This is a genomic window from Mycolicibacterium pyrenivorans (genome assembly GCF_025821625.1).
In the GTDB taxonomy this organism is placed as follows: domain Bacteria; phylum Actinomycetota; class Actinomycetes; order Mycobacteriales; family Mycobacteriaceae; genus Mycobacterium; species Mycobacterium pyrenivorans.
On sequence record NZ_JACKSH010000187.1, the window covers coordinates 1 to 57142 of the forward strand.

Annotated in this window: 57 protein-coding genes and 4 pseudogenes (1 of these 61 cut by a window edge); 25 read left to right on the forward strand and 36 right to left on the reverse strand. The window is 66.9% G+C overall.

Features of this window, described 5'->3' with window-relative positions; genetic code table 11:
• From H7I57_RS21460 to H7I57_RS21485, 6 genes are all read right to left on the reverse strand, one after another.
• Positions 1-667 (reverse strand): tyrosine-type recombinase/integrase (locus H7I57_RS21460; protein WP_264025896.1); only part of this gene is annotated, 667 nt, incomplete at its 3' end.
• A 33-nt stretch (positions 668-700) separates the two neighbouring features.
• Positions 701-1861, reverse strand: coding sequence for a lactate 2-monooxygenase (locus H7I57_RS21465; RefSeq protein WP_264025897.1), 1161 nt, complete (start codon positions 1859-1861; stop codon positions 701-703).
• Positions 1862-1897: 36 nt separating this feature from the next.
• Positions 1898-2731, reverse strand: a complete 834-nt coding sequence (locus H7I57_RS21470) for a siderophore-interacting protein (protein WP_264025901.1) — start codon at positions 2729-2731, stop codon at positions 1898-1900.
• Between the two features lie 78 nt (positions 2732-2809).
• Positions 2810-3934, reverse strand: coding sequence for a DNA-processing protein DprA (gene dprA / locus H7I57_RS21475; protein WP_264025903.1), 1125 nt, complete (start codon positions 3932-3934; stop codon positions 2810-2812).
• Positions 3934-5442 (reverse strand): YifB family Mg chelatase-like AAA ATPase, encoded by a 1509-nt coding sequence (locus H7I57_RS21480; protein ID WP_264025904.1) that lies wholly within the window; start codon positions 5440-5442, stop codon positions 3934-3936. Before H7I57_RS21480 ends, dprA begins: the two co-directional genes overlap by 1 nt.
• Entirely contained in the window at positions 5442-5813 is a 372-nt protein-coding gene (locus H7I57_RS21485; protein ID WP_264025905.1) for a YraN family protein, read from the reverse strand. Before H7I57_RS21485 ends, H7I57_RS21480 begins: the two co-directional genes overlap by 1 nt.
• A 229-nt stretch (positions 5814-6042) precedes the next feature.
• Between H7I57_RS21485 and H7I57_RS21490 the strand changes: the two genes are divergently transcribed.
• Together H7I57_RS21490 and H7I57_RS21495 are read left to right on the forward strand one after the other, a co-directional pair.
• Positions 6043-6420: a YidH family protein gene (locus H7I57_RS21490; protein ID WP_264025907.1), complete on the forward strand. Its 378-nt coding sequence runs from the start codon at positions 6043-6045 to the stop codon at positions 6418-6420.
• A gap of 37 nt (positions 6421-6457) precedes the next feature.
• A pseudogene (locus tag H7I57_RS21495) lies at positions 6458-7151 on the forward strand (hypothetical protein).
• 44 nt (positions 7152-7195) lie between these two features.
• Here the strand turns inward: H7I57_RS21495 and H7I57_RS21500 are convergent.
• Complete coding sequence (locus tag H7I57_RS21500; RefSeq protein WP_264025908.1) at positions 7196-8059, reverse strand: lysophospholipid acyltransferase family protein; 864 nt, start codon at positions 8057-8059, stop codon at positions 7196-7198.
• A 48-nt stretch (positions 8060-8107) separates the two neighbouring features.
• On the opposite strand from H7I57_RS21500, the gene H7I57_RS21505 reads away from it, so the two are divergent.
• The 3 genes from H7I57_RS21505 (at position 8108) to H7I57_RS21515 (ending at position 12204) form a co-directional block, all read left to right on the forward strand.
• Entirely contained in the window at positions 8108-8680 is a 573-nt protein-coding gene (locus H7I57_RS21505) for a TetR/AcrR family transcriptional regulator (protein ID WP_264025910.1), read from the forward strand.
• A 58-nt stretch (positions 8681-8738) separates the two neighbouring features.
• Positions 8739-9563 carry a DUF1206 domain-containing protein gene (locus tag H7I57_RS21510; RefSeq protein ID WP_264025912.1) on the forward strand — a complete coding sequence of 275 codons (825 nt, stop codon included), beginning with the start codon at positions 8739-8741 and terminating at the stop codon, positions 9561-9563.
• A gap of 148 nt (positions 9564-9711) precedes the next feature.
• On the forward strand, positions 9712-12204 hold the full coding sequence (locus tag H7I57_RS21515) for an AMP-binding protein (RefSeq protein WP_264025915.1): 2493 nt from the start codon (positions 9712-9714) through the stop codon (positions 12202-12204).
• Here H7I57_RS21515 and H7I57_RS21520 read toward each other — a convergent pair.
• Genes H7I57_RS21520 through H7I57_RS21540 form a run of 5 tightly spaced genes read right to left on the reverse strand, consistent with a single transcriptional unit; the run spans position 12170 to position 17015 of the window.
• Positions 12170-12985, reverse strand: coding sequence for an acyl-CoA thioesterase (locus tag H7I57_RS21520; protein ID WP_264025917.1), 816 nt, complete (start codon positions 12983-12985; stop codon positions 12170-12172). The two genes, H7I57_RS21515 and H7I57_RS21520, sit on opposite strands and share 35 nt — an antisense overlap.
• Complete coding sequence (locus H7I57_RS21525) at positions 12982-14187, reverse strand: CoA transferase (RefSeq protein WP_264025918.1); 1206 nt, start codon at positions 14185-14187, stop codon at positions 12982-12984. Before H7I57_RS21525 ends, H7I57_RS21520 begins: the two co-directional genes overlap by 4 nt.
• A 24-nt stretch (positions 14188-14211) precedes the next feature.
• Complete coding sequence (locus tag H7I57_RS21530) at positions 14212-14985, reverse strand: HAD-IIA family hydrolase (RefSeq protein ID WP_264025920.1); 774 nt, start codon at positions 14983-14985, stop codon at positions 14212-14214.
• A 38-nt stretch (positions 14986-15023) separates the two neighbouring features.
• Positions 15024-16196: a cytochrome P450 gene (locus H7I57_RS21535; protein WP_372510319.1), complete on the reverse strand. Its 1173-nt coding sequence runs from the start codon at positions 16194-16196 to the stop codon at positions 15024-15026.
• Between the two features lie 30 nt (positions 16197-16226).
• On the reverse strand, positions 16227-17015 hold the full coding sequence (locus H7I57_RS21540) for a spirocyclase AveC family protein (protein WP_264025921.1): 789 nt from the start codon (positions 17013-17015) through the stop codon (positions 16227-16229).
• A gap of 209 nt (positions 17016-17224) precedes the next feature.
• On the opposite strand from H7I57_RS21540, the gene H7I57_RS21545 reads away from it, so the two are divergent.
• Positions 17225-17884 (forward strand): TetR/AcrR family transcriptional regulator, encoded by a 660-nt coding sequence (locus H7I57_RS21545; protein WP_264025922.1) that lies wholly within the window; start codon positions 17225-17227, stop codon positions 17882-17884.
• A 3-nt stretch (positions 17885-17887) separates the two neighbouring features.
• Here the strand turns inward: H7I57_RS21545 and H7I57_RS21550 are convergent, their stop codons facing one another.
• From H7I57_RS21550 to H7I57_RS21590, 9 genes are all read right to left on the reverse strand, one after another.
• The gene (locus H7I57_RS21550) at positions 17888-18766 is read right to left on the reverse strand and encodes a mycofactocin-coupled SDR family oxidoreductase (RefSeq protein WP_264025923.1); all 879 of its coding nucleotides are present in this window, start codon (positions 18764-18766) and stop codon (positions 17888-17890) included.
• Positions 18763-20043, reverse strand: coding sequence for a cytochrome P450 (locus H7I57_RS21555; RefSeq protein ID WP_264025924.1), 1281 nt, complete (start codon positions 20041-20043; stop codon positions 18763-18765). Before H7I57_RS21555 ends, H7I57_RS21550 begins: the two co-directional genes overlap by 4 nt.
• 3 nt (positions 20044-20046) lie before the next feature.
• Entirely contained in the window at positions 20047-21267 is a 1221-nt protein-coding gene (locus H7I57_RS21560) for a cytochrome P450 (protein WP_264025926.1), read from the reverse strand.
• 26 nt (positions 21268-21293) lie between these two features.
• Positions 21294-22778 (reverse strand): aldehyde dehydrogenase family protein, encoded by a 1485-nt coding sequence (locus tag H7I57_RS21565; protein WP_264025928.1) that lies wholly within the window; start codon positions 22776-22778, stop codon positions 21294-21296.
• Entirely contained in the window at positions 22771-23835 is a 1065-nt protein-coding gene (locus tag H7I57_RS21570) for an SDR family NAD(P)-dependent oxidoreductase (RefSeq protein ID WP_372510316.1), read from the reverse strand. The genes H7I57_RS21565 and H7I57_RS21570 overlap by 8 nt, the downstream gene beginning before the upstream one ends.
• On the reverse strand, positions 23828-24961 hold the full coding sequence (locus H7I57_RS21575; RefSeq protein ID WP_264025930.1) for a spirocyclase AveC family protein: 1134 nt from the start codon (positions 24959-24961) through the stop codon (positions 23828-23830). The genes H7I57_RS21570 and H7I57_RS21575 overlap by 8 nt, the downstream gene beginning before the upstream one ends.
• Before the next feature lie 27 nt (positions 24962-24988).
• Positions 24989-26104 carry an ABC transporter substrate-binding protein gene (locus tag H7I57_RS21580; RefSeq protein WP_264025931.1) on the reverse strand — a complete coding sequence of 372 codons (1116 nt, stop codon included), beginning with the start codon at positions 26102-26104 and terminating at the stop codon, positions 24989-24991.
• 89 nt (positions 26105-26193) lie between these two features.
• Positions 26194-27054 carry a CbbQ/NirQ/NorQ/GpvN family protein gene (locus H7I57_RS21585; protein ID WP_264025932.1) on the reverse strand — a complete coding sequence of 287 codons (861 nt, stop codon included), beginning with the start codon at positions 27052-27054 and terminating at the stop codon, positions 26194-26196.
• Complete coding sequence (locus H7I57_RS21590; RefSeq protein ID WP_264025933.1) at positions 27051-28817, reverse strand: nitric oxide reductase activation protein NorD; 1767 nt, start codon at positions 28815-28817, stop codon at positions 27051-27053. The genes H7I57_RS21585 and H7I57_RS21590 overlap by 4 nt, the downstream gene beginning before the upstream one ends.
• A gap of 101 nt (positions 28818-28918) precedes the next feature.
• Between H7I57_RS21590 and H7I57_RS21595 the strand changes: the two genes are divergently transcribed.
• The 7 genes from H7I57_RS21595 to H7I57_RS21620 are packed head-to-tail and all read left to right on the forward strand — an operon-like array spanning position 28919 to position 34669.
• Positions 28919-30067 (forward strand): acyl-CoA dehydrogenase family protein, encoded by a 1149-nt coding sequence (locus H7I57_RS21595; protein ID WP_264025934.1) that lies wholly within the window; start codon positions 28919-28921, stop codon positions 30065-30067.
• Entirely contained in the window at positions 30064-31167 is a 1104-nt protein-coding gene (locus tag H7I57_RS21600; protein ID WP_264025935.1) for an acyl-CoA dehydrogenase family protein, read from the forward strand. Before H7I57_RS21595 ends, H7I57_RS21600 begins: the two co-directional genes overlap by 4 nt.
• Complete coding sequence (locus H7I57_RS21605) at positions 31164-32150, forward strand: SDR family NAD(P)-dependent oxidoreductase (RefSeq protein WP_264025936.1); 987 nt, start codon at positions 31164-31166, stop codon at positions 32148-32150. The genes H7I57_RS21600 and H7I57_RS21605 overlap by 4 nt, the downstream gene beginning before the upstream one ends.
• Complete coding sequence (locus H7I57_RS21610) at positions 32137-32784, forward strand: nitroreductase family protein (RefSeq protein ID WP_264025937.1); 648 nt, start codon at positions 32137-32139, stop codon at positions 32782-32784. Before H7I57_RS21605 ends, H7I57_RS21610 begins: the two co-directional genes overlap by 14 nt.
• Positions 32781-33104: a nuclear transport factor 2 family protein gene (locus tag H7I57_RS33835; RefSeq protein ID WP_372510317.1), complete on the forward strand. Its 324-nt coding sequence runs from the start codon at positions 32781-32783 to the stop codon at positions 33102-33104. The genes H7I57_RS21610 and H7I57_RS33835 overlap by 4 nt, the downstream gene beginning before the upstream one ends.
• Positions 33029-33319: a nuclear transport factor 2 family protein gene (locus H7I57_RS33840; RefSeq protein WP_372510322.1), complete on the forward strand. Its 291-nt coding sequence runs from the start codon at positions 33029-33031 to the stop codon at positions 33317-33319. Before H7I57_RS33835 ends, H7I57_RS33840 begins: the two co-directional genes overlap by 76 nt.
• A gap of 9 nt (positions 33320-33328) precedes the next feature.
• Entirely contained in the window at positions 33329-34669 is a 1341-nt protein-coding gene (locus H7I57_RS21620) for a TetR/AcrR family transcriptional regulator (RefSeq protein WP_264025938.1), read from the forward strand.
• On the opposite strand, the gene H7I57_RS21625 is transcribed toward H7I57_RS21620, so the two are convergent.
• Together H7I57_RS21625 and H7I57_RS21630 are read right to left on the reverse strand one after the other, a co-directional pair.
• Complete coding sequence (locus H7I57_RS21625; protein WP_264025939.1) at positions 34640-35500, reverse strand: SDR family NAD(P)-dependent oxidoreductase; 861 nt, start codon at positions 35498-35500, stop codon at positions 34640-34642. The genes H7I57_RS21620 and H7I57_RS21625 overlap by 30 nt on opposite strands.
• Positions 35454-36267: pseudogene (locus H7I57_RS21630) on the reverse strand (type 1 periplasmic-binding domain-containing protein); the annotation flags it as partial. The gene H7I57_RS21625 and the pseudogene H7I57_RS21630, both read right to left, overlap by 47 nt.
• 151 nt (positions 36268-36418) lie before the next feature.
• Between H7I57_RS21630 and H7I57_RS21635 the strand changes: the two are divergent.
• Together H7I57_RS21635 and H7I57_RS21640 are read left to right on the forward strand one after the other, a co-directional pair.
• A complete protein-coding gene (locus H7I57_RS21635) occupies positions 36419-37699 on the forward strand; it encodes an amidohydrolase family protein (RefSeq protein ID WP_264025940.1) in 1281 nt (426 codons plus the stop codon).
• Between the two features lie 154 nt (positions 37700-37853).
• Complete coding sequence (locus H7I57_RS21640; RefSeq protein ID WP_264025941.1) at positions 37854-39128, forward strand: TetR/AcrR family transcriptional regulator; 1275 nt, start codon at positions 37854-37856, stop codon at positions 39126-39128.
• Here the strand turns inward: H7I57_RS21640 and H7I57_RS21645 are convergent.
• From H7I57_RS21645 to H7I57_RS33570, 4 genes and pseudogenes are all read right to left on the reverse strand, one after another.
• Positions 39125-39251: pseudogene (locus H7I57_RS21645) on the reverse strand (cytochrome P450); the annotation flags it as partial. The gene H7I57_RS21640 and the pseudogene H7I57_RS21645 overlap by 4 nt on opposite strands.
• A 96-nt stretch (positions 39252-39347) precedes the next feature.
• Positions 39348-40433: an NAD(P)H-dependent amine dehydrogenase family protein gene (locus H7I57_RS21650; RefSeq protein WP_264025942.1), complete on the reverse strand. Its 1086-nt coding sequence runs from the start codon at positions 40431-40433 to the stop codon at positions 39348-39350.
• Positions 40434-40447: 14 nt separating this feature from the next.
• Positions 40448-40648 (reverse strand): luciferase, encoded by a 201-nt coding sequence (locus H7I57_RS33565; protein ID WP_264025988.1) that lies wholly within the window; start codon positions 40646-40648, stop codon positions 40448-40450.
• A gap of 113 nt (positions 40649-40761) precedes the next feature.
• Positions 40762-41199, reverse strand: a pseudogene (locus tag H7I57_RS33570) (LLM class flavin-dependent oxidoreductase); the annotation flags it as partial.
• Positions 41200-41578: 379 nt separating this feature from the next.
• Here H7I57_RS33570 and H7I57_RS21665 point away from each other — a divergent pair.
• The 8 genes from H7I57_RS21665 to H7I57_RS21700 are packed head-to-tail and all read left to right on the forward strand — an operon-like array spanning position 41579 to position 50521.
• Complete coding sequence (locus H7I57_RS21665) at positions 41579-42682, forward strand: NAD(P)H-dependent amine dehydrogenase family protein (RefSeq protein ID WP_264025943.1); 1104 nt, start codon at positions 41579-41581, stop codon at positions 42680-42682.
• A gap of 36 nt (positions 42683-42718) precedes the next feature.
• A complete protein-coding gene (locus H7I57_RS21670) occupies positions 42719-43906 on the forward strand; it encodes an MCE family protein (RefSeq protein ID WP_264025944.1) in 1188 nt (395 codons plus the stop codon).
• An 11-nt stretch (positions 43907-43917) separates the two neighbouring features.
• Positions 43918-44943: an MCE family protein gene (locus H7I57_RS21675; RefSeq protein ID WP_372510323.1), complete on the forward strand. Its 1026-nt coding sequence runs from the start codon at positions 43918-43920 to the stop codon at positions 44941-44943.
• Positions 44943-46028 (forward strand): MCE family protein, encoded by a 1086-nt coding sequence (locus H7I57_RS21680; protein ID WP_264025947.1) that lies wholly within the window; start codon positions 44943-44945, stop codon positions 46026-46028. Before H7I57_RS21675 ends, H7I57_RS21680 begins: the two co-directional genes overlap by 1 nt.
• The gene (locus H7I57_RS21685) at positions 46025-47353 is read left to right on the forward strand and encodes an MCE family protein (protein WP_264025948.1); all 1329 of its coding nucleotides are present in this window, start codon (positions 46025-46027) and stop codon (positions 47351-47353) included. Before H7I57_RS21680 ends, H7I57_RS21685 begins: the two co-directional genes overlap by 4 nt.
• Positions 47350-48507 (forward strand): MCE family protein, encoded by a 1158-nt coding sequence (locus tag H7I57_RS21690; RefSeq protein ID WP_264025950.1) that lies wholly within the window; start codon positions 47350-47352, stop codon positions 48505-48507. Before H7I57_RS21685 ends, H7I57_RS21690 begins: the two co-directional genes overlap by 4 nt.
• Entirely contained in the window at positions 48507-50021 is a 1515-nt protein-coding gene (locus tag H7I57_RS21695; RefSeq protein WP_264025952.1) for an MCE family protein, read from the forward strand. Before H7I57_RS21690 ends, H7I57_RS21695 begins: the two co-directional genes overlap by 1 nt.
• Positions 50003-50521, forward strand: coding sequence for an Rv2253/PknI dimerization domain-containing protein (locus H7I57_RS21700; protein ID WP_264025953.1), 519 nt, complete (start codon positions 50003-50005; stop codon positions 50519-50521). The genes H7I57_RS21695 and H7I57_RS21700 overlap by 19 nt, the downstream gene beginning before the upstream one ends.
• Position 50522: 1 nt before the next feature.
• Here the strand turns inward: H7I57_RS21700 and H7I57_RS21705 are convergent, their stop codons facing one another.
• From H7I57_RS21705 to rplS, 4 genes are read right to left on the reverse strand one after another with little or no spacing between them, the layout of a single operon-like run.
• A complete protein-coding gene (locus tag H7I57_RS21705) occupies positions 50523-50828 on the reverse strand; it encodes a DUF2469 domain-containing protein (protein WP_066983311.1) in 306 nt (101 codons plus the stop codon).
• Positions 50825-51571 (reverse strand): ribonuclease HII, encoded by a 747-nt coding sequence (locus H7I57_RS21710; RefSeq protein ID WP_264025956.1) that lies wholly within the window; start codon positions 51569-51571, stop codon positions 50825-50827. The genes H7I57_RS21705 and H7I57_RS21710 overlap by 4 nt, the downstream gene beginning before the upstream one ends.
• A gap of 23 nt (positions 51572-51594) precedes the next feature.
• Positions 51595-52428, reverse strand: coding sequence for a signal peptidase I (gene lepB, locus H7I57_RS21715; protein WP_264025957.1), 834 nt, complete (start codon positions 52426-52428; stop codon positions 51595-51597).
• A gap of 48 nt (positions 52429-52476) precedes the next feature.
• A complete protein-coding gene (gene rplS, locus H7I57_RS21720) occupies positions 52477-52818 on the reverse strand; it encodes a 50S ribosomal protein L19 (RefSeq protein WP_264025958.1) in 342 nt (113 codons plus the stop codon).
• A 288-nt stretch (positions 52819-53106) separates the two neighbouring features.
• Here rplS and H7I57_RS21725 point away from each other — a divergent pair, with 288 nt between their 5' ends.
• Positions 53107-54048: a serine hydrolase gene (locus H7I57_RS21725; protein WP_264025959.1), complete on the forward strand. Its 942-nt coding sequence runs from the start codon at positions 53107-53109 to the stop codon at positions 54046-54048.
• Here the strand turns inward: H7I57_RS21725 and trmD are convergent.
• Genes trmD through rpsP form a run of 4 tightly spaced genes read right to left on the reverse strand, consistent with a single transcriptional unit; the run spans position 54045 to position 56053 of the window.
• Positions 54045-54731 carry a tRNA (guanosine(37)-N1)-methyltransferase TrmD gene (gene trmD / locus H7I57_RS21730; protein ID WP_264025960.1) on the reverse strand — a complete coding sequence of 229 codons (687 nt, stop codon included), beginning with the start codon at positions 54729-54731 and terminating at the stop codon, positions 54045-54047. The genes H7I57_RS21725 and trmD overlap by 4 nt on opposite strands.
• 8 nt (positions 54732-54739) lie before the next feature.
• Entirely contained in the window at positions 54740-55270 is a 531-nt protein-coding gene (gene rimM, locus H7I57_RS21735; RefSeq protein ID WP_264025962.1) for a ribosome maturation factor RimM, read from the reverse strand.
• A gap of 10 nt (positions 55271-55280) precedes the next feature.
• Positions 55281-55523, reverse strand: a complete 243-nt coding sequence (locus H7I57_RS21740; protein ID WP_005148848.1) for an RNA-binding protein — start codon at positions 55521-55523, stop codon at positions 55281-55283.
• A gap of 8 nt (positions 55524-55531) precedes the next feature.
• Positions 55532-56053 carry a 30S ribosomal protein S16 gene (rpsP, locus tag H7I57_RS21745; protein WP_264025964.1) on the reverse strand — a complete coding sequence of 174 codons (522 nt, stop codon included), beginning with the start codon at positions 56051-56053 and terminating at the stop codon, positions 55532-55534.
• Between the two features lie 217 nt (positions 56054-56270).
• Here rpsP and H7I57_RS21750 point away from each other — a divergent pair, with 217 nt between their 5' ends.
• Complete coding sequence (locus H7I57_RS21750) at positions 56271-56762, forward strand: nuclear transport factor 2 family protein (protein WP_264025966.1); 492 nt, start codon at positions 56271-56273, stop codon at positions 56760-56762.
• A 6-nt stretch (positions 56763-56768) separates the two neighbouring features.
• Here the strand turns inward: H7I57_RS21750 and H7I57_RS21755 are convergent, their stop codons facing one another.
• Positions 56769-57142, reverse strand: partial view of a nuclear transport factor 2 family protein gene (locus H7I57_RS21755; RefSeq protein ID WP_264025986.1) — the 3' portion only. The gene runs 46 nt beyond the window's last position; 374 of the gene's 420 nt are visible here — the last part of the coding sequence; its start codon lies off the right edge, out of view; the stop codon is at positions 56769-56771.

Genomic DNA, 57142 nt, shown 5'->3' on the forward strand with positions numbered 1-57142 from the left:
GGTCCAGCCGCCCGCCGCGGGCGCCGAGCAGCAGGGCAGCACCCGAGGCCGCGGTGACCAGCGCCGGCCGCCCCTCGGTCAGCCACGCCGACAGCGCGACGCGGGCGGGTTCGCCGTACGGCACCGTCCGCTGCTTGTTTCCCTTGCCCAGCACGCGTAGCACTCGGCGTGAGGTGTCGATGTCGTCGACGTCCAGACCGCACAGCTCGCTGACCCGGATGCCGGTGGCGTAGAGCATCTCGACGATGAGCCGGTCGCGCAGTGCCAGTGGATCACCTTGCTGGGCACCGGATTTCGCGGCTTCCATGGCGTCGGCAGCCTGGTCCTGTCGCAGCACGGCGGGCAGGGTGCGCCGCGCCTTGGGCACCTGAAGGCGCGTCGCCGGGTCGTCGGCCATCAGGCCGCGCCGCAGCGCCCACGCGGTGAATGTCTTGACCGCCGAGGTGCGTCGGGCCAGCGTCGAGCGGGCCGCACCGGCCGAGGACTGCGCGGCCAGCCAGGAGCGCAGCACCGGCAGGCTCAGACCGCGCAGCCCGGCGTCGGGGTGACGGTCGGCGAGGAAGTCGAACAGTGAGCGCAGGTCGCCGAGATAGGCGCGACGGGTGTGCTCGGAGCGGCCACGCTCCAGGGCGAGGTAAACGTCGAACTCCTCGAGGACGGCCTCCATGTCCCCCACCGTGGCAGACGGCGGCGGCGTGATTCAGGTGACGCGCCGCAGCGTGTCCGGGGTGAGATCAGCCAGCGTGGGATAGCCGTCGACCGCCATGATCAGGTCGGTCTCGGCCAGCAGCGATCGCAGGACGTGGACGACGCCGTCCTCGCCGCCGATGGCCAGACCGTACGTGTAGGGCCTGCCGACGCCGACGGCCGTCGCACCGAGGGCGAGCGCCTTGACGATGTCGGCGCCGCTGCGGATTCCGGAGTCGAACAGCACCGGCATCCCGTCGGCGGCCTCCACGACCCCGGGAAGGCAGTCGATCGCGGGCAGCCCGCCGTTGGCCTGGCGGCCACCGTGGGTGGAGCAGTAGATGCCGTCGACGCCGCCGTCTCGCGCGCGTCGGACGTCGTCGGGATGACAGATGCCCTTGAGGATCAGCGGCAGATCGGTCAACGACCGCAGCCACGGCAGGTCTTCCCACGTCAACGGGTTGCCGAAGAGCTGAACCCACTGCATGACGACGGCCTGCGGGTTCTCTTCGGGCGCTTGCGCGAGCAGCGCCCGGAAGACCGGGTCGCTGGTGTAGTTCGACAGGCAGCGGCCCCGCAGCTGCGGGAAGTTCGACATCGCCAGATCACGCGGACGCCATCCCGGGATCCACGTGTCGAGGGTGACGATGATCGCCTTGTAGCCGGCGGCCTCGGCGCGGCTGACGAGGCTGGCGGCCAGGTCGCGGTCGGTCGGTGTGTAGAGCTGGAAGAAACCGGGAGTGTCACCGAATTCGGCGGCGACGTCCTCGAGCGGGTCTTCGGTCAATGTGGACACGGCCATCGGGACACCGGTGCGCGCGGCGGCGCGGGCGGTCGCCAGGTCGCCGTGGCCGTTCTGGGAGCAGATCCCGATGACGCCGACGGGCGCCATGAACAGCGGAGAGGGCAGTGTCATGCCGAACAGTTCGACGGTGAGGTCCCGCTCGGTGGCGCCGACGAGCATCCTCGGCATCAGTCCCCAGCGGTCGAAGGCGGTGCGGTTGACGCGCTGGGTGCGTTCGTCACCGGCACCGCCTGCGACGTAGGACCAGATCGACGCAGGCATGGCGACCTCGGCCTTGGCCTCCCACCCGGCGTAATCCATCGGGAGCGAGGGCAGCACGCCTGAGAGGCCCTGCAGGTAGATCTCGAGTTGGTAGTTACCGAAGGTCATGGCGTAAGGGTGCCACCGGTACCCGGTTCGGCACCGCTATTTCGCCTCGGCCTCGGCCAGCTCGCGCTTCCACTGCCGGAACGTCTCCTCGGTGCGGCCCCGCCGCCAGTATCCGGAGATCGATCCGGCCCACTTGGCGTCGACACCGCGTTCCTTGCGGATGTAGGGCCGCAGGTTGTGCATGACGGCCTGGGCCTCGCCATGGATGAACACCTGCACCTGGCCGGGAAGCCAGGGGGTCTCCTTCACCGCGGCGATCAGCGGGGCGTGATCGCCTGCGCTGTCGTCGGCGACGAGGTCCGCCCGGCCGCCGCGGTAGATCCACGACACGTCGACGCCGGACGGTGCGGTCAGCTCGATCTGGTCGTCGGGTCCGGCGACCTCGATGAACACCTTGCCGATCGCGTTGTCGGGCAACGCTTCCAATGCGGCGCTGATGGCGGGCAGGGCCGCTTCGTCGCCCGCGAGCAGGTGCCAGTCGGCGGCGGGATCCGGCGCGTACGCCCCGTTGGGGCCCATCACGAAGAGCCGCTGACCGGGTGTGGCGGCGGCGGCCCACGGACCGGCGACGCCATGGTCGCCGTGCACGACGAAGTCGATGGTGATCTCCCGCCGCTGCGCGTCCGCCCGGCGGACGGTGTAGGTGCGCACCGTGGGTTCGAATGCCTTGAAGCTGTCCAGCGTCAGGGGCTGGTCGAGGGTGCCCGCATCGACGCTGTCGTCGACGAACACCAGTTTCACGTAGGCGTCGGTGCTGTCGTTGGGCGTGAAGGTGTCGAAACCCTTGCCGCCCAGGATGACCCGCACCATGTGCGGCGTCAGTTGCTCGGTGCGGACCACCTCGAACGTGTGCACGGGACGTCCTGCCACTTCCACCATCCTTCGCTGCTGCTCTCGTCGACTATACGAGCGCGGCCGTCGCCGCAGTGTTCTCCCTGTCCGGCGGCACTAGCGTTTGACCAGCTTCCAGCAGCCGTCCACCTGCGTCACCAGCCCCCGCACGTCGAGCATCGTCAGCGGACCGAGAACGTCGGCGACCGGCAGGCCCGCGGTGACCGCGATCTCATCCACCGTGCGACTCCCCCGCCCCGGCAGCGACTCGTAGACCGCCAGTTCCTCATCCGTCAGCTCGTCCAGACGTGCCACGGGTCGGGCGATGTCCGGCGCGAGCTCGCCGATGCGACCCACCAGTTCGACCACGTCGGCAGCCCTGGTGATGACCTTCGCGCGAGCGTCGAGCAACGCGTGACAGCCGACCGATGACGAGGACGTGATCGGTCCGGGGACCGCACCCACCGGACGGCCCAGAGCTTTGGCCCACGAAGCGGTGTTGGCGGCACCGCTGCGCACACCGGCTTCCACCACCACCGTCGCCCCGCCAAAAGCGGCGACCAGCCGGTTGCGGGCCAGGAACTGGCGCCGCGTCGGCCGTACTCCCGGTGGGTACTCGCTGACCACCAGGCCGTTTCGCCCGATCCTGTGCAGCAGCGCGGAATGGCCTGCGGGATAGGGAACATCGATTCCCGCGGCGAGCACCGCGACGGTCTCGCCGTCGGAGGCCAGCGCCGCGCGGTGAGCGGCGCCGTCGATACCGTACGCACCGCCCGACACCACCGCGACATCACGTTCGACCAGACCTGCGGCAAGGTCCGCGGCCACGTATTCGCCGTAGGCGGTGGCGGCCCGAGTCCCGACGATCGCGGCGCTGCGCTCGGTCACGTCGCACAGCCGGGACGGCCCGAGCACCCAGAGCGCCAGCGGCGGCAGAGCCTGCGGTCGCTTCTCGCGATTCGCACCGTCGAAACACGTGAACGCCAGATACGGCCATTCGTCGTCATCGGCGGTGAGCAAGCGTCCTCCCATCCGGTCAAGAGTGCCGAGATCCTGTTCGGCGCTGTCGATTCCGTACCGGGCTTCGGTGGCCCGCTTCAATGTGTCATCGACGTCGCGGCGCCGGATCCGATCCGCGGCCGCAGTAACCCCCACGGAAGCCACCAGATCGGCGAGGAGTGGATTGGGCGGTTCGGCGACCCTGGAGATATACGCCCACGCGCGGCGGGTTACCTCGTCCATCATTGGCCAGCCACCTGACGGAAACTCATCGCGGTCATGACGTCCTCCTTGCTGGGAGAGGTGCGCCCGGCGAGATCGCAGAGGGTCCACGCGACCCGCACCGTGCGGTCCATACCCCGGATGCTCACCGCCCCGCGGTCGACCGCCGTCCGCAGCGGTTTCATCGCCTCCGGACTCGGCCTGAACCTGCGCCGCAACAGCGCACCGCTCACCTCGGCATTGGTCGTAATGCCGTAAGGACGCCACCGCTCTTGCGCTGCCCGCCGCGCCTCCCAGACACGTTCGCGGACAACAGAGGTCGACTCACCGTCCTCAACGGTGAACGATCCCGCCCGCGACCCATGCATCTCGACTCGCAGATCCACCCGGTCGACCAGCGGCCCCGACAGCTTGCTGCGGTAGCGCCTCCGCTCCGCCGCTCCGCACCCGCAGTCGCGCGGGTCGGGCGGAGCACACGGGCACAGGTTGGCCGCCAGCACCAGTTGGAACCGGCACTGGTATCTCGCGACACCATCGCGGCGGGCGAGCCGGATCTCGCCATCCTCCAGTGGGGTGCGAAGTGCCTCGAGCGCGGCGGTGTTGATCTCGGCAAACTCGTCGAGGAACAACACTCCGCGGTGAGCGCGACTCACCGCCCCGGGACGCGCCATTCCCGGTCCGCCGCCCACGAGGGCAGCGACACTGGAGGTGTGGTGCGGCGCCACGAACGGCGCGCGGGTGATCAACGGCGCGTCGCCGGTCAGCAGACCTGCCACCGAATGGATCGCGGTGACCTCCAACGACTCTGCATGCGACAACGGCGGAAGCAGCCCCGGAAGCCGCTGCGCCAGCATGGTTTTCCCCACGCCCGGCGGTCCGGTCATCATGAGGTTGTGTGCGCCGGCGGCCGCCACCTCGACGGCGTAGCGCGCCTGTGTCTGCCCGACGACGTCGCTGAGATCCGCCGCCGCCCCGGCCGTGTGCGGCCGGCTCTCGACACGTGGCTCCAGATCACCCTTGCCCGCCAGCCAGGCCGCCACCTGCCCCAGGCTGCGAGCACCCCACACCTCCACTCCCTCGATGAGGCTGGCCTCGGCAAGGTTCTCGACAGGCACGACCACGGTCGGCCAGCCCTGGTTCAGCGCGGTGAGCACCGCAGGCAGGACGCCCTTCACCGGCCGGACCCGGCCATCGAGGGCGAGTTCACCCAGCAGCACCGTCTTCTCCAGCCGAGGCCAGGATCTCTTGTTCTGGGCCGACAGCACGGCCGCCGCGAGGGCGATGTCGTAGACCGATCCCATCTTCGGCAGCGTTGCAGGCGACAACGCCAGGGTCAGCCGCGACATCGGCCAGGTGAAGCCGCAGTTGGTGATCGCTGCTCGGACCCGGTCACGCGATTCGCGCAGCGCCGCGTCGCCCAGCCCCACCAGATGGACCCCGGGAAGACCGGCGGTGATGTCGGCCTCGATTTCGACGATCTCGCCTTCCACACCGCGCACCGCCACCGAGAAAGCCCTGCCGAGCGCCATCACCCGACCCCGCGGATGTGGGTGATCTCGGGGCTGCGGCGGCGGCCGATCCTGATCGCGATGACGTCGATGCGCACCGACGACCAACTGCCGTGCTGCTGGGCCAACCACACTCCGGCCAGCCGGCGCAGACGGCGGACCTTGGCAGGGGTCACCGCCTGCTCGACACCACCGAACTGCTCCCCCGTGCGCGTCTTCACCTCGACGAACACGACCGCCTGCGCGGTGTCGTCGGTGGCGATGACGTCCAGCTCTCCATAACGACACCGCCAGTTGCGGGCGAGCATCCGCCACCCGAGCTGCCCCAGATAGTCGACGGCGAGTTGCTCCCCCATCGCGCCGATCTCGGCGCGGCTCTCAGTTCCGGTCATGCCGCCCACCTTGCGGCGCACCGGCGACAAACTTTGCGTCTCTGCCCCCACCATCCCCAACCGCGGACTCATCCCCAGTGGGCACAGATGGTGTTGCGAAAGCCCGGGATCACGGGTACCGGAATCCGCGCAGGCCGGACCACCGTCACCGGTTCGCCCTGGCCATCCATCGATGGGTAGTAGCCTCAACTCCTGCGGATTTCGGCGAACCGGTGACCGGGAGGTGGCGATGCCAGAACTTCCCCTGGATGCGAACACCCGGCTGGCCGCGGAGCGCAACCGGCTGGCGCTCGAGCGAACGTTGATGGCGTGGACCCGCACCAGCACGGCGCTGATCGCCTTCGGCTTCACGATCTACCAGATTTTCCGGTACCTCTCGGAGAACGAGCGGCTTCGCGAGCCATATGTGAGCCCCCAGGTGTTCGGGGTGGCAATGATTCTCGTCGGCCTGGCCGCCCTGATACTCGGCTGGATCCAGCATCGCCAGGAGTTGGCGGCGCTCAGAGCCGACTTCGGAGCGATGCGCTACTCGATTGCCGCGATCGTCGCGGGGCTCGTCGCCGGACTCGGGGCCATCGCGCTGCTCGGCGTGACCCTGCGGCTGTAGCGGCAGGCAACGCGCAGTTTCTCGACGAAAGCCGATCATGGACGACACCCGCCGCACCCGAACGGTCCGTCGGCTCTCGACACCCCGAGCCGCGGGCTTCGCCGGCATCTTGTTCGCCGTGTTGTTCGCGTCCAGCCTGATCTTGCTGCGCAGCGCGGTCCCCGACGATCCGTTCGCGCAGATGTCCTGGGTGACCCGCGGCGACGAGGATCGGTACCGCGTTGGTGCTGGCGCCGCTCGCCGGGATCGCGTTCCTGTGGTTCATCGGGGTGGTGAGGGACCAACTGGGTGACCTCGAGGACCGGTTCTTCGGGTCCGTCTTCCTGGGCAGCGGACTGCTGTTCTTGGCGATGGTGGCCGTCTCGATGGCCATCGCCGGAGCGATCCTGATGATCGCCGAGATCCCGGCGATGGCGTCGAACGGCCTCGTCTACTTCGCCCGGTCCCTCATGCTTCAGGTCAGCAACATCTGGGGCGTGCGATTCGCCGCTGTGTTCATGATCTCGCTGGCCACCATCTGGATACGCACCAGGTTGATGCCACGATGGCTCGCATTGGTCACCTACCTACTCGCCCTGATCCTGCTGCTGGTGATCAGTCGCAGCCTCTGGATCACACTCGTGTTTCCTGCATGGGTATTCGGCATCAGCATGTTCATCCTGATCAGCACCAAATTCCTGGCAGATCCGGACAACTCGCCGGAAAACGTTGGCCCGAGTCTTGGGCCGTGACCAGAGCTACGCCGGCAGTCGTTCAGCTCGGCCCCGGGTTTGCGCTACGCCCCTTGGGGGCCGGTGGCATTGCGCCAGGCCAGTGGGTTCAGCTCGCGATAGGGATCCCCGCTGCGCACGTCCAGCAGGTCGGCCATCGCCTTCTCCAGTGACTCCTGGGTCTTCTCTTTGACGGTGGTCACCCACCGGTCGTGGGACGTCCCCGCGGGCCTCGTGGTGTCGATGGGAGGGGCGAACCGCAGATACATCCGCTGCGGACGGGGAATCAGCGTCGGCCCGATTCCGCGCATCAGCGGTGGGGCCATATCGCTTGTGCCCGAGAGCTTTTCTGACACCGCCAAGCTCAGTTGACCCAGCCGGCTGGTACGGGCGATCAGGCTGCGATAGACCTCATCTCCGCCGATGAGGGCCACCGGCACGATCGGATAGCCGTTCTCCACCGACACCCGGGCAAACCCGGCGCGGCCCTGCCAGCGCAGCGTGTTCTCCTCGCCCTTGAACTTGGCGATCTCCCGGCCGCCACCGGGGAAGACCAGGATGGTCTCGTTGTGGCGCATCAGTTCTCGGGCCGTCTCCGGCGAACCGATGACCGCCCCGTAAGCGGCGATGAGGTCACCCATGGGGGCAGGCAGGTCACCCATCCTGCGCTCGGCCAGCGGACGCACCCGGGCACCGATGGCCCGCCGGACGAAGTAGGGAATCAACAGCACCTCGCCGCCCCCCTGAGTGTGGTTGCCCACCAAAAGGAATCGGCCATCGGGCGGTAGGTTCTCCAACCCGTCCACATAGGGGCGATACAGATCCATCAGCGGACCCATCCGGTCCAGGACGGTGTCGACCACACGGCGCGTCGCCAGGACTCGGCGGGATGGATCCATGATCGCGTCGAGCGACGGTGTCTGGGGCATGACACCCACCCTACCGAACGAACCAGTTCGTTTGGCTATGCTCTGGCTATGAGAAGCCGGGATCAACTGCGGAGTCAGATTCTGAGCGCCGCGCGCGCCGAGTTCGCCGCGTTCGGGCTCGCCGGCGCCCGGATCGACCGCATCGCGCGGGCCGCCGAGGCCAGCAAGGAGCGCCTCTACGCTCACTTCGGTGACAAGGAAGCGCTTTTCCGTGAAGTCGCGGCTGCCGACGGTGCCGAGTTCTTTCGGGCGCTCACGGTACGTCCGGAGGCGGTGCCCGAGTTCGTGGGCGACGTCCACGATCTGGCCCACAGGCATCCCGAACATCTCCGGATGATGATGTGGGCACGACTGGAGGGGGTTCGGTTCGAGCAGCCCCCCGGCGGAGATCCCACCATGCCCGCGCAAGCGATCGCGGCCATTCGGACCGCGCAGGGCACCGGCGACGTCGACCCTGCATGGGATGCCGAGGAGCTCCTGGTCCTGCTCCTCGGCGTCGGCCTGGCGTGGTCGCACTGGCCTGATCCCCGGTCGATGACGGACGATCCCATTGTCCTGCAGCGCCGGCGGGACACAGCAGTGGAGGCCGCCGCACGCATGGTCGCCGCCCGCCCCCGTTGACTGTTTCGGCGACGTCAAAATCGGGGTACACCGGCGCATCCGCCGACCAGGAGGCACCATGGCCACCAGACCTTCGTCCGTGCACGGCATCGCCGACCAGGCCACCGACAGCAGTGCGTTCGAATACACCGCGCGGGCCGGTTTCGCCGCCAGCGGCGCCCTGCACCTGCTGCTCGGCTACATCGTCCTGCAGCTTGCGTTCACCGGGGGCGGCGGAAACGCCGATCAGTCCGGAGCGCTGGCCACGCTGGCCGGCCAAACCGGCGGCAAGATCGCACTGTGGGTCGCCGCGATCGGCCTCGTCGCGCTCGGCCTGTGGCGCATCGCCGAAGCCGTGATCGGATCCAAGCCCGGTGAGCGCACCGGGGCCAAGGACGACAACCCGGCCTGGAAACGTGCGCAGTCGCTCGGCGTGGCCGTCGCGAATTTCGCGATCGCCCTGTCCGCGGCACGGTTCGCCATGGGCAGCGGGCAGTCCAGCAGCCAGCAGAACGCCGGCATTTCCGCCCAGCTCATGCAGTCAGGATGGGGCAAGGCGCTGTTGATCGCGGTGGGCCTCGGCGTCCTGGCGGTCGGCGGCTACCACGTCTACAAGGGCGTGTCCCAGAAGTTCCTCGACGACCTGCGCGTCTCCGGCGGGACCGCCATCGTCGCCACCGGGGTCACCGGTTACGCCGCCAAGGGCCTCGTCCTGGCGGGCGCCGGACTGCTCGTCATCATCGCGACCCTTCAGGCCGACCCGTCGAAGTCGACCGGGCTCGACGCCGCGGTCAAGGCGTTGGGGCAGGCGCCGTTCGGCAAGTTCCTGCTGGTCGCCGCAGCGCTGGGGATCGCCGCCTTCGGGGTGTACAGCTTCATGAGGAGCCGCTTCGGCCGGATGTGACCTCGGCGAGGGCCCACCTGCGGTGAGGTGCCAAGTGAGCTAACGGTACCCTCACTTTGGTAAGCCTCAGCTCAGGTGCCCGGGCACCTGTCGCGGAAAGGACTTCCTGGATGCGACCAGGGCCCACTGCGACCCTCGAGGGCCTGCCATGAGCCCGCTGGTCGACCACCTGCGCCGGCACGGCGGCAACGTCGCGGTGCTGACCGAGTCGCGCCGGCTCAGCTACCTCGAGCTCGCCGACCGGGTCGACGCCGCCGCGCACGACCTGGGTGAGCGGCGCCGCCTGATCCTGCTGGAAGCCCGCAACGACATCCACACCCTTGTCCATTACCTCGGCGCCCTGGCCGGCGACCACGTGGTCCTTCCGGTGCCTGCCGGCCGTGACCACGGCGCCATGATCGCCACCTACCAGCCCGACGTCGTCATCGACGCCGCAGGCGTGCACGTCCGCCGCGGCGGCGGTCACCTGCTGCACGACGATCTCGCGCTGCTGATGTCCACCTCGGGCAGCACCGGCTCTCCGAAACTGGTCAGGCTCTCCCGGTCCAACCTGGTCGCGAACGCGGCCGCCATCGTCGAGTACCTGGGCATCCAGGAAACCGACAGGGCGGCAACCACCTTGCCGATGTCCTACTGCTACGGGCTGTCGGTGGTCCACAGCCATTTGCTGGCCGGGGCCGCTCTCATCCTGACCGAGCATTCGGTCGCCGACTCGGAGTTCTGGGAGCTGTTCGGCCGCCACCGCGGCACGACGTTCGCCGGGGTGCCGTACACCTTCGAGCTGCTCGAGCAGGTCGGCTTCGCATCGATGAAGCTGCCCCACCTGCGTTACCTGACGCAGGCGGGCGGGCGCATGCCCGCCGAAAGGGTGCGCCGGTTCGCGACAATGGCCCACCGGCGGGGCTGGGAGCTGTACGTGATGTACGGGGCGACCGAGGCGACCGCCCGAATGGCCTATCTGCCAACGAATCTCGCTCGCACCCGGCCCACCGCGATTGGGCGCCCCATCCCGGGCGGATCGTTTTCCATCGAGCCCGTCGACGACTGGCCCGACGACGGGACCGGTGAGCTGGTCTACCGGGGGCCCAACGTCATGATGGGCTACGCCCACACCCCGCAGGATCTGGCGCTCGGCGCCACGGTGGAGGCACTGCGCACCGGCGACATCGGTCGCCGCGGCAGCGACGGGCTGTACGAAGTCGTCGGCCGCAGAAGCCGTTTCGTGAAGATGTACGGCCTGCGGATCGACCTGCACCAGGTCGAGTCGGCGCTGCGCGCGCAGGGAGTACACGCGCTGTGCACCAACAGCGGCGAGCACCTCGCGGTGGTCGCGGCAGGCGACCACCACCGCCGCGATGTGCAGCACCTCGCGGCGGCAGCGGCCGGCATCCCCGCCGGCGCCGTCGACGCCGTCTGTGTCAGGAATCTCCCGCTGCTGCCGTCGGGCAAACCCGACTACCCGACGGCACGCACCCTCGCCGCAGGCGCCGTCGCCGGCGAACACCGCGACACCGACCTGCGCGCGTTGTTCGCCGACGTCCTTCAACTCGATCGCGCCACCATCGACGCAGACGCCAGCTTCGTCGACCTCGGCGGCAATTCGCTGTCCTACGTGACGATGTCGGTGCGACTCGAACGCGCACTCGGCAGGCTCCCGGCGCACTGGCAGCGGTTGTCGCTGCGCGAGCTGCAGGCACAGCCCGCGCCGCCGCGGCGGTGGTGGCGGTCGTGGGGGGCCACGCTGGAAACCAGCGTCGCGCTGCGCGCCGCGGCGATCGTCCTGATCGTCGGTTCCCACGCAGGCGTGTTCGAGCTGTGGGGCGGCGCGCACATCCTCCTCGGCGTCGCCGGCTACAACTTCGGCAGGTTCTGCCTGACCCCGGTGCCCAGGCAGGTCCGGATCCGCCATCTGCGCAACACGATCGCGTGGATCGCGGTCCCCTCGGTGGCGTGGATCGCGATCGCGCTGATGCTGACGGACGACTATCACCCGACGAACCTGTTGCTGGCCAACAAGTTCCTGGGTCCCCACGACAGCATGACCGCGGGCAGGCTGTGGTTCGTCGAGGTGCTGGTGTGGATTCTCGTCGCGCTGGCCGTCCTGTTCTGGCTGCCCGTGATGGACCGCCTCGAACGACGGCATCCGTTCGCGCTGGCCGGAGCCCTCCTCGCGGTCGGGCTCGCGCTGCGCTTCGACGTGCTGGGGCTGACCCTGGGGCGCGACGCCTGGTTCACGGTGCTGACATTCTGGTTCTTCGCGGCGGGGTGGGCCGCGGCGAAGGCGACGACGATCCAGCAGCGCGTCCTGGTGACCGCCGTCCTGGTCGTCGGACTCCACGGCTACTTCGGCAGCACGCTGCGCGAGACGATGGTCCTCGCCGGGCTGGTCCTGCTGCTGTGGCTACCGGCGCTGCGGTGCCCGTCGCTGCTGGCTGCCGCCGCGGGAATCGTCGCCGAGGCGTCTCTGTACATCTACCTGACCCACTACCAGGTGTATCCGCTGTTCGGCGGTCATCACCTCGTCGGTGTGCTCGCCTCGATCGCCGTGGGCATTGCGATCACCGCGGCGGTGACGCTGCTGCGCAATCAGTTCCGCGAACGCAGGCTCAGCCCGGCGACACCGGCTCCCGCGCTGCGATGAGGCCCTCCTGAACCAGCGTCGCCACGACCGCGCCGTCGCGGCCGACCAGGCTCGCGGTGACGACCCCGCGGCCGCGCGCGGCCGCAGGTGAACGGCACTCCAGCAGGTTCCACTGGTCGGCGTGCACCGCGCGGTGAAACCAGACCGAGGAATCCGTGGTGCCGCTGCGGTGGCTTCGCGACCGCATCGAGTGCCCGTGCACCTGCAACGCCGGGTCGATCAGGTAGACGTCGGTGACGTACACGGCGATCAACGTGTGCACCAGCGGATCGTCGGGCAGTTCCACCGTCGTCCGCCACCACAGTCGGCGCACGAACTGCCCGCCCTCGGTGTCGTCGACGACCCTGATGTCGAGTTCATCCAGCGGCATCGACGGCGCGGGACCGGCGGGACCGGTGCGGGGCAACGCCGCCGGATCGTCCGGCATAGATGCCCGGTGCCCGTGGTCGGGTCCCGGCAGCGCGGCGGCGAAAGAAACAGTGGCCGTGGCGAGTAGACGTTCGTTCTGGACGGCCTCGACCCGCCGGGATGCGGCGGTGCGCCCGTCGAACACCCGCTGCACCCGGTAGTCGATGGGTTGGCCCGCATCTCCCCCGCGCAGGAACTGCAGATGCAGGGTGGTCGGCAGTTTCGCGGACTCCACCGTGCGCGCGGCCGCGGCAAGAGCCTGGGCCACCAGCTGGCCGCCGTAGGCACGCTTGCCCTCCGGGCCGCTGCCGCGCCCCCGCCACGTGTCCGACGGCCCACCGGTCACGTCCAGCAGGTCCAGCAGCGCGCTCACGCCACGGTGCCCGACCGGAAGAGCCCCTCGACGTCACCGGCCGACAGTGACAGCCAGTCGCCGAGCACCGCGGCGGTGTCGTCACCGAGCGCGGGGGCGGGTTGCGCCGCGGGGTAGGTGCCGTCGATCGACACGGGCAGTCCCGGCGCGAGGTAGCGACCCACCCGGGGTTGTTCGAGTTCGGTGAACATCGGGTTGGCGGTGACCCTGTCGTCGGTGGCCGTCTCGGCGAACGTGCGGTAGCGCTCCCACAACACCGACGTCGCCGACAGGCCCGCGGTGACCTCCTCGCCGGTGTGTGCGGTGAACCATTCGGCGAACAGGGCGCCCAGCGCGCCGCGATGCCGGTACCGCTCCCCCTCGTCGGAGAAGTCTGCGCCGAGCGACTGCGCCAGTGCGGCAACGGATTCCATGGTCTTGGTCAACTCGGTCAGATCCCGGAAATGCCTGCCGGTCAGGGCGACCACCATGAACGCGACACCGTCGCTGCTGGTGAAGTCCTGCCCATACGTGCCGTACACGGCGTTGCCGATGCGCTGCCGCGACGTGCCGTTGACCATCGCCTCGGTCAGCAGACCGAGATTTCCCGCGGTCGCCAGCGCCACGTTCTCCAGCGGGATGCTGATGCGCTGGCCCTGTCCGGTGGCGTCGCGGTGCCGCAGCGCGGTGGCCACCGACAACGCCACGTAGATCCCGCAGGTGACGTCCCACGCGGGCAACACGTGGTTGACCGGCGCGGTGAGCTCGGCCGGTCCGGTCACGAGCGGGAATCCCATCGCGGCGTTGACGGTGTAGTCGACGCCGGTGCCCCCATCGGCGCGTCCGGATACCTCGACGTGGATCAGGTCGGGCCGCACGCGCGTCAGTTCCTCGTAGGAATGCCATTGCCGGCCAGCGACATTCGTGATGAACACGCCGCTTCCGGCAATCAGCTGTCTCACCAGGTCCTGGCCGTGTTCGGAGCGCATGTCGACAGCCAGCGAACGCTTGCCCTTGTTCAGGCCTGCCCAGTAGATGCTCTCGCCGCCCTCGGTGAGCGGCCAGCGGCGGTAGTCGGCGGCACCACCGATCGGGTCGACACGGATCACCTCGGCGCCGAGCTGGGTCAGCGTCATCCCTGCCAGGGGCACCGCGACGAAGCTGGAGATCTCGACGATCCGCACCCCGGCGAGCGGACGGGTCGGGTCGGGTGCATGGGTCATACGCTCAAGTTAGCAAGCGGCGCGCTAGACCAACTCGATCGCCTCGGCGATCGACGGCAACACGCGGCTCGGCCGGAAGGGGTACCGCTCCACCTCTTCGACCGAGGTCGACCCCGTCAGCACGAGAATGGTTTCCAGTCCCGCTTCGATGCCCGCCACGATGTCGGTGTCCATCCGGTCACCGACCATCACGGTGCTCTCGGAATGCGCCTCGATCCGGTTCATCGCACTGCGGAACATCATCGGGTTGGGTTTGCCGACGAAGTACGGCTCCCGGCCGGTCGCCTTGGTGATCATCGCCGCGACGGATCCGGTGGCCGGCAACGGCCCCTCGGCGGAAGGTCCGGTGACATCGGGATTCGTTGCGATGAAGCGGGCGCCGCCGAGGATCAGGCGGACGGCCTTGGTGATCGCCTCGAACGAATACGTGCGGGTCTCGCCGAGCACGACGAAGTCCGGTGCGACGTCGGTGAGCGTGTACCCGGCCTCATGCAGCGCTGTGGTCAGGCCCGCCTCGCCGATAACGTACGCCGACCCGCCGGGTAGCTGGTCGGCGAGGAAGGCCGCGGTCGCCAGCGCGGACGTCCAGATCGACGCCTCCGGCACTATGAGCCCCGAACGTGCGAGCCGGGCCGCCAGATCGCGTGGCGTGAAGATGGAGTTGTTGGTCAGCACAAGAAATGGTCGAGCACGGTCGCTCAATGTTTGCAGGAATTCGGCGGCGCCGGGCAGCGCGTGTTCCTCACGGACGATAACCCCGTCCATGTCGGTGAGCCAGCACTGCGGTGTGGAGCGCACGACTCCAGTCTGTCAGCCGTGGCAAGTACCGACCGCGATCACCCCGTCCTGACCGGCAACCGTGCCCAGCCCCGCACGCTGGACGTCCGCGCCCTGCTTGCATTGCCGTAGTCGACGTCCCAGTCGGTCCACCGTTTGAGCACTTCCTCGAAGGCCACCCGGGCCTCCAGCCGGGCCAGCGCGGAGCCGAGGCAGAAGTGCAGGCCCTGCCCGAAGCTCAGGTGCCCCCCGGTGCGGTGGATGTCGAAGCGGTCCGGGTCACTGAACCTTGCGTCGTCGCGGTTCGCCGAACCGTTGAGCAGCAACATGTATGAGCCCTCCGTGACGGTGTGGCCGTACAGTTCGACATCGCGTGCCACATAGCGCGCCTGTACCGGTGATGGCGGCTCGAACCGCAGAGATTCCTCGATCGCCGACGGGATCAGTGCCGGATCGGCGACGAGTTCGCGGCGCTGATCGGGGTGTTCGCCGAGCAACTGCCCCATGAACCCGATCAGACGGGCCGTGGTCTCGCCTCCGGCGCCGGCGATCATCGCCGTATAGGCGAGCACCTCAGTCCGTTCCAGCTTCCGCCGTGTCCCGTCGGGTTCGTCCACCTCGGCATTGAGCAGTTCGGTCATCAGGTCGTCGGACGGGTGTGTCGCCCGCCATTCGATGTACTCGGCGAACAGCGCCAGCGACTCCGCGAAGACCGTCGCGCTGACATCAACTTTCGCGCCTGCGACCGCGATGCTCTTGTCCGTGCGGTCGCGGATCTGCTTCTGCCCGTCCTCGGGGATGCCGAGCAGGTAGCCGATCGTCTGCATCGGCATGATCGCACCGAGGTCGACGACGAAGTCGAACCCGTCCCGATCGACCAGCGGATCCAGTGCGCGCGCGCAGAATCCGCGCACCAGGTCCTCGACAGCGAGCATTCGGCGCGGGGTGAAGACCCGCGACAGCAGGCGCCGGTGCAGGTCGTGCAGGGGCGGATCCTCGAACAACAGGATTCCCGGCGGCACCTCGATACCGCTGAACAGGATGTCGGCGGTGGTGCCCCTGCCGGACCGGTAGGTCTGCCAGTCCGGCAGCGCCTCGACGACATCGTCGTAGCGGCTGAGCGCGTAGAACCCGTACTTGTCGTTGTAGTACAGCGGCGCCTCCTCCCGCATCCGGCGCCACACCGGATACGGGTCGTCGTCGATGGCATGGTCGAACGGGTCGTAGTACAAGTCGCCGATGCTTTTCACTGACACAGTCGCCTACCTCGGTTGGTTCTCGATGCCGGGGAACAACTGCTCCGTCGGCCCCTCGGTGACATAGCCGCCGAGCTTCGTCGCCAGGTGCGGCGCGAACACTGCCAGGTACATGAGATGGCCGACCACCACCACCACCGCGATGGACAGCAGTGACGATCCGACCTTGCTCGACGACCGTTTGTCAGACCAGATCTCGATGACGTTGCGGCCCTGCTCATCTGTGCGCCCGAGCAGGTAGGTGAACACCATCATCTGCAGACCCATCGCGACCGCGTCATAGATCGGGTACTGGAACCTGCTTCCCTCGAAGATCGCCAGCCCGTCAATCACGTAGCCGTAGTAGAAGACCCCCAACCGGGGTCCGAAGAATCCGTTGAACAGTAGTGCCCAACAGAAGCCGACCAGGAATCCGACGCCCAGCAGTGTCTGCGGCCTTCGCCAGCCGAGTCGCATGACTGCCCGCCGGCCCAGCGCCGCGCCGATCACCGCGGGCAGCACGAAGTAGGAGATGTAACCAACGGGTACCGACGACGGCAGCCCGCCACCCCAGGTGAAGTTCATCGGCCACCACGACGGCATCCGCGGAAGGGCCGGCGGGAACTGGGCGAACACCGCCCAGTCATACGGCGCCTCGATCCACGAGAACGAGATCGCCGAGATGGACACCAACAGCAGCGGATGCAGGCGACCGCGCCGGATGCTCAGGTACACCCCGAACGCGAGGAACAGGATTCCGCCGACGTAGGCGAACGTCAGACCGGCGATCAACGCTGGTGTCAGCTCGGTGCTCACCGGCGCCGTCTCCTCTTCGCGCGAGCGCTCATCGATCCCGCGCTTCCGGATCGAAATAGATCACCAGACCGACGATGAGCACGGCCAGCCCGACCAGCGTGCCGACCATGATGAGCGCCCCCACACCTGCCCCTTTCCTTCACCGACAACTTTTAATAGTGCACACTATTACAACGGGCGCGGTCAAGACCCGGCTATGGTGAATGTCGGTGCCCCAGCGAAATTCGTCCAAGAAGCAGACCGCCGTCGAGGTCGCGGCGGTCCGCCGACCGCGTGGCGAGGCGCGGCGGCTGCTGCTCGACGCCGCCCGCGAACTCTTCGCCCGCAGGGACTACCGCGCCACTACGACCCGGGAGATCGCCGAGGCCGCCGGCGTCAGCGAGTACCTGCTGTTCCGCCATTTCGGCTCCAAGGCAGGCCTTTTCCGTGAGGCCCTCGTCGTGCCGTTCACAAGTTTCCTCGACGAGTTCCGCACCACCTGGCAGTCGGTCGTCCCCGAGGAGACCGACGAGCAGGAGCTCTCCCGACAGTTCGTCGGCCAGCTCTACGACGTGCTCGTCGAACACCAAGGCCTGCTGCTCACCCTGGTCGCCGCGGACGGGCTCAGCGACGACGACATCGAGGCCTCGGGCATCGCGGACATCCGGAGAGCGCTCAGCGTGCTCGGCCAGATCAGCGCCGAGGGGATGCGGCTGCGCGGAATGCGCTCGAATCAGCCTGACCTGCCCGCACACTCGACCGTCGCGATGATCGTCGGCATGGTCGCGCTGCGCTCGACGTTCTTCGGCAGCACTCCGCCGCCGCGCGAGGCCATCGTCGACGAACTCGTCCAGGCGATCCTGCACGGCTTCCTCCACCGCCCCGACTGAGCCCTAGCCCCCGGGTCCGTTGGGCCACTTGAGCAACGAGCCGGCATCGACGCGGATGTGCTGACCGGTGATGTAACGGCTGTCGTCACTGGCCAGGAACACCCCGAGGTTGGCCATGTCCTCCGGTTCGATGTACGGGATCGGCATGGCCTGGAACAGATTGAACAGCGGCTCGGCGTCTTCGCGGGTCGGCGTCTTGCCCTCGGCCTTCAGGTCGGGGCGAAACACGCCGTACATGCCCTCGTTCTGCAGCAGATGGGTGTTGCAGTTCGTCGGATGGATCGCGTTGACGCGGATCATCCGTGACGCCAGGTGAAGACACATCTCGTCGACGTACTCCATCACGATGCGCTTGCTCCACCCGTACCCGGCGCCGCCGGGGCCCATGTCCGGGCTGGTGGTGGTGCCGCGGATCATGCCCGCCGTCGACCCGGTGACGATGATCGACGCGCCGTCGGGCAGATGCGGAATTGCCACTGCCACAGTGTTCATCACGCCCACCAGGTCGACGTCGCTGGCGTCGACAAACCCCATCGGGTCCGGGTTGCCCATCGCCATCGGCAGGATGCCCGCGTTCGCGACGACGACGTCGATCTTGCCCAGGTCAGCCACCCCCGCCTCGACCGCGTCGCGCAGTTCATGGCGCTCACGAACGTCGGCGACCCTGGCCACGACCCGGCGTCCGATCTCCTTGACCGAACGCTCGGTCTCGGCCAGGTCCTCGGGAGTCGCCAACGGATAGGGGTTGGAAGGGATGTCACGGCAGATGTCGACCGCGATGATGTCAGCGCCCTCCCTGGCCATCGCGATTGCGTGGGCCCGTCCCTGCCCTCGCGCCGCTCCGGTGATGAAGGCGACCTTGCCTTCGAGTTTTCCGGTCATCGGCTCACCTTTCCGAACGTGATGTGCAGTTCGCTGAGTCCGCGCATGATGAACGTCGGCTCGTAATCGAACCGCCGGGCCCCGGCGGGCCCGTGGTGCTCCTCGGAGATCCTGATGTCCTTCATGCGATCGAGGATTCGCTCCAGCGAGATACGGCCCTCGGCGCGGGCCAGCGGTGCTCCCGGGCATGAGTGCGCTCCCCGGATGAAGGCGATCTGTTCCCGCACGTTCTGCCGGTCGGCCCGGAACTCGTTCGGACCGGCAAACTTTCGTTCGTCACGGTTGCAGGCACCGGGGAGCAGCATCACGGTAGTGCCTGCAGGTACGTCGACATCTCCGATAGTCGTCGATGTCCGCGCCATCCGGAAGTGCGACTTGACCGGGCTCTCCAGGCGCAGGGTCTCCTCGAGGAAGGCCGGGATCTTGCTGCGGTCCTCTCGGAGCATGGATTCGAACCCGGGGTTGTCTGCGATGAACCGGACCGCGGAGCTGACGAGCTTCGTCGTTGTCTCGGTTCCCGCGGCGAAGAGGAACGTCGACAGGTTCATGACGTCGTCGATGTCAGGGGTCGACCCGTCTTCATGCTTGGCCTGCGCAAGTTCGGTCAGCACGTCCTCGCGGGGCTCACGCCTGCGGTCCGCGATGTAGCCGTGGAACTTCTCGTTGAGCCATTCCAACGGATTATGCGATGTCGGCGCCTCCTTGCCCAACTCTCCGACCGTCTCCCCCGCGAACACCGCCTTGAACTCCTCATGGTCCTCTGCCGGCACGCCGAGTAGGTCGGCGATCACCAAGAGCGAGAACGGCTTTGCGTAGTCTCCGAGGAATTCGGTTCGTCCGCGGTCGATGAAGGTGTCGAGTTGTCTATCGGCCAGGCGCCACATGAACTCCTCGTTCTCCTTGAGGCGCTTCGGTGTGATCAGCCTGCTCAACAATCCCCGGGTACGGGTGTGGAGCGGCGGATCCTGTGAGGTGATGTGCTCGGCCATCGGGACCGCATCACGATGTTGTTCGATCAGTTCGGTCACGTCGTCGCTTTCCCCCGGCCCGAACGGCAGGCCGGAGAACGGTCCAGCCACCGATACGCACGACGAGAAGGCGGGGTTCTTGTAGACCGACAGCGCCTCTGCATACCCGGTGACAGCCAGCACACCGAACGGAGTCGCTTGTGTCACCGGACATTTCGATCGGAGATGGTCGAAATACGGGTAGGGGTCCGGAACCAGGGACGCGTCGGTGAAGTAGTCGACGGTCTCGTAGTTGATCTGGTCGGTCACTCACTACTCCTTGATGGCATCGAACAAAACCGGCAACGACGTCGGAGATCGGAACACCTGCCCGCGGATGTGTGGATCGTCTCCGTCGGGATCCATCCGCAGGTTCGGCAGCCGATCCAGCAGAAGCTCGACCGCCGTGCGCATTTCGAGACGCGCGAGGTGCATGCCCAGACAGACGTGCACACCGTGGCCCCAGCCGAGGCTTCCCTTGGGTGTGCGGAAGATGTTGAACTCGTCCGGGTTCTCCCAGCGATCCTCCTGCCGGTTCGTCGAGCCCAGCATCGGCAACACCGAGCACCCCGCGGGAATCTGCACTCCGCCGAGTTCGGTATCGCAGGTAGTGGTGCGGGTGATGGTCAACAGCGGCGGATTCCAGCGCACCGCCTCCTCGATGGCCTGTGGTAGCAGACTGCGGTCGGCGCGGACCGCGTTCAACTGCGTCGTATCCGTGAGCAGCGCGAAGAGCAGGTTCCCCAGCGCCCGGTAGGTCGTCTCCACGCCCGCGGGCAGCAGCAGCCGCAGGAACGAGAAGATCTCCTCGTCCGTCAGCTTCTCGCCGTCGATCTCCGCCTCTGCCAGCAGGCTGATCAGGTCCTCCTTGGGCTCGGCGCGGCGCGCCTCGAGAATCGGTGCGAAGTAGTCACACAGCGCCGCCGCAGCGGCCAAGCCCCGCTCCGGGTTCATGATCCAGCTCAGCAGCGAGATGGACCAGCGCTGGAACTGCGGGTAATCGCCCTCGGGAAGTCCCAGCAGGCCCGCGATGATTTGGCTCGGGTAGTCGAACGTGAATTCCTTGACCAGGTCGGCCTTGCCGTTCGCCGCGAACTTGTCGATCAGCTCGTTGCCGACGCGGGCGACCAGTTCGTCCTGCCAGCGCGCCAAAGACTTCTGTGAGAACGCCTTGGACACGAGGCCACGCAGCCTGCCGTGCACCGGTTCATCCATGCCGAGCATCACTCGCTCGCCGAGCACCGGCCCGAACGCGGCGATGACGCCCGACGATGAGAACGTCTCGTTGTCACGCAGCATCTGCTGGGCGTCCTCGTAGCGGTACACAATGAAAACCGGCTTGCCCTCCTCGCCCGGCATGGCGGACATGTCGATCCGTTGAATCGGTTCCTCGCGACGCAACCGGGCCAACTCGGGGTAGGGATCCCGCACATCGCCGGAGACGGCGTCATCGAAGGACCCGAAGTCCTCGAGATCGTCGAACAGTTGCTCCATGGTTGAACTCCTTCAGCCCGCCGGCACTAGACGGCGGGATAGGCGACGGACTTGACTTCGGTGTACTGATGGAATCCCTCGAGACCGTTCTGACGCCCGACACCGCTGTCCTTGTAGCCACCGAACGGCGTGTCTGCCCCGTAACCCGCGGTGCCGTTGAGTCCGATGAACCCGGCGCGCAGTCGGCGCGCGACGGCCAGCGAACGCTCCAGCGAACTCGACATCACGTTGCCGGCCAGCCCGTACACGCTGTCGTTGGCGATCCTGATCGCGTCCTCTTCGTCGTCGTAGGGAATCACCGCGAGCACGGGACCGAAGATCTCCTCCTGGGCGATGGTCATCGAGTTCTCGACATCGGTGAAAAGCGTTGGGTTGACCCAGAACCCCTTGTCGAACTGCTTCGGCGCCTCCGTGGTGCCCACCAGCAGGGTGGCGCCCTCGTCGACGCCCTTGTTGATGTAGCCGAGAATGCGCGACTGCTGCTTCGCCGAGATGACCGGACCGCAGATGGTGCCGGGGTCCTGAGGGTCACCGGCGGGGATGTTCTCGTAGAGACCCTGCAGGATCGCCACGCCCTCGTCGTATCGGGAGCGGGGCAACAACATCCTCGTCGGGGCGGCACAGCCCTGCCCTGCGTGCATCAACGGGCCGATGCCGAGGAGGCATGCGGTGTTGAAATCCGCGTCCTCCAGCACGATGGTCGCCGACTTTCCGCCCAACTCGAGGAACAGCCGCTTCATGGTCGCGGCGCCCTTCTCCATGATCCGTTTACCGACCGCGGTCGATCCTGTGAACGAGATCATGTCGACCTTGGGCGAGATCGTCAGCTCTTCGCCGACGAAGTGGTCGGATGCCGTCACCACATTCACCACCCCCGCAGGGATATCCGTCTTCTCGGCGATGAGCCTGCCGAGCCGGGTGGCGTTGAACGGTGTGTCCGGCGCGGGCTTGAGTACCACGGTGTTTCCGGTCGCCAGGGCCTGCCCCAGCTTGTTGATGGCGACCTCGAACGGGAAGTTCCACGGTGTGATGGCGCCGACCACGCCGACGGGCTCATGCCACACCTTCCGCGTGGTGTTCACCCCGGTGACGGACACGACCGTGTCGCCGAGATCCGTCTCCCAGGCGAAGGTGTCGATCAGTCTGGCCGGGTATCGCAGCCCGTCTTCGAGCGGTGCATCCAACTGCGGGCCGTGGGTGACCGCGCGGGGGGCACCCACCTCCCGGATCAGCTCCTCACGCAACTCCTCCACTTCGCCGACGATCGCCTCATGAAGCTGTTCGAGACAGCGCTTGCGGAGTTGACGATTGGTCGGCCAGTCGGTGTCGTCGAACGACCGGCGAGCGGCGTCGATCGCCCGGTTCATGTCGGCCTTGGACGCGTCGGCCACCTCGCCGAGCACGTCCTCGTTCGCAGGGTTGATGTTGGTGAACGTCCCCGCTTCACCGTCGACGAGCTTGCCGTCGATCAACATCCTCGACTCGAATGTGGGGTCTGCCGTTTCAGGCATTGCGCTCACTTCCCTGATTCCCGGCCTGTTTCGCGGCCGCCCGGCGCATCGCGACCTCGGCGAGACGTTGCATGACCGGCTGCGGAAGGACCTTCGCCGCGAGCACCATTGCTCTCTGTGCAGCGGTCAGGGGGTACGCACCACCGCGCATCGAGCCATGGCGGGGTATGCCCATCACGATCCGCGACATGTGATGCATAGCGGATGACGGAAGAACTCTGTTGGACGCCAACAGCATCGACGCATCGGGGCCGACGCCGCGGCGGCGGAACGCTCCGCTGTCGTCCAGTGCCTTCAGCAGACCGGGGGTGAACTTCTCCGGCGGCCTGGCGAAACTCACCGCGAACCGCCCCCGGGTGTTCATGCTCTGGTGGAGTCTGGCGTATGGACCCTCGAAGTTCCGGTCGTCGGTGGTGCCTGCGTCGGTGATGATGTCGGTGTCATAGGTTCCGGTGACCAGAATGGTGACGCCGAGCCCGAACGGCGCGATCTCACCGGCCATCGACTCGCCCCACCGCTCCAGCGCGCCTTTGGCCGCGGAATACGGTGCGATGCCGGGCTGTCCGCGAACACCGCCCGCACTGGAGACGAGCACGATGCGCCCCCGCCCCGCGGCGCGCATGAACGGCAACAACGCCTTGGTGAGTGCGACCGGCCCCATGACATGGGTGGCGAACATGTTCTGCCACATCTCCATGTCGGCTTCCTCCACCATTCCGGCGGCGGAGATTCCGGCGTTGTGGACGATGGCATACGGTGCGCCGACGGCCTCCTCGATCGATTTGGCCGCGGCCGCGATCGACGCGGCGTCCATCAGGTCCAGTTGGGCCCCGATCAGCCTGTCGTCGCCCTCGCCGGCGCCGGTCGCCTCCCGCAGCCGAGGCATCCCCACGTCCGGGGTGCGCATCGCAGCGACCACGCGCCACCCCTCGCGATAAAGGCGCACGGACGACGCGAACCCGAGCCCGCGGGATGCACCGGTGATCACGACAACACGCTCATCGCCAGTCCGATGCTCTTCGCGCGAGCGCTCATCGCCGGTCCGATGCTCAGTCACTCTGGCCCTCAGTCGCACACCGCATGCTCTTAGAACCCAGTTCGACGTCAGGCCGGCCATCGGGAAGGTTGTACTGCCACGTGGACCACTTCCCCACCGAGTAGGGGCCTTCGGCGCCGTTCTCCTCGTAATAACCCTGCGGGTCGAAGACCTTCGCCTCGGGGAACGGCCACGGACAGGCGACCGAGGTGGCCAGCCCGCTGGCCTTGATCGCCCAGAACCAGCCGCCGTAGGCGAAGTACGACACGTTGATGATCGCGAACATCACCAGGAACGTGCCGAGCACCGGCTTGGACGGGAACAGCTTGGCCTTCGCGGCGAGCTTCTCCGCCACCGACTTCCCCGTGTCGTCGCGGTAGACGAGGATCGCCGCCGGGATCATCACGAACGTCACCGACAGCGACTCCCACAGCAGGGGAAACTGGAAGGTGGTGCCTGGGAACAGCGTGCCGAACGGGATCGCCTGCGAGTAGATGTACAGCCCCGTGCGGACCAGGCTCACCTCCAGCATGGCATCGAAGATGAAGCCGATCACCAGGACCAGTCCGCCCAGGGTGAGCAGTGGATGCCTGCTGACGAACGCCTCCGGACCGCGCTTGGCCTGCATTTTGCGCAGAATCCAGATCGCCGGGAAGTACGGGCCGAAGTAGAACGTCACGTATCCGAACACGATGAAGGGTTCGACGGTCGGCGACATCATGATCAGGGGCCAGGATTCCGGCCAGTGCAACAGGATCGGGTTGTACACCGCGTACGGCGACCAGTTCATGATCGGGTCCTGCCACACGATCAGCGTCGTCACCAGAACCATCAACAGGATCGGGCTGCCGGGGTTCTTCCGCCAACCCCGGATGAAGACGATGGTCAGCACCACGACCATGAGCAGGGCACCGATTTGCGGAATGACCTGGTAATGATCGAATCCCGTCAGGAACTCAACCGGACGCGGCCGGCCCTCGACATTCGGGTTCGCCACGCGCGGGTCGACGTCGAGCCGCATGACCACGAGGAACAACCCCAGGAAGCCGAGCCACGACAGCAGGGCGATGACTCGTCCCCAGTTCGGACCCTTGCCCTTCGGTACCTCCCCTCGAGTATCCGGAGGCAACGACTCCTGCAGGCTCATATCGCTCCTCGCGTCCGCGGTGTCATGTCATTCCTCCCCGAATCGGTCGACCAGGTGCGAGTTGACGCCGTCGGCGTCGAGCGTTCGAGCGACGAGGTACCCGGAACCCATCCACGCGCGCCGCGTCCATTTGCCCAGGGACACCCGGGTTCCCGGGGCCCCCGAGGCGGCGGGCAGCATCTTGACCCGTTCCAGCGCCTCCTTGACCCCGCGCGGGCTCAGCGGGTGGGCGTCAGTGAAGGCCCGCGCCAGCGTGGCGGCAACGTCGCGGTTCACCACCGTCACGCAGAACTCGGGACGACTGCCGTCGTACTTTGCGGCGTACTGATCCAGGAAGCTCTGCCCGATCGGGTTTCCCTCGTCATACTGATCGACCCCGACCCAGCCCATGAACGCGTTCCACATGATCGGGTTGACCCACGCGTTCTGGAACGCCGTGGTGGTGAAACGCGGAGGATCCCAACCGAGGGCCTCCAGCGCGGGATTGATGAAGACGATCCCGAATCCGAAGCCCAGGTGCACGATCGCCTCGGCCTTCGCCTCGTGCAGGGTCTGCACGGCCGCGTTGATGTCCTGTGCGGTCTGTGCGATCTCGACTTCCGCGACGATCCGAATGCCTTTGCGGCGGCATGCGCTTCGCAGGTTCTTCAGGTAGCTCTCGCCGATGAGGCTCTGCTCGGCCAGCACGCCGATCTCGGTGAGCCCGCGCTTCGCGACGAGGTCCGCCAGGAAGATCGGCTCATCGGTCATCGAGCCCTGGGGGAACGCGAAGGTCCACTCGCCCAGCCAGTCGTCGGTTCCGGTGACGCTGATGGCGGGCACCTTGAATCGCTCCTCGATCGCCTCGCGCACCGGCACGCAGTTGTCGGTGATGTTCGGACCGAAAACGACCAGACAGCCCTCGTCGACGAGTTCGCCGTAGGCATCGATGACCGCTTTGACCGAACCCTTGGGCAGGCCCTCCACCTCGCGGTAGATCATCTGCACCGGTCGGTCCAGCAGGCCCTGCTCGACGGCCTCGGAGAAGACGAGGTCGAACGTCTGGGTGAAAGAGGCGAACAACTCCTCCGGAAAACCCGGCGGCAACGTGAAGTCCATCAGGTAGCCGACCTTGATGGGCTCCGCGGTGCTCTCGTAGGACATCTGACCTCCTCGGCAGACGTGCTCCCTCTCAGGGATTGGCTGTTGCGACCTAATATTTGTTCTGACCCTAGCGGCGCCGCCGTGCAGGGTCAATCACCGGCCCCCGGGTGGCCGAGGTAGACGTCGATCATCTCGGTGAGGCCTCGGGTCACCGTGGCGTCGTCGGTGAGCGGGCCCGCGATCGCCGCCCGGGCGGCCTCGCCGATCGTGAGGCCTTCGACGGTCAACCTGCCTGCCGCGATGAGCACGCGCGTGGAGGCGACCTCCCGCAGTCCACCGGTCTCCAGCCGGCGGATCGCCTGGCCGAAGTGAACCAGCGCGGCAGCTGTGGCAGGGTCGACCCCGGCTTCGTGCGCGACGATCGATTCCTCCAAGTCGGGTGCGGGAAAGCCGAACTCGATGGCGACCATGCGCTGTCGGGTGGAGTCCTTGAGGTCCTTCAGCACACTCTGATAACCGGGGTTGTACGACACCACCAAGCCGAACCCGGGTGCCGCGTCGAGGGTCACGCCGAGGCGTTCGATCGGCAGCTGCCGCCGGTAGTCGGCCAACGGGTGCAGTACCACGGTCGTGTCCTGCCGGGCCTCGACCACCTCATCGAGATAGCAGATCGCGCCCTCGCGCACCGCACGGGTCAGTGGCCCGTCCACCCACACCGTCTCGTCACCGCGCAGCAGGTACCTGCCGACGAGGTCCGCGGTGGTGAGATCGTCGTGGCAGGCAACGGTGATCAGGGGACGCCCAAGTTCGTGCGCCATCGCCTCGACGAAGCGCGTCTTACCGCACCCGGTGGGACCCTTCAGCACTACCGAGAGACCCTGCCGATAGGCCGCCCTGAAGACCGCCTCCTCGTTCCCCACCGGCGCGTAGTACGGACGCGCGGCCTCCTGGCGAGGCTTCGCGCCGTTCTGGTAGGCGAGTCCGGGTGCCAACTGCTTCTCGCCGGTCATCGCTTCCCTTCCTCAGTCCCGCCTCGTTGCGGTGCGTAAACCCTATCCGGAACAGATATTTGTTTCAACTCTCCTGAGGCGGTCCGCCGCCGGACCTCTGCGGCACGTAGGGCGGACCGGAAGAGCGGGCCGATCACACCGGCCAGCTGCTCGGGGCGGCCGACCATCGCGTGCGCCGCACTGCCGAACACTGCGCGCAGGGACGCGGCGTCGGTGGAGGCCCCCACCGTCAAGCAGACGCACCCTGTCCCCCGGCGGCGCGCCTCGGTCAGAGCGCGACGCGAATCTGCGGCGCCGTAGGCACGTTCGTAGCCGTGGTCGTAGGCCAGGCCGTCGGAGACCACGACCAGCAGCCGCCGCGAGGTTCCTCCGCGGGCCTCCAGCACCGCCGACCCGTGGCGGATGGCCGCTCCCAGCCGTGAATACGCGCCAGGCTCAAGGCTGTTCAGCCTCTTGCTGACCCTTGCGTCCAGGTGGTCATCGAACCGCTTGACGGGCACCATCGTGATGTCCTTGCGCCCGTGCGAGAAGTAGGCGTACAGCGCGACCCGGTCACCGAGATCGTGCAACGCGACGGCGAGGTTGGCCACGGCCTCGCGTTGCTGCTGGTGCACCGTGCGGCCGAGGGATCCCGGCTCTGCCGTGGACCCGGAGACATCGAGCAACAACAGCACCGAGAGATCACGGCGTCTGCGCAGGCTGTCGAGATAGACAGCCTCGTCCGGCACCGAACCCGCCCTCACCTCGACCCGTGCCTCGATGGCGGCGTCGATGTCGATGTCGTCGCCCTGCGACTGACGGTGCCGCCGATGCAGACCCATCCCGAGCCGGGCCAGCGGTCGGCGCACTCCGATGGCGCTGTCGATGGCCTGTGCGGCCGACGCTTTCACCGTCGGCTCGACCTCGCGCACCGTGCACCATGCCGGCCGGTACCGTTTCCGCTGCGCGTCCCACTCCGGGTAGGTGAAGCCGACGGCATCGATGTCCGGGCCCTCTTCTGACGACGCGGAGGCCAACGACGACACCGCGTTGACGCCGCGCTTGGCCGAGTTGATGCGATGTGTCTGCGAATCGGCACCCGGCGGTCCCCCGCCGCTGCCCGTCTTGCGGGCCGAGGACAGCATCTTCTTCAGCCACTTCCCGATGAAGCCGCCGCCGCCGACAGGGCTGCTGAACAGGTCGGGATCATCGGTGTCGTCGACCTCGCCGTCATCGAGTTCCTCGAGCTCCTGCGCGGCGTTCTGGCGACGCGGGGCATGCCCGGGCGTCTCGTGGTCGACGTGCTGGGCTGCGCGGATGCTCGCGACCAACACCTTCTTCGGCTTGATGACACCGAAGACCTCGGGTGGCTCCGCGAGTTGATCCTTTCCCTGCGCGATCGACAGTGACGTTGCCGCCGATTCGCTCCGACACCCCACGCTTCGGTCGGCGAGCGCGCCGAGGACACCCGGCAACAGGGCGTCGTTGGCCATCAGCGCGCGGTGCCCCTCGACGGCCAGGTAGCGCTTCGCCAGCCGGGGGTGACGCGTCATGGCCTCGACGAGGTCAGGCGCGAGGCTGCCGGCGGCGATCAGCGAAGCATGAACCGCGACTGCCTTCAGCGTTCCGCGGGTGCCCGCAGAGAGATCGATGAAGACGGTCTTGCCGTCGGTCCATGACCGCTCGCCGGGGTCGCCGGGAGCCACTGCCATCTCGCGGCCTGCCAGCGCGGACGCCAGCATCTCGAGACCGCGAAACCGGCCGGGATCTGCGTCGTCGACCATCGACCCCCTCCGCCCTCTGCCGACCTCGTTGACCAAATATCTGTTCCACCGTAAAGTTCCGGCCGACGGGAGTCAATCAAGGATGAGGTCGCCGAAGAGACGTGGATTTCTCGTACCCGCAAGAAGCCGACCAGTTCCGCCAGGAATTGCGCGCGTGGCTGTCAGCCCACCTGACCCGAGCCGTGATCGACAGCGGCGAGCGGCGCGGCGCTGACGACGCCGCGTTCGAGACGCTGCGCACCTGGAACGCCACCATCGCCGACGCCGGCTGGGCAGCGGTGTCCTGGCCCCGCGAGTACGGCGGACGAGGCGCCTCCCCGATCGAGCAACTGGTCTATGCCGAGGAGACCACCCGCGCCCGAGCACCTTTGGCGCTCAACATCATCGGTATCAACAACATCGCGCCGGCGATCATGCAGTACGGCACCGAAGCCCAGATGGCAGCGCTGCTCTCCCGCATGTTGCGGGCAGACGACATCTGGTGCCAGGGCATGTCCGAACCCGAAGCCGGTTCAGATCTGGCATCGTTGCGCACCAGAGCCGTTCTCGATGGTGATGACTTCGTCGTGTCCGGCCAGAAGATCTGGACCTCTCTCGGTCACCGGGCCGACTGGTGCCAGCTCTATGTCCGGACCGATCCGGAAGCGCCCAAGCACAGGGGAATCTCGTGCCTCATCGTCGACATGTCCTCCCCCGGCATCGAGGCCAGACCACTGGTGACGCTCAACGGTGACAGTGACTTCGCCGAAGTCTTCTTCAACGATGTCCGGGTACCCGCCGACGCGCTGCTCGGACCGCTGAACAGGGGGTGGCAAGTCGCCACCACCACGCTGAGCTTCGAGCGTGCGGCAGCGGCACGGCTCTACGCCGAAATGCAGGTCCGCCTGTACGACCTCGTCGAGGACCTGCGCCACAGCGCACACTCCCCGCTCGACGATCCAACCACCCTGCGCCGCCTCGGTGAACTGGACGTGCGCATCAAGAACCTCGAAGTGCTGTGCCAACGTTCGATCTCGTCGACCATGCGCGGCGGGGACGGGTTCGCCACCGCCAGTCTGGCGAAATCCGTGTGGGGTGAGATCGGAAAAGACATGGCCGCGCTGGCCTTCGACACGCTCGATCCCGGGGCCGCCGACGGTCGGTGGGACGCTTTCCGGCTGACGTCGCACGCGCTGACCATCGCCGGCGGCACCACCCAGATCAACAAGAACATCACCGCCCAACGGGTGCTGGGACTACCGCGCCCATGAACCTCGAGCTCACCGATGAGCAAGTGGCCCTTCGGGATACAGTGCGCCGGTACCTGTCAAAGAACGCGGGCGTATCCGACCACGTACGGACTATGCTGGACGACCCGAGGGGCACCACCGACGCGGTCTGGCGCGGTCTCGTAGATCTCGGGACGACATCCCTGCTGATCCCTGCAGATCGCGGCGGCGACGGCATGTCGATGTTCGAGGCCGGGCTGGTGTGCGAGGAGTTGGGCGCTGCACTGCATCCCGGTCCGTGGGTGTCCAGTGCGGTCGTCGCGCCGCGGGCATTGACACGATTCGGCGCCGACGGCGAGCGGGCCCGCGAACTGTCCGCCGGAATCGCCGACGGCTCCGTGATCGCCACGGTGGCCGTGCCGCGCGACGGCACGTCCTTCGTCGCAGACCGGCGCGAGGGTGGTGTGACCGTTCGCGGTGAGATCGACCAGGTTCCCGACGCGGCCGCGGCCGATGTCCTGCTCGTGGTGGGGCGCGGCGCGGAACTCTACGCAATACCCCTGAGCCTCCCCGAGGTCCGTCTCGACGAGGTCTTCGGAATCGATAAGAGCAGGAAAACCTTTCGGGTTGCCTTCGATGATGCTCCGGCTCACCTCGTCGCGGTCGCCGATGACATGACAAACGCGGGGGCCACCGAGGCCCTACTCGACGACATGATGGTCGCCTGGGCGGCCGACGCACTCGGCGCGGCCAGACAGGTCCTGCAGATGACCGTCGAGTACGCCGAGGTGCGCCGCCAGTTCGGCGCTCCGATCGGCAGCTTCCAGGCGGTGGCGCACCTGTGCGTCGACATGCACGAGACGGTGCAGTTGGCCCGCAGCGGCATCATCTATGCGCTGTGGGCGGCCGACTTCGCCGACCGCACGGAACGTCACCTGGCCGCCCTACGCGTCAAGGCGTTCGCCGGGCGTCTGGCCACCGTCGGCGATCTTGCGATCCAGGTATTCGGCGGCATCGGTTTCACCTGGGAACACGACGCCCACCTGTACCTCAAACGCCTGCTCGGCTTCAGCAGGTTTCTGGGCAGCCCCGGAGACTACCTCGAGCAGGTAGGCCACCAACTCGCAAGGAGCACAGGATGATCGACTTCGCCGGGCAGGTCGCCGTAGTGACCGGCGCCGGCCGCGGACTGGGCCGGCTCTACGCCCTCGACCTGGCGCGACGCGGCGCATCGGTCATCGTCAACGATCGCGGCGGGACCATGCATGGCGACGGTTCGGACGCCGCGGTCGCCGACCAGGTGGTCGAGGAGATCGCGAAAGCGGGCGGCCAGGCGGTCGCCTCGTACGATTCGGTGGACAGCCCCGAGGGCGGCCAGGCGATCGCCGACTCGGCACTCGAGCGCTTCGGCCGACTCGACGCCGTGGTCAGCAACGCGGGCATCTTCAACAACATTGCTTTCGAACAACTCTCGGCGGACGACTGGCGGCGCATGCTTCGAGTCCATCTCGACGGCGGCTTCTACCTGAGCCAGCCCGCGTACAAGGTGATGATGGAGCAGAAGTACGGCCGATTCGTCTTCATCTCCTCGTCCGCGGGAAATTTCGGCCAGCCGATGGAGGCGCACTACGCCGCGGCCAAGACGGGACTGGTCGGACTGTCCAACGTTATCGCCATCGAAGGTGCTGCGCACGGCATCAGCTCCAATACTGTCTTGCCGACCGGCTTTTCACGCATGGTCACCGAGACCGTCGGCGACGAGAAGTTCCTCGCCGAATCCGGCTTCATGCAAGCCATCCGGCCCGAGCTCGTGGTCCCGCTGGTGAGCTTCCTCGCGAGCAGAAGCTGCACGATCACCCACCGCAACTACTCGGCGTGCGCCGGGCGCTACGCGCGGGTCTTCGTCGGCCTCGCCGACGGCTGGCTGGCCGATGCCGACAGTGATCCCACGGCCGAGGACATCGAGGCACACCTGGAGGAAGTGTCCTCGACCGCGGAGTTCATCGTGCCGGATTCGATCGTCGACGAGGTGTTGCAGGTGTGCGACCGGCGAGGGATCAGCGCCATGCCGGACAACGCCGACGTCGCGTTTCCTGAGCCAAGGGGTGACGATGGACGTCGATGAGTTGCTCACGTCGACACGATCCGCGCGCAAGGCACTCGACCTCGGTGCGCCGATCGACATGGACGAGATCCGCGACTGCCTGCGGATCGGCCTGCAGGCAGCCAACGGGTCCAATCAACAGTCGTGGCGGTGGCTGATCGTCACCGACCAGCGGTTGCGCGACGCCGTGGCGGCACTGTATCGCGACGCCTATCTCGCCAAGGTGGGCGGACAGCTGATCGCCGACCTGCTCCCGGAGGCGTCTCCGGAGCGCAGGCTGATGTCGTCCACCGAATGGCTGGTCGAGAACATGGCACGGGTACCGGCGCTGGTGATCCCGTGTTACGAGCCCACCATACCGCGATCCGAGGGTGACGAGTCCTTCTACCGGGCAACGCTTTACGGTTCGATCTTCCCGGCGGTGTGGAACTTCCAGCTGGCACTGCGCACCCGCGGCTACGGGACGTGTGTGACGACGTTGCACCTGCACCACGAGGCAGCGGTCGGCGACCTCCTGGGAATCCCGGCGTCCTACGTACAGGGCTGCCTGCTTCCCGTTGCGCGACTGCGCGACGGCACCACCTTCACCCGCGCTCCGCGGCGACCCCTCGATGAGGTCGTCGCGGTGAACGGCTTCGATGTGGAGAAGCGATGACCGACGATGTGCACGACAAGCTCCGCACGCTGACCGACCGCGCCGAGATCTCCGACTGCATGCAGCGATACGCCAGGGGCATGGATCGACAGGACCGCGCCCTGTTGCGGTCGGCCTACCACGACGGCGCCGTCGACGACCATGTCGGCTTCGTCGGGCCCGTCGACGATTTCATCGACTGGGCGTTCGCCTATCACTCCACGCAGACCGTTACCAGCATTACCTGCTCAACCACTCCGCGGAGATCAACGGCGACGAGGCGCACGCGGAGACCTACTACCTCTTCGTCGGCACCGACAGAGAACCCGCGAACCACATGACGCTGTCCGGCGGACGATATGTCGACCGTCTCGAGCGACGCGACGGCGCATGGGCGATCGTCGACCGCGTCTGCGTGGTCGAGTGGAACGCGGAGTCGGTATCTCAGATCACCGACGACGTGATCGCGATGATGGCCGACTCCATGAGAGTTGCATCGCACGACACCACCGATCCGTCCTACGACCGTCCCCTCGTCGCATTGCGCGGTCGGTAGGATCGAACGATGGCAGGTGCCGACCCCGCAGGGCGTGACTCGAAACGCGGCCGTCGCGCGGGCAAGAAGAGTCCGGGTGTCGCAAGACTCACCGCGGTGCCGACGTCGTCGGTCGATGCGACGCGGCGCACCGAGATCCTCAAGACCGCGAACACCGTGATCGCCACCACCGGCCTGCGCAGCTCGCTTCAGCAGATCGCCGACGCCGCGGGCATCCTGGCGGGCAGCCTCTACCACCACTTCGAGTCCAAAGAAGCCATCCTCGTCGAGCTGATCAGGCTCTACCACGCCGACCTGGATCGTATCGGCGAGGTCGCACTGGAACGACTCGACCAGCCCGACGCACGCGGCGTCTCCGAGCAGATCACCGAACTCGGATGTGAGATCGCCCGGTGCGCGGTCGAGCATCGCGCCGCCCTGCAGATGTCTTTCTACGAAGGGCCGAGCAACGACCCCGAGCTCATGGAGTTGACTGCCCGGCAGCCGAAGAAGATCCAGGCCGCCATGTTGCAGGCGTTGCGGGCCGGCCGGTGGAGCGGCGACATCCGTTCGGACGTCGACCTACCCACATTGGCCGACCGTCTGTGCCAGAGCATGTTGCACGTCGGCCTCGACGTCATCCGGCACAACGCCGAGACCGACCAGCTGGCCACGCTGAAGTGCCGGATCGCGCTGGAGGGCCTCGCCGCCGAGCCTCCCTCCGATTCGGACCTGGACCGATCGAACGCCTTCGCGGTCGCCGAAGACATCATCAAGAGCTGGGTCGACACCGAGGACGACACCGACCTCAAGGCCGCGCACGTGCGCGCGGTGGCACGTGCGGAATTCGGCAGGCGCGGTTACGAGATGACGACCATCCGCGACATCGCATCGGCCGCGGGGCTGGGCACCGGAACCGTGTACCGGGTCATCGGCTCCAAGGACGAACTGCTGATGTCGATCATGCTCGAGTTCGGCCACAAGGTCGGCGGCGCATGGGCGGACATCGTCCGGTCGGGTTCCACGGCGATCGAGAAGCTCGATGCATTGAGCTGGCTGAACATCAACGCACTCGACCAGTTCCCCGACGAGTTCCGCATCCAGCTTGCCTGGCTGCGCCACACCCCGCCGGACTCGGCGAACCCCGCATGGTCGTTCACGACGCGTATCCGCCAGATGAAGGCCCTGTTGTCCGAGGGGATCCGGGCCGGGGAGATACACATCGAGGGCGCAGGCGCGGACATGCTCACCCGCTGCATCATCGGGGAACAGTGGATCCCGGAGAACATCCTCGCCGAGATCGGCACACGAAATGCGTTGATCCTGGCTCGTGACACCGTCCTACGGGGAGTCGCCGTCCGTCGTTCGTGACCGCACCGCACCGAACCGGGGAATTCCCATCATCAGGCGAACCATGTGGTGCAGCGCCGATGGTGGCAGAACTCGGTTGGCGATCATCAGCATTCGCGCATCCGGACCCACCGCGCGCCGGTCGAACGGCCTGGTCCCCTCCAGTGCCTTCGCGAGACCTGCGGCGAACGCCTCGGGAGAGCGGGCCGCATAACGCATCGCGGCTCGGCCGCGCTTGTCCATCGTTCGGTGATGCCGGGCGTAGGGCCCGTCCAGCACCCGGCAGTCCGTGGTTCCCGCGTCGGTGATGCTGTCGGTGTCGTAGGTACCGGTCACCAGAACGCTCACCCCGATGCCGAACGGGCCGATCTCACCGGCCATCGACTCGCCCCAGCGCTCGAGGGCGGCCTTGACCGCCGAGTACGGCGCCGTTGCCGGCATCCCCCGCACCCCGCTCTCGCTCGAGACCAGCACGATCCGGCCACGTCCCGCCGCCCGCATCGACGGCAGCAGCGCCTGGGTCAGCGCGACGGGTCCGAACACGTTGGTGGCGAACATCTTCTCCCACAGCGCTACCGGGGTTTCCCCGACCATCCCGGCCGCCGTGATTCCCGCGTTGTGGACGAGCGCGTAGGGCGCACCGACCGCCTCTTGGATGTCAGCGGCCGCCCGGGCGACCGACGCAGGGTCGGTCAGGTCGAGTTGTACGCCGACGATCCGCGGGTCCGCTGCGTCGGTATCGGTCTCCTCGCGCAGGCGCGCCAGTCCTTCGTCGACGGACCGCATCGCCGCCACCACGGTCCATCCCGCGCGGTACAGATGCGCGGCGGACGCGAGCCCGAGCCCGCGCATCACGCGGGCTCAGCGGATGGGCATCCGCGACCGCAGGCAGAATGGCAACCGCGACATCGCGATTGACCACCGGCACGCACCATTGCGGCCGCCGGCCGGTCCTCTCCTGAAATTCGTCGAGGAAGGCCTGGCCGACCGGGTTTCCCTCGTCGTACTGGTCGATCCCGGTCCAGCCCATGAACGCATTCCACATCACCTCGTTGATCCACGCGTTCTCGAATGCTGCGCCGGCAAACCGAGGGGGGTCCCAGTCGAGCTCTGCCAGTGCGGGATTGACGGGGCGATGGTGGCTTCGGCCACGATGCGGATCCCGCGCCGCTGACAGGCTTTGCGGAAGGTCTTGACGTAGGCTTCGCCGACCAGGGACTGCTCCATCAGGACGCCGACGACGGTGTGCCCGCCCTTGACCAGCAGGTCCGTCCAGAAGATGGGTTCGTCGAAGTGGGATCCCATCGGGAACGCGAAGAACCACTCCCCCAACGCCTCATCGGATCCGGTGACGCTGATCGCCGGTACCCGGAACCGCTCGTTCAGTGCGTCCTTGACCGGCACCGCGTTGTCGCCGATGTGCGGGCCGAAGATCAAGAGCAGCCCTCGTCGACCAGTTCCTGGTACGCGTCGATGAGGCCCTTTGCCATGGCGTCTTCGAAGACCATGTCGAACGGCAGCGTGAGATCATCCCGGTAGTGCTGTGGAAAGTCTTCGGACAGCAGGAAATCCATCAGATAGCCGATCTTGATCGGCTGGGCCGAGCTCTCATATGACATGGCGGTCCGTCACCCTGGCAACGGCGTCAGTGCACTACTCAGACAACCTAATCTTTGTTCGGGCAATTGTGAAGCAGTCCGCACCTGGTCAACGCCTGCCACTTCCTCGACGACGTTGACCAAATATTCGGTCCGCACTATCGTCGACGATATGGACATGAACGACTTCGTACTCGTCTCAGTGGATGACCATCTCGTCGAGCCGCCCGACATGTTCGACGGCCACATCCCCGACAAATACAAGGACGACGTGCCCAAGCTGATCCAGCGCGCCGACGGCACCGACGCGTGGGTCTTCGAGGGCCAGGAGGCCACCAACGTCGGCCTGAACGCCGTCGCCGGTCGCCCGCCGGACGAGTACGGTGCCGAGCCCACCAAGCTGAGCGAGATTCGGGAGGGCTGCTACAACATCCACGAGCGGATCCGTGACATGAACGCCAACGGCGTTGCCGCGTCGCTGAATTTTCCGTCCTACCCTCAGTTCTGCGGGCAGTACTTCGCGCGGGCGCAGGACAAAGACCTGGGCCTGGCGGTGCTTCGCGCCTACAACGACTGGCACATCGACGAATGGTGCGGCACCTATCCCGGCAGGATGATCCCGCAGTCACTGCCGCCGATCTGGGATCCGCAATTGATGGCAGACGAAGTGCTACGCACTGCCAAAAAAGGGTGCCACGCAGTCAGTTTCTCGGAGAATCCCACCAAGCTGAACTATCCATCCTTGCACGACCCGCACTGGGATCCGTTCTGGCAGGCGTGCAGTGATACGAACACGATCGTGAACCTGCACATCGGCTCGTCGTCGAGCGTGGTCATCACGTCGGTCGACGCTCCGGTCGACACCATGATGACGCTGCAGCCCATGAGCATCGTACAGGCGGCCGCAGACCTGATCTGGTCGCCGACCTTGCGACGGTTTCCCGATCTGACCTTCGCGCTGTCGGAAGGCGGCATCGGCTGGGTGCCCTATTTCTTGGAGCGGATCGACCGCGTCTACACGATGCACCGCGCGTGGACCCACCAGGACTTCGGTGACAAGCTCCCCAGCGAGGTGTTCCTCGACCGCATCGCGCTGTGCTTCATCGACGACGACTTCGGAGTGCAGAGTCGAGGCAAGCTCAACCTGGACATGGTGGCGTGGGAATGCGACTACCCGCATTCGGATTCGACGTGGCCGATAGCCCCCGAGTCGCTCGCCCTCTATCTCGACGGCGTGAGCGACGCCGAGGTCGACAAGATCACGCACGAGAATGCGTTGCGGCTCTATTCCTTTGACATGTTCAAGCATCTACCGAAGGAACAGGTGACGGTCGGTGCGCTGCGCGCGCAAGCAACGGACGTCGATCTGGGGTTCCGCTCCTCGGAACGTCTCAAGAAGACCGGCACCGACACGGTGACGGTGCTGGACCTTGCGAAGGGACTCCCTGCCTGAGGCTGCCGAAACACCTTCTGCCACCGCCACCGCACGCCCTCTACCGGCGGTTTCACGCGATCGGGACACCTCGTCGGGAGGGGGTCTTCTGGTAGCGTCAAGCAAACATTGGGGTCGCCGGGCCCCGACGTGTGCGGGTCATTGTGGAGGTGTCGTGGGGCGTCCGCAGGTGACGCGTGCCGGCCACGCCATCGCTGGCGGCGCCCGCCGCGCCGAGATCCTGCAAACCGCGGCTTCCTTGATCGCCACGTCCGGCCTGCGGACCTCGTTGCAGGAAATCGCCGACGCGGCAGGGATTCTCCCCGGCAGTCTCTACCACCATTTCGAGTCCAAAGAAGCGATCCTGGTGGAGTTGCTGCGCCGCTACCACGCCGATCTGGACCGTGTCGCCGAGCAGGCGCTGGTGCGACTCGACGAAACCCAGTCAAGGTCGGCCTTCGATCGGGTCACCGACCTCGGCGCCGCGATAGCCCGGTGTGCCGTCGCCCACCGCGCTGCACTGCAGATGTCGTTCTACGAGAGCCCGAGTCCGAACCCGGAGCTGACCGAGCTGACACAGCGGCTGCCCACCGCCACCATGGACGCGATGCTGCAGACGTTGCGGGCTGCCAGATGGGGCGGGTACCTGCGCTCCGATGTCGATCTTCCGCTGCTGGCCGATCGCGTGTGCCAGACCATGCTCCAGGTGGGCCTGGACGTGATGCGCCACAACGCCGCGGCCGACAAGGTCGCGGTCCTGATGTGCCGGATCCTGCTGGAGGGGCTGGCGAGCGGTACGCCCACCGACGCCGAACTCGACGGGTCCCCTGCGTTCGCGGCGGCGGACGACGCGATCGCATCATGGCGTGGTGACACCGAGCAGGATGACAAGGCCGCCCTCGTCCGCGCAGTGGCGCGCAGTGAATTCGGAAGGCGCGGATACGAGAACACCACCGTCCGCGACATCGCCGCCGCCGCGGGCCTGGGCACCGGCACCGTCTACCGGGTCATCGGGTCCAAGGACGAACTGCTGGCCTCGATCATGCAGTCGTTCGGTTCCAAGATCGCCGTCGGGTGGACCAACGTCCTTCGCTCCGAATCGTCGGCGATCGAGAAGCTGGATGCGTTGAGTTGGGTCAACACCAACGTCCTCGGTCAGTTCGGCGACGAGTTCCGCATTCAGCTGGCCTGGATGCGGCAGTCGCCTCCGGACACTCCGAATCCCGGGTGGTTGTTCACCACGCGGCTACGGCAGATCAAATCACTTCTCACCGAGGCGGTTCGGTCGGGCGAGATCCGCGTCGACAGCCCATCCAAGGAGATGCTGGCCCGCGCGGTGATCGGCATCGGCTGGGTCCCGGAGAACATTCTTCGCGAACGCGGAACGCGTGCCTCGCAGTTGCTCGTCCGCGACACGAGCCTGCGCGGCGTGGTCGACCGCCCGGATTAGCCGGTGCGAACGGGCAGCTTCTCCCAGCCCCATACCGAGCTGGTGTGGGCCTTGGCCGCGTTGCCGTAATCGACGTCCCAATCGGGCCTGCATGCGCGCCAGCGCCGATCCCAGACAGAAGTGCGCCGGCACCGGTCACTGGCCCGTCCCCCTGGTCGACATCAGCGTGGTCAGCGCGGCGCCGGGACCGTCGCCCGCTAGGTGTCCGTTCGATGGGTGTCAATCATCGAAGGCGTGACGCGGCAAGGTGTTCGGCAGGTCGAGCGAACTGAGCAGGCCTGCCGGCGCCTCGACCACGAACGGGATCGCGTTGACCACCCGCATCGCGGTGGCCGCCATGGCCGCCCTGCCTGCACCGTGGCCCTCGGCATCGCCGAGGTTCATCGCGCAGTGGATGTCGGGGTCGCCCTCGATGTCGACCCGGTAGGTCGCATCAAATTCCGATGTCGGCCAGTCCGGTGCCACATCCCTCGACATCCGGATGATGTGCTCGATGACGATCGCCTCCCTGCCGTTGACCACCCCGGCGGCCCGCGTGCACACCGCTCCGCAGGTACCCGCCGGGATGGTGCCGAACGCCACCTCGATGTCGCGATCGGTGGTCCGCCGATCCAGGGTGCCGCGGATTTCGCTCACCTCCACGCCGAGCGCGTCGGCCATCAGGTGAATCGGTGCCTTCCAGGCCATTTCGATGAACCCCGGGGTCTTGAGCATCGGTTCGAAATCCAGCGGGCGGGCGAATCCCATTCCGTCCATCATCACGTCGGCGACCGGGTAGTGGTCGTTGAGCGCTACCTCGGTGACCTTCAGGCAGTGAATCATCTTCGACTGCGTCGCCAGCAGAAGTGCCAGTTGGTCGGAGGCGAATCCCGGGAAGATTCCCGAGGCGTAGAACGACGCATCGCCGGACTTGGCCGCCGCCGCGAGTTGATCCCGCCATTCCACCGAGTAATAGGCCGGCGGATAGATCAAACTGGTGGAAGTCGTTGACACAACGTTGATCCCGGCTTCCAACAGCCTCACGTAGTCGGGAACGGCGCCGGCGTCTCGTTCGGGGCCACTGGCGGCATACACCACGCAGTCGGGTTTCAGCGCGATCAGAGCCTCGGCGTCTCCTATGGCAGCGACGCCGAGAGGATCAAGGCCCGCCAGAGTCCCGGCGTCCCGACCCACCTTGTCCTGCGTGTGAACCCAGACCCCGACGAGTTCGAGATCGGGCCGCCGACTGACCGCATCGATGGCGACTGAACCGACGCCGCCGGTCGACCACACCATAATCCGGAGGGGCCGTACTGGTGCAGACATGCGAGCTCCTTGTGTCAAGCGCCCTGAGCGGTCAGGACGGCACGTTCGAAATAGCGCCACGCCACGTCCGGCGGGACGCCGCCACACAGCGGCAGGAGCGGCAGCGGCGCACCGTCGGCGACGTGTTCGGCAGCTTCGGCCGGCGTGAATATCCGGTAGGGGCCGCCGGATTCACGCAGCGCATCGACGGTGCCGGCGCGGGTGATGCTGGCCACCGAATCGTCAAAGTGTCGGTAGGAGGCCGCCGTAACCGCGTCGTGCAGGAGGTAGGGCCCGAGTTCGGCCCAGGCCGCGTCGACGTCCTCGGCGCCCGGGCAGTGCGACCCCGGTAATCGACCTCCTCGCCACGCAGCAGTGCGATCAGCACCGAGAGATTCTCGTCGGCCAGGCGGCCTCTCCGATCGAAATCGACTCCGAAGTGCTGATATTCCTGCGGCCGATGGCCGACACCGAATGCGTACATGACCCGGCCTCGGCTGATGATGTCCAGTGCGCAGATCTCCTCGGCGAGCCGCACCGGATCCCAGAGCGGGATGGGCGCTGCGGCGAGCAAGATGGCCAGTTGCGAAGTGCGGGCCGCGATCGCCGAGGCCAGCAAGTGCGGGGCTGCCAGGTGCCCGTCGTCGGTGTCGTGATGTTCGGAGAGCACGGCGACGACGGCTCCGCGCGTCTCGGCCCACGCGCACATGTCGACCGCAGCGGCGTACAGATCCGACGTCGACGATGCGCCGTCCGGAGCGCGCATGTCGAAGCGCAAGGTGAACATCAGCGCCTCCGCAATGCTGGTATTGGCACGCCGACCAATGTAACCTAACTTTTGTTTCCGTCCAGGGGTCGCCCAGCCTTGACCCGATGCGCGGACGACTGCTAGCTTCCGGAGCAAACATTAGGTTTGTAGTACCCGCCGACGGATCCGAGGTTCCACGTGACGACCCATACCAGCACGGTCGGTCCCGCTTCGGCAAACCTGGCGAGCCGTTGACCCCGGTCGGATCCGCACCACGCCAGCCGGCTCGTCCGGCAGGTCCTGTCGGCTCGGCTAGACCTGCACTGCAACGGCTTTCGACGCTTTGGCGGCTGCGCCACACCACAGCAGACGAACCAGGACCGTCTTCACCGCTGAGTTGTTCACTTGGGAGGATTCAATGACAGCCGAGAAGCAGCGTGTCGTGGTGTGGTCGACCGGCGGTATCGGATCCATCGCGGTCAGGGCCATCACCCAACGCCCGAATCTCGACCTGGTCGGTGTATGGGTGCACTCCCCCGACAAGGACGGCAGGGACGCGGGTGAACTCGCCAACGGCGAACCCATCGGGCTGAAGGCTTCCGGTGACGCCGACGCTCTGATCGCTCTGAAACCCGACTGTGTCGTGTACGCGGCCAGCGGCCCGGAACGCGACGCCCTGGCGATACCCGATTACGTCAAACTCCTCAGTGCCGGGATCAACGTGGTGACCACCAGCACCACGCGCCTGGTCAACCCGCATGCCTACGAGCCCGCGGAATGGCGGGACCAACTGAGCACCGCCGCAAAGCAGGGCCAGGCGTCGCTGTACGCCTCCGGTATCGAACCCGGCTTCGCCGCCGACTATCTGCCGCTGGTGCTGTCGACGCAGTCGTCACAGATCGAGAAGATCCATTCGTATGAGATGGGCCTGTACGACGACTACGGGGTGCTCGACATCATGAGCGATGCGCTCGGCTTCGGCCGCCCGCTCGAATACGAGCCCTGGATCGGTTTCCCCGGTGCCATCGCCGGTGAGTGGCAAGGACAGCTCAGGCTGGTCGCCGATGCCCTCGGCGTCGAGATCAGCGAGGTTCGGGAAACCTTCGAGCGCGCCGTGACCGATCGGACGCTGGAGGTCGCCATGGGCACCGTCGAGGCCGGGACCTGCGGCGCGCTGCGGATGCAGGCCATCGGGATGGTCGACGGCCGCGAGGCTATCGTGATCGAACACGTCACCCGATTGGCTCACGACGTCGCCCCGGATTGGCCCCGCGGTATCGGCGACCTGTCCTACCGGGTGGTCATCACCGGGCAACCCGATATCGACTGCACTCTGGCCGCGACGCTGCGCGACCCCCGAAAGGCGGGCATCGAAGGGATGACCTCAGGAGCCGGCGCGATGGTCGCCACCGCGATGCGCGTGGTCAACGCGATCCCGTATGTCGTTGCCGCACAACCCGGATTGGTCAGCTCGGTCGATCTCCCGCTGACGATTCCCCGCGGGTCATTCGCCGGGGCGTAGGAAACCACCGGTATCGGTCACGGGGAAGGAGCAAGGGTGCGACGTGCACTGGTGCGCCCGCTGGTCGGCTTCATCACCGTCGCGACCGTAGTGGCGGTGGTGGCGCTGTCTGCCGCGCTGTTCCGCGACGATTTCTCCGAATCCGTTCCACTGACCGTCATCTCGCCGAGGGCGGGCCTGGTGATGAACCCGGACGCCAAGGTCCAGTTCCACGGAGTGCAGATCGGCAAGGTCGAGTCGATCGACGAACTGTCCGACGGCACCGCCGCGCTCCACCTGGCGATCGAGCCGTCCCGGCTGCAGCTCATACCCGAGGATGTGACCGTCGACATCGCATCGACGACGGTGTTCGGCGCGAAGGTCGTACGGCTGATACCACCGGACGATCCCTCACCTCATTCGGTGCGCGCGGGACAGGTCCTCGGCGCCGAACACGTCATGATCGAAGCCAACACCCTGTTCGAACAGCTGGTATCCGTGTTGTCCTCGATCCAGCCCGACAAGCTCCACGAGACACTCGGCGCCATCGCGTCGGCGATGAGGGGGCGCGGCGAGAAGATCGGCCAGAGCCTCACCGACCTCAACTCCGCACTGGGACAGCTCAACCCGCACCTCGAGGCTCTCGATCACGATCTCGCGGCGGCGCCCCCGGTGCTGGCCGCCTACGCTGACGCCGCACCCGACCTGATGTCGATCGTCGACAGCACGACCCGCCTCAGCACCAGCGTCGTCGAAACCGAACCCGACCTCGACGCACTGCTGGTGAGCGCGATCGGCCTCAGCGACATCGGCAGCCCGGTACTGGCCGAGAACACGCGACCGCTCGGTGACGTGCTGGGCCTGCTGGCGCCTACCACTGCCCTGCTGCGCGACTACCACCAGGCGCTGACCTGCGGACTCGGTTCCATCACCATCATGGCAAACAATCCGCCGCTCAACGTGCCCGGTGTCGAAGTGCTTGCAGGCTTCTTCTGGGGTCTGGACCGCTACCGGTACCCGGCGGACCTGCCCAAGGTCGCCGCCACCGGCGGCCCGCAATGCACCGACCTGCCCAAGATCCCATACGGGAAGGCACCGCCTTTCGTAATCACCGATACCGGCGCCAACCCATGGAAATACGGGAACCGCGGGCCGATCGTCAACTCCGACTTGTTGAAGCAGATCCTGTTCGGACCGATCGACGGACCACCCCGCAACAGCGCGCAGATCGGGCAGCCGGGATGAGCCGCCGCAGGATTCCAGGGACAAACCGCGAGCTCCCGAAACTCGTCGCGTTCGTCGTCGTGATGCTGCTGTTGACCGCGTGCCTGTTCGCCGTCTTCGGTCAGTACCGCAACTCGTCGACCCACACCTATTCCGCGGTGTTCAAGGATGTTTCGAATCTGCAGGACGGTGAGTCGGTCAGGTTCGCCGGCGTGCGCATCGGCACCGTCAAAGACCTGTCGATGCAACCGGACAAGACGGTCGTGGTGACGTTCGACGCCGACCGCGAGGTGGTGCTCACCCACGGCACCCACGCGGTGGTCCGTTACCTGAACCTGGTCGGCGACCGATTCCTGGAGCTCGTCGACGACGAGGGCTCGACGAAGGTCCTGCCCGCCGGTTCACAGATCCCGGTCGAACGGAGTGCCCCCGCGCTGGATCTCGATCTGCTCCTCGGCGGGCTCAAGCCGGTGATCAAAGGCCTCAACGCTGCGGATGTCAACGCGCTCAGCGCATCTCTGATCCAGATCATCCAGGGCCAAGGCGGCACCGTGGAGTCCCTGTTGTCGAGAACCTCGGCGTTCTCCAACTCGCTGGCCGACAAGAACCAGGTGATCGACCAGCTGATCGACAATCTGCGCACCACCCTGGCCACCCTCGGCGACCAGCGGGACCAGTTCGCCGGCGGAATCGAACGCTTGGAGCGACTCGTCACCGAGCTCACCGCCGAACGGGAACCGATCGGTTCCGCCATCGACTCCCTGAGCGCCGGGACCGCCTCCCTGTCCGATCTACTCACCGAGAGCCGGCCACCGCTTGCCGGGTCCATCGAACAGCTTCACTGGCTGGCACGCAACATCGAGAGCAAACTCGACCGCGCCGAAACCGCGATCAGCAAGGCGCCAGAGAACTACCGCAAGCTGGTCCGGATCGGTTCGTACGGCAGCTTCGTCAACTACTACATCTGCTCGCTCGGTGTCCGCGTCACCGACCTGCAAGGCCGTACCGCGGTGTTCCCCGTGTTCAGGCAGGACAACGGAAGGTGCGCTGAGAACTGATGCTGAAGTATCGCGGCACGGGCGTCGTTCGCGCGGGCTTCATCGGCGTTGTCGTGATCGTGCTGACCATCGCCGTCGGGCTGGCACCCGAGCGGCTCCTGGGCTGGGCGACGTCGATTCGCTACCAGGCGGTGTTCACCGACCTCAGCGGCCTCGCCGTGGGCAACGACGTCACCGTCTCGGGCATGAAACTCGGCAAGGTGACCGCGGTGTCACTGCAGGACCCGAATGCCCTCGTGACCTTCACCGTCGACAGCCTGACACCGCTCGGCTCGAAGACCACAGCCCATATCCGTACCGGAACCCTGCTGGGACAACGGAACCTGACCCTCGAGTCCGCAGGCGAGGGAACGCTGTCCCCGATGTCGGTCATCCCCGTGACCCAGACATCATCGCCGTACACGCTGACCGAGGCCATCGGCGAACTGACCGCCAACACCACCGACACCGACACCGCCCGACTCAGTGAGTCGCTGGACACGCTATCAACCACGATCGACCAGATCGCCCCTCGGCTGGGCCCGACGTTCGACGGGTTGTCGCGCATCTCGCAAGCCCTCAACGCCCGCAACTCCGCGCTCGGTGAGCTGTTCGCCAGCGGGCGTGAGGTCACCGAGGTGCTCGCCTCCCGTGGCGAACAGGTCTCGACGCTAATCCTCAACGCCAACGACCTCGTGGGCATGCTGTCGGACAGGCGGCAGACCATCGTGGAACTCCTCGCCTACACCTCCGCGGTGTCCCGGGAGGTCACCGGGCTGGTGCACGACAACGAACAGGAGCTCGCACCGACACTCGACAAACTGAACACGGTGCTGGCGATGCTGGAACGCCAGCGCGACAACATCGCCGTGGCGCTCCCCCGGCTGGCGAAATACCAGATCACACTCGGCGAGACGGTGGCCAGCGGTCCCTACTACTCCGCCTACATACCGAACCTCGACCTACCGCCCGTCCTGCAGCCGTTCCTGGACTACGCATTCGGGTTCCGCCGCGGAGTCAACGCCGGACAACCACCCGACAACGCAGGCCCGCGGGCCGAGCTTCCATTCCCGCGCAACGGCATCCCGGAAAGGCCGCCACGATGAGCCGCACGAAGCTGACGAGGCTGACCGCCGTGGCGCTCGCCGCACTGCTGGTGTCCTCGGCCGCCTTCCTCGCCGCGGCACGGCATTTCGCCCCGACCACGATCACCGCGATCTTCGCGAACGCCAACGCGATCTACCCCGGCGACGACGTGCGCATCGCCGGCGTCAAGGTCGGCACCATCACCGGGATCGAACCCGACGCCACACAGGCGATCTTCTCCCTGAAGATCGACCACGGCGTGCGGGTGGCCGCCGACGCGAAAGCGGTCGTGGTGGCCCAGAATCTGATCTCGGCGCGATTCGTCCAGCTCACTCCGGGGGGTAGTTCGGGTCCGACCATCAGCGACGAGGCGGTGATCCCCCGGGAGCGGACCGCGGTGCCCGTCGAGTGGGATGAGGTCAAGGAGCAGTTGAACCGACTGGCCACTGACCTCGGCCCCTCCTCAGAGGTGTCGGCCAGTTCGGTGGGCCGCTTCATCGACAGCGCCGCGAATGCCATGGACGGCAACGGGGAGAAGCTCCGGCGAGCCCTCAACCAGCTGGCAGGCATCAGCAGGGTGATCGCCGACGGAAGCGGCGACATCACCGAGATCATCAGCAACCTGCAAACGTTCGTCGCCGTGCTGCGGGAAAGCAATGAGCAGATCGTGCAGTTCCAGGATCGGCTCGCCACCCTCAGCAGTGTCCTCGACGGCAGCCGCAGCGATCTGGACGCCGGACTGGTCAACCTTTCCGAAGCCGTCGGCGAGGTACAGCGCTTCGTCGCGGGCAGTCGCGACCGCGCATCCGAACAGGTCGCCCGACTGGTCAACGTCACCCAGAACCTCGTCGACCATCGCGGAGATCTCGAACAGGTGCTGCACGTCGCGCCCTCTGCACTCGCGAACGCCTACAACATGATGGATCCCCGCACCGGCGGTGCCAGCGGGGTGTTCGTCCTCAACAATCTCGCGGACCCGAACGCGTTCTTCTGCGGCATGCTGGGCGCACTGGCCAACGCCACCGCGCCCGAATCCGGCAAGCTCTGCGCGCACTACCTGGGGCCGGCTCTGGACACCGTGAGTCTCAACTACCTTCCCTTCCCGGTGAACCCGCTGCTCACCCCGGTTCCCTCCGAAAGCAAGCTCATCTACACCGAGCCGCAGTTACGACCCGGCGGCACCGGCACCCGATCGGGTTTCATGCCGATCGCTCCCGAGGACTCGGCCTACCAGCCCGTGCCCGGCGCCCCACCGATACCCGTCCCGCCACCGGGGCCCGCCCCCGCCGCGACGACACCGACTCTGCCCGAGATGCTCCTGCCCGCCGAAGGACCCCCGTCATGAACCGCATCGCCGCCCGGCACACCACCGCCCTCGGCGCGACGGTGATCGTCTGCGCGTCGGCGTGCGGCTTTCAAGGTGTCAACTCGCTACCGCTGCCCGGCGCGGTCGGCAGCGGAATGGGGGCGACGACCTACACGGTCGAGCTCTCCAACGTCGGAACCCTCGAACCGAACTCACCGGTGATGATCGACGACGTCGTGGTCGGCAGCATTCGCGACATCCGGCTGGCGGGGCGGCACGCCGAGGTGAAGATCGCGATCAAGCCAGGGGTCGAGCTGCCGGCCAACACCACCGCCGCGGTTGGCCAGACCAGCCTGCTCGGATCGATGCACCTCGAGCTGGCTGCGCCGGTCGACGAGCCGCCCGCGGGGGCGTTGGCACCCGACTCCACCATCGCGCTGGACCGCTCGTCGACATACCCGTCCACCGAGCAGACACTCGCCGCGCTGTCGTCCGTCGTCAACGCCGGCGGCCTCGGACAGCTCGACGAGATCATCCATTCGTTCAACGGTGTGTTCTCCGGCAGGCAGGGCGACATCCGAGAACTGCTGGGGAGACTGGACACCTTCGTCGGCGCACTGAATGACCAGCGGGACAACATCATCGCCACAGTGACCGAGCTGAACCGCTTCTCGGCAACGGTGGCGAATCAACGAGACCTCGTCACCCGCGCCCTTCGCGACATCCCGGCCGCCTTGGACGTCCTGCTGCGCGAACGGCCCCGTTTCGTCGAGGCGCTGGACAAGCTGCGAACCTTCAGCGACACCGCCACGACCGTCGTCACCGGCGTCAAGAGCGATCTGGTGGCCAACCTCGCGAACCTCGAACCGGTGTTCCGCGCCCTCGCCGACGTCGGACCCGACATCAGCACGGGGCTGGGCTATGCGCTCACGTTCCCGTTGAACCAGAACATCATCGACCGGGGCATCCGCGGCGACTACATGAACCTCTTCGTCACCGTGGATCTGACACTGGGACGATTCAAGCGCGGACTGCTCGCAGGCACCTCGTTCGGCGACGAGAACGCCCCCCTTGTGCCCGCGCCGGGAGACCCCGGGTACGAGACGTTCTACTCGAAGAATCCGTTGGGCGAGGCGGTGGCGCCCCCGCCCGGGGTGGCGGGGCCGGACCGACTTCCGACAGGTGGCGGCTGATGCTGTCCCGACTCGTCCGAATCCAGTTGACGATCTTCACGATCGCCTCGGTCGTCGGTGTCACCGCGATGATCGTGCAGTACATCCAGGCACCGACGCTGCTCGGCATCGGGCGGATCGAAGTCACCCTCGAACTCCCCGAGGCCGGCGGCCTCTACCGGTTCGCCAACGTCACTTACCGCGGAGTCCAGATCGGCAAGGTGACCGCCGTGGACGTCAACCGCGCCGGCGCCGTCGCGACCCTGTCGCTGTCGACCTCGCCTCAGGTTCCGGCGGATCTGCGGGCCGAGGTGCGCAGTGTCTCGGCCGTCGGCGAACAGTACGTCGATCTCCAACCGCACGGCCACTCCGGACCATACCTGCGCGATGGCTCGGTGATCCCCGTGTCGGCCACGGTCGTGCCGCAACAGGTCGGCCCGATGATGGACCACCTCAGCGCGATGGTCGCGAGCATCCCCGAGGACAAACTCAACAAGCTGCTCGATGAATCGTTCATCGCCTTCAACGGCGCGGGATACGACCTGCAGACATTGGTGGAGTCCACCTCCAGGATCGCGCACGACACCGATGCGGTCGCCGACCGCACGTCGGCTCTGATCGAGGACACCGGACCGGTCCTCGACGGCCAGATCGCCAGCGCCGACGCGCTACGCACGTGGTCGGCACGGCTGGCGGGCGTCAGCCGGCAGCTCGTGGTCAACGACCAGGAGATCCGGCACATCTTGCACACCGGACCCGTTGCCATGCAGGAGGTTTCGCGGCTACTGGAGCAGGTCAAGCCCACCCTTCCGGTGCTGCTGGCGAACCTGACCTCGCTGGGTCAGGTCGCGGTGACCTACCGCCCGGGACTCGAGCAACTGCTGGTGCTGCTTCCCCCCGCCTCCGCCTTCTACCAGTCCGCGGTCGGGGCGAACAACGCGACCGGTATCCCCGTCGGAGACTTCAGAATCTCGGTGGACGACCCACCTGCCTGCACCGTCGGGTTTCTTCCGGCCTCGTCCTGGCGCTCGCCCGCGGACACCACGACGCTGGACACCCCGGATGGGCTGTACTGCAAGCTGCCTCAGGATTCGCCGATCGCCGTGCGGGGGGCCCGTAACTTCCCGTGTATGGACGTCCCGGGCAAGTACGCTCCCACCGTCGCGGAGTGCAACAGCGGCAGACCTTTTCAGCCGCTGGCGACACGGCAGCACGCGTTGGGACCCGGACCGTTCGATCCCAACCTCATCGCGCAGGGCGTTCCGCCCGACGACCGTGTCACCAGAGACGAGAACATCTTCGGCCCACTGCAGGGAACACCGATGCCGCCCGCCGGCCCAACCCCAGGACAGCCACCGGTTGCCCCCAGCGGCTTCACCACCGGACCTGCGTCGGCGGAACCCTCGGTGGCCGTCGCCCGCTACGACCCGCAGACCGGCCGGGTCGCCGCCATCGACGGTGGCACCCAGCAGCAGACTGATCTCGTCACACCCGCCGAAAACTGGAAGGAGCTGGTGTGGCCCGCCCTCCCCTGACGCCGCTCACCCACATCCTGTGCTGTGTCCTCGTCACCGGTGCCGCCGGAGTCGGCGGCGCGCCGCACGCACACGCCTGGGAGGACAGCACCGCCCTCAACGGGACGTTCACCGCTCGGTCCGACGGACTGTGGGCCAAGACGAACGAGATCATGGCCTATCAGGCCGACGCCGTCGCCACCTGGACGATCACCTCGTCATGCACCACGTTCCAGGACTGCACCGGGACCGTGGTCAGCGATCAGGGCTGGACCGCGGACCTGGTCTACCAGAGCCAGAGGTGGCGAGTCACACACATCGTCGAAGGCTGGGAGACATGCCCCGACGGCACCACTGCCCCGGGTGAACAGACCTTCACGTTCTGGGCGCAGCGACTCGACGCCCCCGACCGCCACGACCGGCTCACCGGGTTCGACCAGACCATCGGCCCCAGCGGGGCATGCGGAGTCAACCGTTCCCTCAACATCCGGATGCCGTTCACGCTGACCCGGATCCCCTGAGCTACTCGGGCAGCCGCAACTCGGGCTTCTCGACCTCTTCGATGTTGACGTCCTTGAACGTGATCACCCGAACCTGCTTGACGAAGCGGGCGGGCCGGTACATGTCCCACACCCACGCATCGGCCAGGCGCAACTCGAAATACACCTCGCCGTCGGCATTGCGAGGCACCATCTCCACGCTGTTGGCGAGGTAGAACCGCCGCTCCGTCTCCACCACATAGCTGAACTGACCGACGATGTCCTTGTACTCCCGGTAGAGCGAGAGCTCCATCTCGGTTTCGTACTTCTCGAGATCTTCGGCACTCATCGGCTCAGCTGTCCTTCATGTAGATCGGAGTCCCTCAGACCCATTGTGCTCATCTTCCCGCACGCCAGTTCTGCGTACCCCCCCGGTTCCCGCACCGCCAGACGCCGCACGTTGATGAACGAATACCGGTGCTGGCTGGAGGGGCCGAGCCTGGCCAGCGCCGCACTGTGCGCCGGGGTGCTGTAGCCCTTGTGGTCTGAAAAGCCATAGCCCGGATGGTCGTCGTCCATCGCGACCATCAACCGGTCGCGGCTGACCTTGGCCAGCACACTCGCGGCCGCGATGCACGCCGCGGCGGCATCGCCGCCCACCACAGGCAACGACGGCGTCGGCAGCCCCGGCACCCGAAATCCGTCGGACAGCACATACCCGGGCCGCAGCGGCAAACCGGCCACCGCCCGTCGCATCCCTTCGATGTTGGCGACGTGCACACCTCGGCGATCCACCTCGACCGACGGGATGAACACCACGTGGTAGGCCAGCGCATACCGCCGGATCAGCGGGAACAGCCGCTCCCGCTCGGCTTCGTTGAGCTTCTTGGAGTCGTCGAGCGCGGCGAGGCTCTCCAACCGGTTGGGGCCGAGCACACACGCCGCAACCACCAGCGGACCTGCACACGCCCCCCGCCCGACCTCGTCGACGCCGGCCACCGGACCGAGGCCGGCGCGGTACAACGCGGACTCGAGAGTGCGCAGGCCAGCCGATTTGCGGATCACCACTCGGGGCGGCCACGCAGCGGGCACGTGTCAGGGCCTCCTGTCGGCGCTCAGCTGGATTCTTGGGGGTTCACCGAGCTCACGCCACCCCACCGCGACGGCGGCCAGGCGATGAACCGGGCTTTCCCGATGACATTCTCCACCGGAATCGTCCCGGCGACCGGATCACCGGTGCACAACAGCCCATCCTGGGCGTCCTCGGGCCGGTTGCTGCAGTGACTGCGCGAGTCCGCGGAGTGGGTGCGGTTGTCACCCATCACCCACACCCTGTCTTCGGGGACGGTGACCGGCCCGAACTCGTTGCCCAGGCACGGATATACCGCGGGGTCCGCCATCATCGTGTTCGGATCGAGGTAGGGCTCGTCGAGCGGCTTGCCGTCGACGGTCAGACCGGTCTCGGCGCGACATTGAACGGTCTGTCCCCCGACCGCGATGATGCGTTTCACGAGGTCGTTCTCGTCGGGAGGGACGAACCCGACGAACGACAGCGCGTTCTGCACCCACCGGACGGCGGTGTTGTCCGACCGGATCGACTTGTAGCCGATGCTCCAGTTCGGTGGTCCCTTGAAGACGACGACATCACCGGGTTCGGGAGAAGAGAACCGATAGGTCATCTTGTCGACCATGATGCGGTCGCCGACGCAACCGTTGCAGCCGTGCAGCGTGGGCTGCATCGACTCGGACGGAATCAGGTAGGGCCGGGCGATGAACGTCAGCATCACGTAATACAGCACGAGCGCGATCGTGATGAGGATCGCCGCCTCGCGAACGGCGCCGCGCTTCTTCTTGGCTGGCTGCTGCTCGTCCTGCTGCTCGTCGCCGGATTCAGGTGCCTCGAGCGTGCGTTCGGCGGACGAGTCGTCGGATTCTGAAGGTCCGGTCACGGGATCAGCGTAGCCAGCGCCCCGATGGCCCCGGCTCGACCCGGGAGGTCAGCGCTTTTCCTTGATCTTCGCCTTCTTGCCGCGCAGCTCCCGCAGGTAGTAAAGCTTGGCGCGACGCACGTCACCTCGGGTGACGATGTCGATGTGGTCGATGTTGGGCGAGTGCACCGGGAAGGTGCGCTCGACGCCGACGCCGTAGCTTTCCTTGCGGACCGTGAAGGTCTCGCGGACCCCACCGCCCTGGCGGCGCAGCACCACGCCCTTGAAGACCTGAATGCGCTCCTTGGAGCCCTCGATGACCTTCACGTGGACGTTGACGGTGTCACCGGGGCCGAAGTCCGGGACATCGTCGCGCAACGACGTCTGGTCTACGAAATCCAGCGTGTTCATCGGAGACACTTCCTTGCTGTTCGCGGCTCGTGGCAGGCGTCGCGGGGACGCGTGCTGGAGCCGATGGTGTGATTCGGGCGTCTGGGCGAGTCGTGCGGCGTCTTCCGCCGTGCACAGACAACTGCCCAATTGTGCCAGACGGAGTCCGATTCCCCGAAATCCGGCCGCTCGCTCGGCGCGGGAGGCGGGCTCCGCCGTCGAAGGCTACCCTTAATACACGGGTGCAGAACCCGTTCTGCCCTGCTTCAACCGACAATTCGGTCCCACGGATTCATGGAGGCGTCACCGATGCAACGGCGGTCGTGCAGGTTGGTACTGACCACTGCAGCGGTGACCGTCGGTGCCCTCGTCCTCGCCGGGTGCGAGGCGCAGGTGCACGGCTCGGCCCCGGCGCCGGCCGGACCGCAACTGACGGTGGTCGCCCCTCTCGGCAGCATGGCACCCCTGCCCGAGGCGCCCCCGGACGAACCTCCGGCCGGGTTCACCGGCTTGGCCGATCGCGAGCGGCAGGCCACCGCCGAGGCCGCCGATGCGGGCGCCGAGATCACCGTGGCGGTACTCGACCGCAACACCGGTCAACTCGTGACCAACGGCAACGGCATGACGATCGCCATCGCGTCGGTGGTCAAGCTGTTCATCGCCGACGACCTGCTGCTGCAGGTGTCCAAGGGCGAGACCACGCTGTCCCCTGAGGACCGCAAGTCCCTCGACGTGATGCTGCGGGCGTCCGACGACAGCGCCGCCGAGGTGTTCTGGAACCGCAGCGGCGGCAGCGCGATCATCAACCGGGTGGTCGCCCGATACGGACTGGGTTCGACGCGGGCGCCGGGCAACGGGCGGTGGTTCAACACCATCAGCACGGCGACCGACCTGGTGCGCTATTACGACATGCTGTTGGCGGGCAGCGGCGGCTTGCCGCCCGAACAAGCGAGCATCATCCTGTCCAACCTGGCCGCATCAACGCCGACGGCGCCCGACGGGATGGTGCCGGGGGGCGTCTACCCGCAGCGGTTCGGCATCCCCGAGGGCCTGTTCGCCGAACGGGTGGCGGTCAAGCAAGGCTGGATGTGTTGCGTCGGCGCCGACTGGATGCACCTGTCCACCGGCATCGTCGGTCCTGACCGCCGGTACGTGATGGTCATCGGGTCGATGCAGGCGGCCGACGACGACACCGCCCGGCAGACGATCACCCAGGCGGTCAAGACGATGTTCCCCGGCGGGCGTATCTAGTCCAGCAGATCCGGGCGGCGCTCACGGGTGCGCTCGACGCTCTGCGCGTGGCGCCACGCCCTGATGCGGGCGTGATCACCCGAGAGCAGCACCTCGGGCACGTCGAGTCCACGCCAGCTGGCGGGGCGGGTGTAACTGGGACCCTCGAGCAGGCCACCCACCAGATCGGAATGTGAATCGTCGCGATGGGACTCGGGATTGCCCAGCACATCGGGCAGCAGCCGAACCACCGCCTCGATCATCACCAGTGCCGCCGACTCGCCGCCGGGCAGAACGTAATCGCCGATCGACACTTCCTCGACGCGCATCCGGCGGGCAGCGTCCTGCGGCACCCGCTGGTCGATCCCCTCGTAACGGCCGCAGGCGAAAACCAGGTGGTCCTCGCCGCTCCAGCGCACGGCGTCGGCCTGGGTGAACAGCCGGCCCGCAGGGGTGGGAATCACCAGAAGTGTCTCCGGCGAACAGATCTCGTCCAGCGCCGCCCCCCACACCGGCGCCTTCATCACCATGCCCGGTCCCCCGCCGTAGGGTGAGTCGTCGACGGATCGATGGACGTCATGGGTCCAGGTGCGTAGATCGTGCACGGCGAGTTCGACGACACCGGTCTCGATGGCCTTGCCCGGCAACGACTGCCGCAACGGTTCCAGGTAGGCCGGGAAGATGCTCACCACATCGATACGCACGCCGCACCTCACTGGAGATCGGCGAGGTTCAGCAGTCCGTCGGGCGGGTCGATCTCGACGACGCCGTCGGTCAGCGACACCTTCGTCACGATCGCGCTCACGAACGGGACCAGGATCTCGAGTCCCTCAGCGGATTTGACACTGAGCAGCTCACCGGCGGCGGTGTGCAGCACCTCGGCGACCGTGCCGACATCGTCCCCGGTCACGGTCCGCACCCGCAGCCCTTCGAGTTGATGGTCGTAGAACTCGTCGGGTTCGGTGATCGGCGGCAGATCGTCGGAGTCGACGACGAACAGCGTGCCCCTCAGGGCCTCGGCGGCATCGCGGCCGACGACACCGGCCAGCCGCACCAGCAGCCTGCCGGTGTGTTCGCGAACCGATTCGATGGTGTACTCACGTTCGGAACCACCGCGAGAAGCGCGGCCCCGCAACGTCTTACCGCGCGCGAAGCGGGCGTCGGGATCGTCGGTTCGGACATCGACGACGACCTCACCGGTGACGCCGTGCGCCTTCGCCACGCGCCCGACGACCAGCTCCATGGACGTATGCCTACTGGTCGGTGTCCACCACGTCGACGCGGATGCCCCGGCCGCCGATACCCGCCACCAGGGTGCGCAATGCGGTCGCGGTGCGGCCCCCTCGCCCGATGACCTTTCCGAGGTCTTCGGGGTGGACGTGCACCTCGACCGTGCGCCCACGGCGGTTGGTCACCATGTCGACCCGGACATCGTCGGGGTTGTCGACGATCCCGCGGACCAGATGCTCGACAGCGTCGACCACGACTGAGCTCACGGCCGTTCTCAGCTCTCGCTTGCGGCGTCGGCGCTCTCGGCCGCCTCAGCGGTCGCGGTCTCGGCCTTCTCGTCGGCCTTCTCTGCCGTGTCGTCGGCCTTCTCTGCCGTGTCGTCGGCCTTCTCTGCCGCCTTCTTGGCGGGCGCCTTCTTCTTCTTGGGCTGAGTGGCCTCGCCGGACGGAGCACCGTCGGCCTCGGCCAGCGCCGCGTTGAACAGGTCCAGCTTGCTGGTCTTGGGCTCCTTGACCTTCAGCGTGCCCTCGGCCCCGGGCAGACCCTTGAACTTCTGCCAGTCACCGGTGATCTTCAGCAGGGCCAGCACCGGCTCCGTCGGCTGCGCGCCGACTCCCAGCCAGTACTGCACGCGCTCCGAGTCGATCTCGATGACGCTGGGGTCTTCCTTCGGGTGGTACCGGCCGATGACCTCGATGGCGCGGCCGTCGCGGCGGTTGCGCGCGTCAGCGACAGAGATGCGGTACTGGGGGTTGCGGATCTTGCCGAAGCGGGCAAGCTTGATCTTGACAGCCATGGTGGTGCGATTCTCCTGTGATTGCCACGTGTGCAATTCAAGCGACGCGGGCGGGCTGCCCGGTCCGGTTTTGCCTTACGTGTGTGACCGCCGAGGGGCCGGAGTCCCGGGGCAGACAGCCGCTCATTGTGCCAGAACCTGCGTGTCACGACGAAATCCTGCTCCGGCACACCCCGCCGACCTTTACAACTTCGGGCAGCAGTGTCACCCTCCACCCATGGACGACGCCAAGGCCCTGCTGGAGATCGAATCGATCAAACAGCTGAAGGCCCGCTACTGCAGGTACCTGGACACCAAGGACTGGAACTCGTGGCGCGGCATCTTCAGCGACGATTTCCGCAGCGACACCGCGAGCGCGGGTGGCAAGGTCATCGTCGGCGCCGACCCCTTCGTCGCGTTCACCCGCAAGAATCTCGGCGACCGCGCCACGGTGCACCAGGTGCATGCGCCGGAGATCGAAATGACGTCGGCCACGACCGCGCGCGGGGTGTGGGCTCTCGAAGACGTGGTGCGCCTGGCGCCCGGGGTGAACCTGCGCGGCTACGGCCATTACACCGAGACCTACGAGAAGGTCGACGGGCGCTGGCTCATCGCGAGCTCCAGACTGACCCGGCTGCGGGAGGACGTGTTCAACATCGCGTTCTCGCTGTACATCTCTGACCGGATCAAGCGAGTGACCGGCCGCGCGGCGCGCCGCTTGGCACGCTGAGCGGGGTCAGACGAGTTTGTCGAAGCATTTCTCCTCGACGCGCCTGCTCATCCGCCAGCCCTGCGCGGTTCTGATGAACTCATCGACGTACCAGATCCCGACGAAATAGATCTGCCCCTTATCGCCGCCCATCACCATCGGGTTGAAGCAGACCGCCCGCGACGTCGCGGTGTCGCCGCTGATGCGCACATCGATGTTGCCCAGCATGTGGTAGTAGGCGGGAAAGTTCGGCAGCACCTCCTCGAGCCAGGCCTTGACTTCCGGAAAGTGGCCGTCGACCCCGCCGCTGACCCGGTAATCGATGTAGGCGTCGGGGGTGAACACCGAGTCGAGGTCGTCGAACTGTCGCTGGTCGATCGCGGTGGAATAGTCGACAAGCA

Bases quoted from the DNA above. Each gene is read 5' to 3' on its own strand.
- H7I57_RS21465 (WP_264025897.1), bottom strand. From the start codon at position 1,861: ATGACCTTCGGTAACTACCAACTCGAGATCTACCTGCAGGGCCTCTCA.
- dprA (WP_264025903.1), bottom strand. From the start codon at position 3,934: ATGGACGAGGTAACCCGCCGCGCGTGGGCGTATATCTCCAGGGTCGCC.
- H7I57_RS21480 (WP_264025904.1), bottom strand. From the start codon at position 5,442: ATGGCGCTCGGCAGGGCTTTCTCGGTGGCGGTGCGCGGTGTGGAAGGC.
- H7I57_RS21485 (WP_264025905.1), bottom strand. From the start codon at position 5,813: ATGACCGGAACTGAGAGCCGCGCCGAGATCGGCGCGATGGGGGAGCAA.
- H7I57_RS21490 (WP_264025907.1), top strand. From the start codon at position 6,043: ATGCCAGAACTTCCCCTGGATGCGAACACCCGGCTGGCCGCGGAGCGC.
- H7I57_RS21500 (WP_264025908.1), bottom strand. From the start codon at position 8,059: ATGCCCCAGACACCGTCGCTCGACGCGATCATGGATCCATCCCGCCGA.
- H7I57_RS21505 (WP_264025910.1), top strand. From the start codon at position 8,108: ATGAGAAGCCGGGATCAACTGCGGAGTCAGATTCTGAGCGCCGCGCGC.
- H7I57_RS21510 (WP_264025912.1), top strand. From the start codon at position 8,739: ATGGCCACCAGACCTTCGTCCGTGCACGGCATCGCCGACCAGGCCACC.
- H7I57_RS21515 (WP_264025915.1), top strand. From the start codon at position 9,712: ATGAGCCCGCTGGTCGACCACCTGCGCCGGCACGGCGGCAACGTCGCG.
- H7I57_RS21525 (WP_264025918.1), bottom strand. From the start codon at position 14,187: ATGACCCATGCACCCGACCCGACCCGTCCGCTCGCCGGGGTGCGGATC.
- H7I57_RS21550 (WP_264025923.1), bottom strand. From the start codon at position 18,766: ATGACCGGAAAACTCGAAGGCAAGGTCGCCTTCATCACCGGAGCGGCG.
- H7I57_RS21560 (WP_264025926.1), bottom strand. From the start codon at position 21,267: ATGGAGCAACTGTTCGACGATCTCGAGGACTTCGGGTCCTTCGATGAC.
- H7I57_RS21565 (WP_264025928.1), bottom strand. From the start codon at position 22,778: ATGCCTGAAACGGCAGACCCCACATTCGAGTCGAGGATGTTGATCGAC.
- H7I57_RS21575 (WP_264025930.1), bottom strand. From the start codon at position 24,961: ATGAGCCTGCAGGAGTCGTTGCCTCCGGATACTCGAGGGGAGGTACCG.
- H7I57_RS21580 (WP_264025931.1), bottom strand. From the start codon at position 26,104: ATGTCCTACGAGAGCACCGCGGAGCCCATCAAGGTCGGCTACCTGATG.
- H7I57_RS21585 (WP_264025932.1), bottom strand. From the start codon at position 27,054: ATGACCGGCGAGAAGCAGTTGGCACCCGGACTCGCCTACCAGAACGGC.
- H7I57_RS21590 (WP_264025933.1), bottom strand. From the start codon at position 28,817: ATGGTCGACGACGCAGATCCCGGCCGGTTTCGCGGTCTCGAGATGCTG.
- H7I57_RS21600 (WP_264025935.1), top strand. From the start codon at position 30,064: ATGAACCTCGAGCTCACCGATGAGCAAGTGGCCCTTCGGGATACAGTG.
- H7I57_RS21605 (WP_264025936.1), top strand. From the start codon at position 31,164: ATGATCGACTTCGCCGGGCAGGTCGCCGTAGTGACCGGCGCCGGCCGC.
- H7I57_RS21610 (WP_264025937.1), top strand. From the start codon at position 32,137: ATGGACGTCGATGAGTTGCTCACGTCGACACGATCCGCGCGCAAGGCA.
- H7I57_RS33835 (WP_372510317.1), top strand. From the start codon at position 32,781: ATGACCGACGATGTGCACGACAAGCTCCGCACGCTGACCGACCGCGCC.
- H7I57_RS21620 (WP_264025938.1), top strand. From the start codon at position 33,329: ATGGCAGGTGCCGACCCCGCAGGGCGTGACTCGAAACGCGGCCGTCGC.
- H7I57_RS21625 (WP_264025939.1), bottom strand. From the start codon at position 35,500: ATGCGCGGGCTCGGGCTCGCGTCCGCCGCGCATCTGTACCGCGCGGGA.
- H7I57_RS21635 (WP_264025940.1), top strand. From the start codon at position 36,419: ATGGACATGAACGACTTCGTACTCGTCTCAGTGGATGACCATCTCGTC.
- H7I57_RS21650 (WP_264025942.1), bottom strand. From the start codon at position 40,433: ATGTCTGCACCAGTACGGCCCCTCCGGATTATGGTGTGGTCGACCGGC.
- H7I57_RS21665 (WP_264025943.1), top strand. From the start codon at position 41,579: ATGACAGCCGAGAAGCAGCGTGTCGTGGTGTGGTCGACCGGCGGTATC.
- H7I57_RS21680 (WP_264025947.1), top strand. From the start codon at position 44,943: ATGCTGAAGTATCGCGGCACGGGCGTCGTTCGCGCGGGCTTCATCGGC.
- H7I57_RS21685 (WP_264025948.1), top strand. From the start codon at position 46,025: ATGAGCCGCACGAAGCTGACGAGGCTGACCGCCGTGGCGCTCGCCGCA.
- H7I57_RS21690 (WP_264025950.1), top strand. From the start codon at position 47,350: ATGAACCGCATCGCCGCCCGGCACACCACCGCCCTCGGCGCGACGGTG.
- H7I57_RS21695 (WP_264025952.1), top strand. From the start codon at position 48,507: ATGCTGTCCCGACTCGTCCGAATCCAGTTGACGATCTTCACGATCGCC.
- H7I57_RS21705 (WP_066983311.1), bottom strand. From the start codon at position 50,828: ATGAGTGCCGAAGATCTCGAGAAGTACGAAACCGAGATGGAGCTCTCG.
- rplS (WP_264025958.1), bottom strand. From the start codon at position 52,818: ATGAACACGCTGGATTTCGTAGACCAGACGTCGTTGCGCGACGATGTC.
- H7I57_RS21725 (WP_264025959.1), top strand. From the start codon at position 53,107: ATGCAACGGCGGTCGTGCAGGTTGGTACTGACCACTGCAGCGGTGACC.
- rimM (WP_264025962.1), bottom strand. From the start codon at position 55,270: ATGGAGCTGGTCGTCGGGCGCGTGGCGAAGGCGCACGGCGTCACCGGT.
- rpsP (WP_264025964.1), bottom strand. From the start codon at position 56,053: ATGGCTGTCAAGATCAAGCTTGCCCGCTTCGGCAAGATCCGCAACCCC.
- H7I57_RS21750 (WP_264025966.1), top strand. From the start codon at position 56,271: ATGGACGACGCCAAGGCCCTGCTGGAGATCGAATCGATCAAACAGCTG.